At 71.8% G+C, this 55,957-nt stretch carries 49 protein-coding genes and 1 pseudogene; 16 read left to right on the top strand and 34 right to left on the bottom strand.

Annotated elements, in window-relative coordinates; genetic code table 11:
* Positions 1-40: 40 nt before the first annotated feature.
* Entirely contained in the window at positions 41-886 is an 846-nt protein-coding gene (locus tag ACWKZU_RS10045; protein WP_449282185.1) for an inositol monophosphatase family protein, read from the bottom strand.
* A 272-nt stretch (positions 887-1,158) separates the two neighbouring features.
* Here ACWKZU_RS10045 and ACWKZU_RS10040 point away from each other — a divergent pair, with 272 nt between their 5' ends.
* The gene (locus ACWKZU_RS10040; RefSeq protein WP_449282184.1) at positions 1,159-2,226 is read left to right on the top strand and encodes an inositol-3-phosphate synthase; all 1,068 of its coding nucleotides are present in this window, start codon (positions 1,159-1,161) and stop codon (positions 2,224-2,226) included.
* Here the strand turns inward: ACWKZU_RS10040 and ACWKZU_RS10035 are convergent.
* The 10 genes from ACWKZU_RS10035 to ACWKZU_RS09990 form a co-directional block, all read right to left on the bottom strand.
* On the bottom strand, positions 2,223-3,248 hold the full coding sequence (locus ACWKZU_RS10035) for a Gfo/Idh/MocA family protein (protein WP_449282183.1): 1,026 nt from the start codon (positions 3,246-3,248) through the stop codon (positions 2,223-2,225). The genes ACWKZU_RS10040 and ACWKZU_RS10035 overlap by 4 nt on opposite strands.
* Entirely contained in the window at positions 3,245-4,240 is a 996-nt protein-coding gene (locus ACWKZU_RS10030; RefSeq protein ID WP_449282182.1) for a Gfo/Idh/MocA family protein, read from the bottom strand. The genes ACWKZU_RS10035 and ACWKZU_RS10030 overlap by 4 nt, the downstream gene beginning before the upstream one ends.
* Before the next feature lie 79 nt (positions 4,241-4,319).
* Positions 4,320-5,105 carry an SDR family oxidoreductase gene (locus ACWKZU_RS10025; RefSeq protein ID WP_449282181.1) on the bottom strand — a complete coding sequence of 262 codons (786 nt, stop codon included), beginning with the start codon at positions 5,103-5,105 and terminating at the stop codon, positions 4,320-4,322.
* 10 nt (positions 5,106-5,115) lie between these two features.
* A complete protein-coding gene (locus tag ACWKZU_RS10020; RefSeq protein ID WP_449282180.1) occupies positions 5,116-6,144 on the bottom strand; it encodes a Gfo/Idh/MocA family protein in 1,029 nt (342 codons plus the stop codon).
* Complete coding sequence (locus ACWKZU_RS10015) at positions 6,141-7,079, bottom strand: sugar phosphate isomerase/epimerase family protein (RefSeq protein WP_449282179.1); 939 nt, start codon at positions 7,077-7,079, stop codon at positions 6,141-6,143. Before ACWKZU_RS10015 ends, ACWKZU_RS10020 begins: the two co-directional genes overlap by 4 nt.
* Before the next feature lie 103 nt (positions 7,080-7,182).
* On the bottom strand, positions 7,183-8,406 hold the full coding sequence (locus ACWKZU_RS10010; protein WP_449282178.1) for a Gfo/Idh/MocA family protein: 1,224 nt from the start codon (positions 8,404-8,406) through the stop codon (positions 7,183-7,185).
* 372 nt (positions 8,407-8,778) lie between these two features.
* Positions 8,779-9,714 (bottom strand): ATP-binding cassette domain-containing protein, encoded by a 936-nt coding sequence (locus tag ACWKZU_RS10005; RefSeq protein ID WP_449282177.1) that lies wholly within the window; start codon positions 9,712-9,714, stop codon positions 8,779-8,781.
* On the bottom strand, positions 9,711-10,757 hold the full coding sequence (locus ACWKZU_RS10000; protein WP_449282176.1) for an ABC transporter permease: 1,047 nt from the start codon (positions 10,755-10,757) through the stop codon (positions 9,711-9,713). Before ACWKZU_RS10000 ends, ACWKZU_RS10005 begins: the two co-directional genes overlap by 4 nt.
* A gap of 25 nt (positions 10,758-10,782) precedes the next feature.
* Positions 10,783-11,778 (bottom strand): substrate-binding domain-containing protein, encoded by a 996-nt coding sequence (locus ACWKZU_RS09995; protein WP_449282175.1) that lies wholly within the window; start codon positions 11,776-11,778, stop codon positions 10,783-10,785.
* 389 nt (positions 11,779-12,167) lie between these two features.
* Entirely contained in the window at positions 12,168-12,617 is a 450-nt protein-coding gene (locus tag ACWKZU_RS09990) for a MarR family winged helix-turn-helix transcriptional regulator (protein ID WP_449282174.1), read from the bottom strand.
* A 51-nt stretch (positions 12,618-12,668) separates the two neighbouring features.
* On the opposite strand from ACWKZU_RS09990, the gene ACWKZU_RS09985 reads away from it, so the two are divergent.
* Positions 12,669-12,926, top strand: coding sequence for a hypothetical protein (locus ACWKZU_RS09985; protein WP_449282173.1), 258 nt, complete (start codon positions 12,669-12,671; stop codon positions 12,924-12,926).
* A gap of 19 nt (positions 12,927-12,945) precedes the next feature.
* Here the strand turns inward: ACWKZU_RS09985 and ACWKZU_RS09980 are convergent, their stop codons facing one another.
* From ACWKZU_RS09980 to ACWKZU_RS09965, 4 genes are all read right to left on the bottom strand, one after another.
* Positions 12,946-13,845 carry an NAD(P)-dependent oxidoreductase gene (locus ACWKZU_RS09980; protein ID WP_449282172.1) on the bottom strand — a complete coding sequence of 300 codons (900 nt, stop codon included), beginning with the start codon at positions 13,843-13,845 and terminating at the stop codon, positions 12,946-12,948.
* 34 nt (positions 13,846-13,879) lie between these two features.
* Positions 13,880-14,671, bottom strand: coding sequence for an HpcH/HpaI aldolase family protein (locus ACWKZU_RS09975; protein WP_449282171.1), 792 nt, complete (start codon positions 14,669-14,671; stop codon positions 13,880-13,882).
* Positions 14,672-14,748: 77 nt separating this feature from the next.
* Complete coding sequence (iolD, locus tag ACWKZU_RS09970) at positions 14,749-16,698, bottom strand: 3D-(3,5/4)-trihydroxycyclohexane-1,2-dione acylhydrolase (decyclizing) (RefSeq protein WP_449282170.1); 1,950 nt, start codon at positions 16,696-16,698, stop codon at positions 14,749-14,751.
* Positions 16,699-16,855: 157 nt separating this feature from the next.
* A complete protein-coding gene (locus tag ACWKZU_RS09965; protein ID WP_449282169.1) occupies positions 16,856-18,328 on the bottom strand; it encodes an aldehyde dehydrogenase family protein in 1,473 nt (490 codons plus the stop codon).
* A 391-nt stretch (positions 18,329-18,719) separates the two neighbouring features.
* On the opposite strand from ACWKZU_RS09965, the gene ACWKZU_RS09960 reads away from it, so the two are divergent.
* Together ACWKZU_RS09960 and ACWKZU_RS09955 are read left to right on the top strand one after the other, a co-directional pair.
* Positions 18,720-19,748 (top strand): LacI family DNA-binding transcriptional regulator, encoded by a 1,029-nt coding sequence (locus ACWKZU_RS09960; protein ID WP_449282168.1) that lies wholly within the window; start codon positions 18,720-18,722, stop codon positions 19,746-19,748.
* Positions 19,749-20,049: 301 nt separating this feature from the next.
* On the top strand, positions 20,050-21,075 hold the full coding sequence (locus ACWKZU_RS09955; protein WP_449282167.1) for a Gfo/Idh/MocA family oxidoreductase: 1,026 nt from the start codon (positions 20,050-20,052) through the stop codon (positions 21,073-21,075).
* Between the two features lie 50 nt (positions 21,076-21,125).
* On the opposite strand, the gene ACWKZU_RS09950 is transcribed toward ACWKZU_RS09955, so the two are convergent.
* The 5 genes from ACWKZU_RS09950 to ACWKZU_RS09930 all read right to left on the bottom strand — a co-directional run bounded on the left by ACWKZU_RS09950 (position 21,126) and on the right by ACWKZU_RS09930 (position 25,770).
* Entirely contained in the window at positions 21,126-22,211 is a 1,086-nt protein-coding gene (locus ACWKZU_RS09950) for a LacI family DNA-binding transcriptional regulator (protein WP_449282166.1), read from the bottom strand.
* Between the two features lie 25 nt (positions 22,212-22,236).
* Positions 22,237-22,413: a hypothetical protein gene (locus ACWKZU_RS09945; protein WP_449282165.1), complete on the bottom strand. Its 177-nt coding sequence runs from the start codon at positions 22,411-22,413 to the stop codon at positions 22,237-22,239.
* Positions 22,414-22,424: 11 nt separating this feature from the next.
* Positions 22,425-23,201 (bottom strand): TIM barrel protein, encoded by a 777-nt coding sequence (locus ACWKZU_RS09940; protein ID WP_449282164.1) that lies wholly within the window; start codon positions 23,199-23,201, stop codon positions 22,425-22,427.
* Between the two features lie 113 nt (positions 23,202-23,314).
* The gene (gene iolG / locus ACWKZU_RS09935; RefSeq protein WP_449282163.1) at positions 23,315-24,331 is read right to left on the bottom strand and encodes an inositol 2-dehydrogenase; all 1,017 of its coding nucleotides are present in this window, start codon (positions 24,329-24,331) and stop codon (positions 23,315-23,317) included.
* A 314-nt stretch (positions 24,332-24,645) separates the two neighbouring features.
* Positions 24,646-25,770 (bottom strand): LacI family DNA-binding transcriptional regulator, encoded by a 1,125-nt coding sequence (locus ACWKZU_RS09930; protein WP_449282162.1) that lies wholly within the window; start codon positions 25,768-25,770, stop codon positions 24,646-24,648.
* Positions 25,771-26,094: 324 nt separating this feature from the next.
* Between ACWKZU_RS09930 and ACWKZU_RS09925 the strand changes: the two genes are divergently transcribed.
* The 3 genes from ACWKZU_RS09925 (at position 26,095) to ACWKZU_RS09915 (ending at position 29,271) form a co-directional block, all read left to right on the top strand.
* Complete coding sequence (locus ACWKZU_RS09925) at positions 26,095-27,291, top strand: Gfo/Idh/MocA family protein (protein ID WP_449282161.1); 1,197 nt, start codon at positions 26,095-26,097, stop codon at positions 27,289-27,291.
* Positions 27,292-27,294: 3 nt separating this feature from the next.
* On the top strand, positions 27,295-28,296 hold the full coding sequence (locus tag ACWKZU_RS09920) for a sugar phosphate isomerase/epimerase family protein (RefSeq protein ID WP_449282160.1): 1,002 nt from the start codon (positions 27,295-27,297) through the stop codon (positions 28,294-28,296).
* Between the two features lie 102 nt (positions 28,297-28,398).
* Positions 28,399-29,271: a siderophore-interacting protein gene (locus ACWKZU_RS09915; RefSeq protein ID WP_449282159.1), complete on the top strand. Its 873-nt coding sequence runs from the start codon at positions 28,399-28,401 to the stop codon at positions 29,269-29,271.
* Between the two features lie 73 nt (positions 29,272-29,344).
* Here ACWKZU_RS09915 and ACWKZU_RS09910 read toward each other — a convergent pair whose 3' ends face one another.
* Positions 29,345-30,784, bottom strand: coding sequence for a sugar porter family MFS transporter (locus ACWKZU_RS09910; RefSeq protein WP_449282158.1), 1,440 nt, complete (start codon positions 30,782-30,784; stop codon positions 29,345-29,347).
* A 105-nt stretch (positions 30,785-30,889) separates the two neighbouring features.
* Between ACWKZU_RS09910 and ACWKZU_RS09905 the strand changes: the two genes are divergently transcribed.
* Entirely contained in the window at positions 30,890-31,645 is a 756-nt protein-coding gene (locus ACWKZU_RS09905) for a sulfite exporter TauE/SafE family protein (protein ID WP_449282157.1), read from the top strand.
* Positions 31,646-31,697: 52 nt separating this feature from the next.
* Here the strand turns inward: ACWKZU_RS09905 and ACWKZU_RS09900 are convergent, their stop codons facing one another.
* The 3 genes from ACWKZU_RS09900 to ACWKZU_RS09890 form a co-directional block, all read right to left on the bottom strand.
* Positions 31,698-32,570 carry a sugar phosphate isomerase/epimerase family protein gene (locus tag ACWKZU_RS09900; RefSeq protein ID WP_449282156.1) on the bottom strand — a complete coding sequence of 291 codons (873 nt, stop codon included), beginning with the start codon at positions 32,568-32,570 and terminating at the stop codon, positions 31,698-31,700.
* 277 nt (positions 32,571-32,847) lie between these two features.
* Positions 32,848-33,864, bottom strand: coding sequence for a Gfo/Idh/MocA family protein (locus tag ACWKZU_RS09895; RefSeq protein WP_449282155.1), 1,017 nt, complete (start codon positions 33,862-33,864; stop codon positions 32,848-32,850).
* 211 nt (positions 33,865-34,075) lie between these two features.
* A complete protein-coding gene (locus ACWKZU_RS09890; protein ID WP_449282154.1) occupies positions 34,076-35,002 on the bottom strand; it encodes a sugar phosphate isomerase/epimerase family protein in 927 nt (308 codons plus the stop codon).
* A gap of 408 nt (positions 35,003-35,410) precedes the next feature.
* Between ACWKZU_RS09890 and ACWKZU_RS09885 the strand changes: the two genes are divergently transcribed.
* Positions 35,411-36,589 (top strand): Fic family protein, encoded by a 1,179-nt coding sequence (locus ACWKZU_RS09885; RefSeq protein ID WP_449282153.1) that lies wholly within the window; start codon positions 35,411-35,413, stop codon positions 36,587-36,589.
* A 118-nt stretch (positions 36,590-36,707) separates the two neighbouring features.
* Here ACWKZU_RS09885 and iolD (ACWKZU_RS09880) read toward each other — a convergent pair whose 3' ends face one another.
* The 5 genes from iolD (ACWKZU_RS09880) to iolC form a co-directional block, all read right to left on the bottom strand.
* A complete protein-coding gene (gene iolD, locus ACWKZU_RS09880) occupies positions 36,708-38,648 on the bottom strand; it encodes a 3D-(3,5/4)-trihydroxycyclohexane-1,2-dione acylhydrolase (decyclizing) (protein WP_449282152.1) in 1,941 nt (646 codons plus the stop codon).
* Between the two features lie 112 nt (positions 38,649-38,760).
* Positions 38,761-39,714: a 5-deoxy-glucuronate isomerase gene (iolB, locus tag ACWKZU_RS09875; protein WP_449282151.1), complete on the bottom strand. Its 954-nt coding sequence runs from the start codon at positions 39,712-39,714 to the stop codon at positions 38,761-38,763.
* Between the two features lie 146 nt (positions 39,715-39,860).
* Complete coding sequence (locus ACWKZU_RS09870; RefSeq protein ID WP_449282150.1) at positions 39,861-41,372, bottom strand: CoA-acylating methylmalonate-semialdehyde dehydrogenase; 1,512 nt, start codon at positions 41,370-41,372, stop codon at positions 39,861-39,863.
* A gap of 124 nt (positions 41,373-41,496) precedes the next feature.
* Positions 41,497-42,378, bottom strand: coding sequence for a class I fructose-bisphosphate aldolase (locus ACWKZU_RS09865; RefSeq protein ID WP_449282149.1), 882 nt, complete (start codon positions 42,376-42,378; stop codon positions 41,497-41,499).
* A gap of 1 nt (position 42,379) precedes the next feature.
* Positions 42,380-43,333, bottom strand: a complete 954-nt coding sequence (gene iolC, locus ACWKZU_RS09860; protein WP_449282148.1) for a 5-dehydro-2-deoxygluconokinase — start codon at positions 43,331-43,333, stop codon at positions 42,380-42,382.
* A 210-nt stretch (positions 43,334-43,543) separates the two neighbouring features.
* On the opposite strand from iolC, the gene ACWKZU_RS09855 reads away from it, so the two are divergent.
* Entirely contained in the window at positions 43,544-44,302 is a 759-nt protein-coding gene (locus ACWKZU_RS09855; RefSeq protein WP_449282147.1) for a GntR family transcriptional regulator, read from the top strand.
* Between the two features lie 178 nt (positions 44,303-44,480).
* Here the strand turns inward: ACWKZU_RS09855 and ACWKZU_RS09850 are convergent, their stop codons facing one another.
* Positions 44,481-45,740: a glycosyltransferase gene (locus ACWKZU_RS09850; protein ID WP_449282146.1), complete on the bottom strand. Its 1,260-nt coding sequence runs from the start codon at positions 45,738-45,740 to the stop codon at positions 44,481-44,483.
* 108 nt (positions 45,741-45,848) lie between these two features.
* Between ACWKZU_RS09850 and ACWKZU_RS09845 the strand changes: the two genes are divergently transcribed.
* From ACWKZU_RS09845 to ACWKZU_RS09820, 6 genes are all read left to right on the top strand, one after another.
* A complete protein-coding gene (locus tag ACWKZU_RS09845) occupies positions 45,849-46,067 on the top strand; it encodes a heavy-metal-associated domain-containing protein (RefSeq protein ID WP_449282145.1) in 219 nt (72 codons plus the stop codon).
* 76 nt (positions 46,068-46,143) lie between these two features.
* The gene (locus ACWKZU_RS09840; RefSeq protein WP_449282144.1) at positions 46,144-47,103 is read left to right on the top strand and encodes a heavy-metal-associated domain-containing protein; all 960 of its coding nucleotides are present in this window, start codon (positions 46,144-46,146) and stop codon (positions 47,101-47,103) included.
* A 72-nt stretch (positions 47,104-47,175) separates the two neighbouring features.
* The gene (locus ACWKZU_RS09835; RefSeq protein ID WP_449282143.1) at positions 47,176-49,536 is read left to right on the top strand and encodes a heavy metal translocating P-type ATPase; all 2,361 of its coding nucleotides are present in this window, start codon (positions 47,176-47,178) and stop codon (positions 49,534-49,536) included.
* A gap of 13 nt (positions 49,537-49,549) precedes the next feature.
* Entirely contained in the window at positions 49,550-50,578 is a 1,029-nt protein-coding gene (locus ACWKZU_RS09830) for a cation diffusion facilitator family transporter (protein WP_449282142.1), read from the top strand.
* A gap of 145 nt (positions 50,579-50,723) precedes the next feature.
* Positions 50,724-51,377: an MIP/aquaporin family protein gene (locus tag ACWKZU_RS09825; RefSeq protein WP_449282141.1), complete on the top strand. Its 654-nt coding sequence runs from the start codon at positions 50,724-50,726 to the stop codon at positions 51,375-51,377.
* Positions 51,378-51,693: 316 nt separating this feature from the next.
* Positions 51,694-52,380, top strand: coding sequence for a CGNR zinc finger domain-containing protein (locus ACWKZU_RS09820; RefSeq protein ID WP_449282140.1), 687 nt, complete (start codon positions 51,694-51,696; stop codon positions 52,378-52,380).
* Between the two features lie 96 nt (positions 52,381-52,476).
* Here ACWKZU_RS09820 and ACWKZU_RS09815 read toward each other — a convergent pair whose 3' ends face one another.
* The 4 genes and pseudogenes from ACWKZU_RS09815 to ACWKZU_RS09800 form a co-directional block, all read right to left on the bottom strand.
* Positions 52,477-53,298 carry a DUF1684 domain-containing protein gene (locus ACWKZU_RS09815; protein ID WP_449282139.1) on the bottom strand — a complete coding sequence of 274 codons (822 nt, stop codon included), beginning with the start codon at positions 53,296-53,298 and terminating at the stop codon, positions 52,477-52,479.
* Positions 53,295-54,428, bottom strand: a complete 1,134-nt coding sequence (locus ACWKZU_RS09810; protein ID WP_449282138.1) for an LLM class flavin-dependent oxidoreductase — start codon at positions 54,426-54,428, stop codon at positions 53,295-53,297. Before ACWKZU_RS09810 ends, ACWKZU_RS09815 begins: the two co-directional genes overlap by 4 nt.
* Before the next feature lie 8 nt (positions 54,429-54,436).
* Positions 54,437-55,603, bottom strand: coding sequence for an LLM class flavin-dependent oxidoreductase (locus ACWKZU_RS09805; protein WP_449282137.1), 1,167 nt, complete (start codon positions 55,601-55,603; stop codon positions 54,437-54,439).
* 90 nt (positions 55,604-55,693) lie between these two features.
* Positions 55,694-55,957 (bottom strand): annotated as a pseudogene (locus ACWKZU_RS09800) (hypothetical protein); the annotation flags it as partial.

Here is a 55,957-nt window from a genome sequence, read left to right as displayed (position 1 = left end):
GCCCGCGCACGGCGGCTCGGGAGAGGATTCGCCCGCCGGATCAGGCCGCGCTCCGCGGGAGCGGCCTCCGGCTCTGGGTGCGCATGATCTCGTGCAGGGTCTCGAATTCCCCCTCCGCGACCGCCGCGTAGTAGTGGGGGCCGAGATGGTCGCGCCGCTCCGGCAGCACCGCGCCGTCCCGGTAGCTCAGATAGCGTCCGCCCGCCCGGCGCACGATGAGGGATCCGGCGGCGACGTCCCACGGGTGGGTCTCGAAGGAGATCGTGACGTCGATCCACCCCGCCGCCACCCAGCACAGGGCGATGCAGGTGCTGCCGAGCCCGCGCACCTGCGCGAACTGCCGCGTGACCTCGGCGAACTGCTCGAGGGCCAGCTCGGGGAGGTGCACCAGATCGCGCGCCAGCGGGAAGTTGAGCGCCACGGTCGCGCGGCCCGGCTCGGCGGACCCGCGGCTGCGCAGCGGCTCGTCTCCGAGGAACGCCCCGCGATCGTCGGCCCAGAACAGCTGGTCGGCCACCGGGTCGTAGACGACCCCCGCCACGAGATCCCCGTCGAGCGCGACGCCGACGCTCACCGCCCACATCGCGATGCCGCGGGCGAAGTTGGCCGTCCCGTCGATCGGATCGATGTACCAGGTGAGCGGGCCCGGACCGGCGCTCGCGCCCTCCTCCTCACCCACGATCGTCGAGTCGGGGTACGCCGCCAGGATCACGTCGCGGATGCGCCGCTCGCAGGCCCGATCGTACTCGGTCACGAGATCGTGCATGTCGGTCTTCACGTCGACCCGCAGGCCGGGATCGCGGAACCCGCGCAGCGCGATCCCACCCGCCTCGCGCGCCGCGCGGGTCGCGACCTCCGTGATGCGGTGCAGCTCGTGGGAGTTCATCGCGCCTCGCTCTCGTCCGCCGCCGACCGGCTCGGCGCGCAGATACCAGGTTACAAAGCTCGAGCCATGTAAGGTCGTAGAGGCTGCATCGATCGGCGCCGACCCCGCCGGTCGACCGAGCGGATCCCCCGCCGATCGCGCGAGGCGGAGCCGAGCCGAGATCACGAGTGCATGGTTTCGACTCGCTTCGCGCGCTCGACCGGCGTCGCCGACGGAGCAGCCGCTGCGGAACAGGCCCCCATCGGGCCGAGCGTCGAAGGAAGTGTGGTGCGATGACAGTGAAGGTGGCCCTCGCGGGCGTCGGGAATTGCGTGAGCTCGCTCGTGCAGGGCGTCGAGTACTATCGCGACGCGGCCGACGACGAACAGGTGCCCGGGCTCATGCACGTGCGGCTCGGCGGCTACCACGTCTCCGATCTGGAGTTCGTCGCGGCATTCGACGTCGACGCCGACAAGGTCGGCACGGACCTGAGCGAGGCGATCTGGGCCGGTCGCAACAACACCATCAAGTTCTCGGAGGTGCCCGAGATCGGCGTGACCGTGCAGCGCGGCCCCACCCTCGACGGGCTGGGCGAGTACTACCGCGACGAGGTCGAGGAGTCCCCCGCGGAGCCGGTCGACGTCGTGCAGGCGCTGCGCGACTCGGGAGCCGAGGTGCTCGCCTGCTACCTGCCGGTCGGCAGCGAGCAGGCCGCGAAGTTCTACGCGCAGGCCGCGCTCGAGGCGGGCGTCGCCTTCGTCAACGCGATCCCCGTGTTCATCGCGAGCGACCCCGAGTGGGCGGCCAGGTTCGTGGAGGCGGGCCTGCCGATCGTCGGCGACGACATCAAGAGCCAGGTCGGCGCGACCATCACCCACCGCGTGCTCGCGCACCTCATGGAGAGCCGCGGCATCGCTCTCGACCACACCTACCAGCTCAACGTCGGCGGCAACATGGACTTCAAGAACATGCTCGAGCGCAGCCGCCTGAAGTCGAAGAAGATCTCGAAGACGCAGGCCGTGACCTCCAACATCGAGGTCGATCTGCCCGAGGAGGACGTGCACGTCGGCCCGAGCGACCACGTGCCGTGGCTGACCGACCGCAAGTTCGCGTTCGTGCGCCTCGAGGGCCGCGGCTTCGGCGACGTGCCCATGAGCCTCGAGTACAAGCTCGAGGTGTGGGACTCGCCCAACTCGGCGGGCACCATGATCGACGCGATCCGCTGCGCGAAGGTCGCGAAGGATCTCGGCCACGCGGGCCCCGTGGAGGCGGCCTCGGCCTACTTCATGAAGTCGCCCCCGGTGCAGAAGGCCGACCACATCGCCCGCGAGGAGCTCGAGGCGTTCCTCTCGGACGACTAGGCCGCCGGCAGCGGATCCCCCATCAGCTCGCGGGCCTGCTGCATGAGCGAGATGCAGGCGAGCGTCCGATCGAGCGGGCGCAGCGGCGACTCGGCGAGGCCCCCGTCGATGCACCGGGCCACCTCGAGGGCCTCCCAGAAGAGCTGGGTGTGGGCGAGCGCGGGCTCGTCGTAGCGCAGCTCCTCGCCGTCGTGGAAGCGCACCACGACCGGCCCGGGCTGGTAGAACGGCGCCTCGAGCCGGAGGGTGGCCGCGGTGCCGGCGACGTAGGCCGTCGTCGGCGTGTCCGCGAGCATGGAGGCGCTGACCGTGGCCTGGCGGCCCGCCTCATCGCCGAGCAGCGCGTGGAACTGGCCGATCGAGCCGTGGCCCGCGTGCCGCTGCCCGCGCGCGGCGAGCACGCGGAGACCGGGCAGCATCTCGTTCGCGAACATCATGACGTAGGTGCCGATGTCGTTCATCGCGCCGCCGCCCTGCGCGGGATCCATGGCGCGGTGGTGATCCACCAGCCGCTCGCCGAGGTTCGCGTGCACCTCGACCACCTCGCCCAGCATCCCCTGCTCCACCACCTGCCGCACGACGGAGTAGCGCGGCAGCGCGAGCGACCAGACGGCCTCCATCGCGAAGAGCCCCCTCGCGCGGGCCAGCTCGACGAGGGCGCGGGCCTCCGCCAGGCCCGGCGTCAGGGGCTTCTCGACGAGTACGGGCCTGCCCGCCTCGAGCGCGAGCCTCGCGTGCGCGAAGTGGTCGAGATGCCCGGTGGCCACGTAGACGACGTCGGCGTCGGCGGCCACGAGCTCCTCGTACGAGCCGCAGGCCCGCTCGATCCCGTGCTGCGCCGCGAACTCCTCGGCGCGGGCGGCGGTGCGGGATCCCACGGCGACGACCCGCTGCGCGGTGTACCGCTGCAGCGCCTCGACGAAGCGCGCCGCGATCCATCCCGTGCCGAGGATCGCCCAGCGCAGCGAGGGGCCGGACAGCGGGTCGGGGACGACGGGCGAGGGCAGGATGCGGCCGCTCATCGGACCGCCTCCACGCTCACGAACGCGCCGCCCGCGCGCATCGAGGCCACCGCGGCGGCGGCGACCCGAGTGGCCGCAGCGCCGTCCTCGACCGTGGCGAGGGTCGGCGCGCGGCCCTCGCGCAGCGCCGTCACCCACTCCTGCAGCTCGAGCCGGTAGGCCTCGGCGAAGCGCGGCCGGAAGTCCTCGGGCACCGCCGTGCTCGTGGCGAGCGCCGCGGAGACGGAGACCCGGTGCGGCTCGGTGATCGCCACGGCGCCCGTCTCGCAGACGACCTCGCAGCGCATGTCGTAGCCGTACCGGGCGTTGAGGAAGACCTCGACGGTCGAGAGCGCCCCGTCGGCGGTGCGGAGCAGCAGCAGGAAGGGATCCCGCAGCCCGCCGGCCGTGCCGCTCGGCGCCGCGGGCGAGTGCCAGCTCACCTCGGTGACGGGCGCCCCGAGCAGCCAGGGAACGAGGTCGAGGTCGTGGATCGCGGAGTTGAAGACGACCGACTCGTCGGTGGCACCGGGCCCCGAGGCCACGCCGCGGCCGGTCGAGTGCACCATGACGGGGCGGCCGTGCACGGCCGAGGCGACGACGCGCTTCTGCTCGACGTAGCCGGGATCGAAGCGGCGCATGAAACCCTGGTGCACGAGCGGGATCCCGTCGCCGACGGCGGCGCGGTGCGCGGCGACGACGCGCTCCGCCTCCTCGACGGAGTACGACAGGGGCTTCTCGCAGAGGGTCGGCCTGCCCGCCGCGATGCAGGCGAGGGTCTGCTCGGCGTGCAGGATGTCGGGCGAGGCGATGAGCACCGCGTCGACCTCGGGGTGCGCGATGAGCTCCAGCGGGTCGCGGAACGCGGCGGCTCCGACGGCCGCTGCCGCGGCTCCCGCGCGCTCCGGGTCGGGATCCGCGACGGCGGTGACCGTCGCGCCCGAGACCTCCGCATACAGGAGCTGCGCGTGGAACGCTCCCATGACGCCGGTGCCGATGATGCCGATCCTCATTGCTGCTCCTTCATGAGCCGTGTCTGTGTCTGGGGGAATGTCCGGGCGCGGGTCCGCCGGCATCGCCGGTCCGCCGGCGCTACTGGTCGTAGGCGCCGGGCACGTTCTGGTCCCAGTCGATGACCGATCCGGTGACCACCCCGCTGCGCTCGCTCAGCAGGAAGACCACCGCGTCGGCGATCTCGTCCGGCTGCCCGAGCTTGCCCATCGGCTGCGCCGCGGCGGCCCGCTCGAGCCAGTCGTCGCCGGCGTCGTGGAAGGTGCGCTGAGTGGTGGCCTCGCCGGGCGTCGCGGTCCAGCCGATGTTGAGGCCGTTGATCCGGATCCGGTCGAAGCGGTGGGCGAAGGCGACGTTGCGGGTGAGGCCCGCGAGGCCGGCCTTCGAGGCCGTGTAGGGGGCGAGGTACGGCTGGCCGCCGTGCATCGACATCGAGATGATGTTGAGGATCGTGCCGGGCTCGCCGCGGCGGCGCATGTCGGCGACCGCCGCCTGCATCGTCATGAACGGCGCGACGAGATTGACCGCGAGGTGCTCGTCGAGCAGCTCGCGGGTGGTGTCGAGCAGGGTGCCGCGGCTCGTCGCCCCCGCCGCGTTCACCAGGCTGTCGACGCGGCCGAAGCGCTCGATCGTCTCGGCCACCGCACGCTCGGCCTCCCCCGGCGCCGCCAGGTCGGCGACGATCGCCAGCGCCTCGGCGCCGCGATCGCGGATCGCCGCCGCGGCCCGCTCGGCCTTCTCGCCGCTGCGCCCCACGATCGCGATGCCGGCCGCGCCCTCGCGGGCCGCCGCCTCGGCGATCGCGAGCCCGAGGCCCTGGGTTCCGCCGGTCACGAGCAGGATCCTGCCCGCCATCAACTGCTGCATGTCGCGCTCCTCACCGCTCGTCGTCGTGCGCGAGGCGTCCGGGCCGCAGCGGCAGACCGCCCGCGGCGTACACCTCGTCGATCAGCGCCATCGTGCGGCGGGACCGCTCGAGCGCATCGGTCGAGCGGTCACCGCGACGCACCGCGTCGCGGACGCGCCGCAGCTGGTAGACGTACGAAGACACGGCGCCGGTGCGCTCCTCGCGCTCCTCGACGCCCGCGCCGGTGGTCGTCCGCACGATCAGCCGGTCGTCCTCCTGCGGCTTCACGAAGTTGGGCAGGAGCACCTCGCCCAGACTCCCGACGACCCGCAGGCCGAAGTCCCAGTCCGCACTCGTCATGCTCGTGCGCATCGCGACCGGGACGTCCCCGAGCGCCAGCCGCGCTGCAGCGGCGGCGTCCACGCGCGGGTCGCCCGCGGACGGCTCGATGCGGGCCGAGCGCAGCTCGAGCGGCGCACCGACGGCGTCGCCGAGCAGCAGCAGGCCGTGCAGCGCGTAGCAGCCGAGGTCCATCATGGCGCCGCCCGCGAGGTCGAAGCTCCAGCGCGGGTCGCTCGCGGAGGGCGCCGGCATCTCCATGCGCACGTCGACCTCGCGGATCTCGCCGACCTCGCCGGAGCGCACGAGCTCGATGAGCCGGTGCACGGCGGGATGGTCGGCGTAGTGGAAGGCCTCCCAGGCCCAGCCCCGCGCGGATCCGAGCCGCTCCGCGACCCGATCGAACTCCGCGAGGTTCGCGGCGAAGGGCTTCTCCACGAGCACCGAGCGGCCGGCGTCGAGCGCCCGCACCGTCCACTCGGCGTGCAGGCCGTTGGGCAGGCCGATGTAGATCAGGTCGAGCGAGTCGTCGGCGACGAGCGCCTCGTAGCTCTCGTGGACCCCCGCATAGCCGTGCGCCTCGGCATAGGCGCGGGCGCGTTCGGGATCCCGCGCCGCCACCGCGGCCCGGAGGTCGCCGGTCTCCCGCGTCGCCTCGGTGATCGCGAGCTCGGCGATCCTCGACGCCCCCAGCAGGCCGATGCGCAACGGCTCGCTCATGCCACGACCGCCTCGATGTCCTCGGCGCCGACGGGTGCAGCGCTCGCCGAGCCGACCCCGACGGCCGCCCGGATGAAGGCCACGCTGCGGCGAGCGTTCTCGAGGGCCCGCACCGCGTCGTCCTCGCTCTCCACCACGGTGTCCTGCTCCAGCACGTACCAGCCGTCGTACCCGGAGTCGCGCAGCACGGCGACGATCTCGCCGATGCGGGCGTCGCCCGCGCCGAGCGCCTGGTACATGCCCCGGCGCACGCCCTCGCGGTAGTCGATCTCGCCGGCGCGCACGCGGGCCGCGACGTCGAGGCTCACGTCCTTGAGGTGGGCGTGCACGATGCGGCCGGCGTGCTGCCGCACGAAGGCGACCGGGTCGCCGCCGCCGAGCGTGTAGTGGCCGGTGTCGAGGCAGAGGCCGATGCGGGATCCCGCGACCACGCGCGCCACCGCCTCGGGGGTCTCGACCGCGGTGCCGAGGTGCGGGTGCAGCGTCGCGACGACACCCGCGCGGGCGGCGGCGTCGAGCGCCCGGTCGAGGTTCTCGAGCAGCGTCTCCCACTCCGCCTCGCTCAGCTCGGCCGCCCCGTCGTAGCCGTCCTCGCCCGTCACCGCGGAGAGCACCATGGTGCCGGCCCCCGCCGCTGCGTACGCCTCGAGCTCGCGCTCGATCGCGGGCAGCGGATCCCCGTCGCCGCCGGGCTCTGCGGAGCGGTGCAGCACCACCGGGAAGAACCCGCCGACCGCACGCAGGCCGGCGGCGGCGAGCGCCTCGGCGCGCTCCGCGGGCGCGTCGGGCAGGAAGCCCTCGGGGCCGAACTCGGTCGCTTCGATGCCGAGGCCGACCATCTCCGAGAGCACGCGCTCGCGGTCGAGCTGCAGGCCCCAGTCGGGGACCTCTATGACGCCCCAGCTGATGGGGGCGGAGGCGATGCGGGCGTTCATGGGGACTCCTTCGTCGGTGCGGTCGGTGCGGTCGGTGCGGGTGCGGTCGGTGCGGGTCGGGCACGGCGCCGGGAGAGAAGGGCCTCGGCGTGCCCGGGTCGCGCTATGCGCGGACGGCGGCGGTCGTGCCGTCGACCGGAGCACTGGTCTCCCAGCTGCGGGCCTCGGCCGAGCGCTCGGCCGCGGTGACCACCTGGGCCGCCGACAGCGCGTCCTGGATGTTCGAGTTCAGGTGCTCGCGCCCCAGCGCCCCCTGCAGGAACTTCTTCGCCTCGATCACCTTGAGGTCGTCGTAGCCCATGGAGGTGCCGGCCCCGGGCTGGAAGCGGCCGAAGTCACCCATGCCGGGATGAGCCATGATGCGGGTGTACCCCTGGTTCTCGGCGCCGAGGCCGCCGGAGAGGTGCAGCTCGTTCATGCGCTCGAAGTCCCAGTAGGCGGATCCCTCGGTGCCGTAGATCTCGATGCCGTAGCTCGCCCGCGGCCCGACGGCGACGCGCGAGGCCTCGAGCGTGCCCACCGCGCCGGCGGCGACCGCGTCGCCCGAGAGGCGCACGAGCATGGCGGCGTAGTCCTCGTTCTCGACGGGCTTCATCTCCCCGTCCTCGATCACGGCGAAGTGCGTGCCCGTGCCCATCGGCAGCTCGGGGCGCTCCGTGTAGACCGTGGAGGTGAGGGCGCTCACCTCGGCGATGGGGCCGAGCGTGTACTGCACGAGGTCGACCAGGTGGCCCATGAGGTCCCCCAGCACGCCGTTGCCGGCGAGGCCGCGCAGGAAGCGCCAGGACAGCGCCCCGCGCGGATCGGAGGAGTAGTCGGCGAACATCTGGCCGCGCACGTTGGTGATGCGGCCGAGCCCGCCTTCGGCCACGAGCGCGCGGAGCTGCTCGACGGCGGGGGCGTGGCGGTAGTTGAAGCCGATCGAGGTGACGACGCCGGCCTCGGCTGCCGCCTCGGCGACCGATCGGGTCTCGTCCTCGCCGCGGCCGACGGGCTTCTCGATCCAGAAGTGCTTGCCGGCCTGCGCGGCCGCGATGCCGATCTCGGCGTGCAGGAAGTTGGGGGCGCAGATGGAGACCACGTCGACCTCGGGGTCGTTCAGCACCTCGCGGTAGTCGGCCGAGGCGCGCTCGTAACCGAGCACCTCGACGGCCTCCCGGGCGCGGGCCGGCGCGGGATCGGCGGCGTGCACGAGGCGCGGCGCGATCTTGAGGTCCGGGTAGACGTACCGCAGGTTCGCATAGGCGCGGCTGTGCAGCTGCCCCATCCAGCCCACGCTGATGAGCCCGACGCCGATCGTCGTGGTGCCGTCTTCGTTCGTCTGCATGATCGTGTTTCTCTCAGTCGAGGGTGCTGGGCACCGTGCTTCGTCGCGGTTCGGGACTCGTTATGGACCGGTCCAAATTGTAAAGACATGGCGCCCCCGCTGTCAATACGCAGGCGGATGACGCGCGGGAGCGGGACGGTGCTGCCAGGGCTCTGGACAGTGCTGCGCGCGGACGGCGTCCCGCTCGGCCGGACGCCCGCGACCGGCGCGCTCGCGCAGCGGCCCCACGGCAGCGCCGTAACGGGCTCCGCTGCCGATCGCCGCCCGCGGAGCCCACCCCGCGGAGCCCACCCCGCGGAAACGCGGAGTCGCATCCGGCTGCCTCCGCTCGGAGGGGGCAGCCGGATGCGACTCCGCTTCGGCGTGCGACGACTACTTGCCGTCCGACTCCGGAAGGTCCCGGATGTTCACGGCTTCGGTGACGGGCACGTGGCCGACACCGGCCGCCGCGTCTCCCTCGATCTCATCGCGGATGACCCGGACCGTATCGGTGCTGGTGCCGACCTGGCGCAGCTCGTGCACCAGCTGCTCGAGCTCGGCGCCGCCGGCCATGAGACCCGTCAGCTCCTCGAGCGTGATCTCCGACTTCTCGTGGTAGCCGATGCTCTGCCCGCGCTTCAGCAGCAGGAAGCGATCGCCCACCGGGTAGGCGTGGTGCGGGTTGTGCGTGATGAAGATCACACCGAGTCCGCGATCCCGCGCCTGGATGATGTAGCGCAGCACCACACCCGACTGCTTCACGCCCAGGGCGGCGGTCGGCTCGTCGAGGATGAGCACCTTCGCACCGAAGTACACGGCGCGGGCGATGGCCACGCACTGGCGCTCGCCGCCCGAGAGGGTGCCGATGGGCTGATCCACGTCGCGCAGGTCGATGCCCATGTCGAGCAACTCCCTCTTGGCCGTCTCCTTCATGAAGTCGACGTCGAGCCGCCGGAACGGCCCCCAGCCCTTGGAGACCTCGGAGCCCAGGAAGAAGTTGCGCCAGACCGGCATGAGCGGTGCGACGGCGAGGTCCTGGTACACCGTCGCGATCCCCCGGTTGAGGGCCTCGCGCGGCGAGTTGAACCGCACCTCCTGGCCCTCGACGAGGTATGCGCCCTCCGTGTTCTGGTGCAGGCCGGCGATGATCTTGATGAGCGTCGACTTGCCGGCGCCGTTGTCGCCGAGCACGCACGTCACCTCGCCGGGGCTCACCTCGAGGCTCACGTCGCGCAGGGCGATGATGTTGCCGTAGCGCTTCCCCGCGTCGCGCAGCTCGACGAGCGGCACCCGGCCGGTCGCGGGAGCGGCGGTTGCCGTGGCGTTCATTTCTTGCCTCCCTTGCCCGCGCGGCGCTGCAGCGTGAAGTTCAGCACGGTGGCACCGAGGAGCATCGCTCCGAGGAAGAACTTCAGCCAGTCGGGGTTCCACTCCGCGTACACGACGCCCTTGAGCGCCATGCCGTAGATGAGCGCACCGATCGCGCCGCCGATCGCGCTGCCGTAGCCGCCGGTCATCAGGCAGCCGCCGACCACCGCGGCGATGATGTAGAGGAACTCGTTGCCGATGCCCTCACCCGACTGCACGGTCTTGAAGGCGAACAGCTGATGCATGCCCAGCAGCCACGCGCAGAAGCTCACGCCCATGTAGAGACCGATCTTGGTCCACACCACGGGCACGCCGACCGCGCGGGCCGCGTCCGGTGCGCCACCGCTCGAGAAGATCCAGTTGCCGGTCTTCGTGCGCTGCAGGATCCAGGTCGCGATGATCACGAGCAGGATCCAGTAGAACACCGTGATCTTCACCTTCACCCCGAAGACCGGGATGTCGGAGGCGAATACGGCCGCGGCCGACTCGAAGCCGGGCCAGCGCTCGATCGAGGGAGCGGCGACGCCGCCCGTGATCGCGCGCGTGACACCGAGGTTGAGGCCGGTCACCATGAAGAACGTCGCCAGTGTGATGATGAAGCTCGAGAGCTTCGTCTTGGTGAGCAGCCAGCCGTTGACGAAGCCGAGTATCAGCGAGGTGACGAGCCCGATGATGACCCCGAACCAGACGTTGCCGCCGAACCAGTACAGGAACAGCGACGCCGACAGCGCCGAGAAGATCACGCCGACACCGGCGGAGAGGTCGACCTCGCCGCCGATCATGAGGAGCGAGACGCCGACGGCCATGATGCCGACGGTCGAGGCGCCGTAGAGGATCGTGGCGATCGACTCGGGTCGGGTGAACTGGGGTGCGACCACGGCGAACATGATCGCGAGGACGAGCGCCGCGGCGGTGGCGCCGGCCTCCGGCTTGGTGAAGAACCTCGTGAAGAGATTGCCGGAGGCCAGGCGCTCGTCCGCCTTGGAGACAGTTGCTGTAGACATCAATCAGTCTTTCGGACGACCTGTATCACTCGAACTGCGCCGAGACGCTGTCGGCGTTGTCGGCGTTGACCACGGCCGGGCCGGTCAGTACGGCCTGGCCTCCGCCGAGCACGTAGCCCCCCTGGTTGAACAGGCGCACCGCCTCGACGCTGGAGTAGCCCTGCAGGAAGGGCTGCTGGTCGATGCCGAAGAGAATCGACCCGTCGTTGATGGCGTTGTAGACGTCGGCGTTGAGGTCGGTGGTCGCGAGCACGGCGCTCGAGCCGGCGTCGGCGATGGCGTCCTGAGCGGTCAGCGCGAAGGGGGCGCCGAGCGTGAGCACACCGTCGATGTCCGAGTTGGTCTGCAGCTTCGAGGTGATGGTCGAGGCGACGTTGGTCATGTCGGTGCCCTGCACGTACAGCACCTCGGAAGAGCCGCTGAACGTGTCGGCCAGACCCTCGCAGCGGGACTCGAGGCCCACGTGGCCCTGCTCCTGGATCACGCAGACGACCTTGCTCAGCCCCGCCTCGTTGAACTGCTCACCGGCGGCCTGACCGGCGATGAACTCGTTCTGGCCGAAGTGGGCGAGCACGCCCATCTCCTTGAACTGCTCCTCGCCCGCGTTGATGCTGAAGACCGGGATGCCGGCCTCGACGGCCTTCTTGACCTCGCCGGACATCGCGTCGGCCTTCGCCAGCGTCACGACGATGCCGTCGACGCCCTGGTCCACCGCCTGCTGCACCAGCTGCGCCTGGCGGGCGCCATCGGGATCCGAGCTGTAGAGCAGATCGACGTTGTTCTTCTCAGCAGCGTCCTCCGCGCCTGCGCGGATCGTGTCCCAGAAGGTGTCGCCCGGTGCGGCATGGGTGACGAGCGCGACCTTCAGCGGTTCGAGGTCGGAGCCGCCGCCCTCTTCACCGCCGGCTGCGCCGCCGCCGGCACCCGCGGGAGAACCGCACGCGGCGAGCAGCAGTGCGCCCGTGGCTGCGACACCGGCAAGACCGAGCTTGCCCCAACGACCCTTACGTGACTTCAACATTGCTTCACTCCATCGTGTAATTGAACTAATGTCGTTACAAAGCTTGCGCTCGGTTTTACAGTACCGTAACTTTCGCCGCGAGGCGACACCTACGGTAAAGGTTCGATAACGACCTCACCGAAACAGTCCCGGCTCACCGCGAAACATGCCGGCAATCTTGGACCGGTCCAAATCATCACACGCGCCTCGCGCGCCTGTCAAGGCCGCCGGCCCTCCCGCACCGCTCGTTCCTCCTGCCGCAGGCGCTCGCCGAGACCCCGAGGCGGCGGTCGCGGGGCGGCGCCCCGCTGGCCGGACGCCGACCCGGGGCCGCGCCCGCTTCGCCCAGGCGGAGCGCGACGGCGACTGACGCACGGCGCGCTCGGGGCGGCGTCCCGGCGATACGCCCGTCAGGCGGGGGGCGCGTCGATCGCCGCGATCACGGCGGTGAGCTCGTCGCGCAGGGCCATGAGCCGCTCGACGGGCAGGCCGAGTCGTTCGACGACCGCGGGCGGCACCGACAGCGCGCGCTCGCGCAGAGCCCGCCCGGCCTCGGTGGGCACGATGCAGAAGGTGCGCTCGTCGCCCTCCACCGGGACGCGCTCGACGAGCCCCGAGTGCTCGAGGCGCTTGATGAGCGGCGAGAGCGTCGCGGGATCGAGGCGCAGCATGTCGGCGATCTCGCCGAAGCGCAGCGGGGCGTCGCCCCACAGGGCGAGCATGACGAGGTACTGCGGGTGGGTCAGGCCGAGCGGCTCAAGGATCGGCCGGTAGATCCCGATCACGCTCCGGCTGGCGACGGCGAGCGCGAAGCACACCTGCCGGTCGAGCTCGAGGGCGTCGTCGGGGAGCTGTTCCATCTCTCGATCCTATCTCGTTTGCGCACTAACGAGTGTGTTAGCATTTCGTTTGTGCGCAAACGAAAACGACGACTCTGGCACGAGAGCCCGTACGACGGGGTGCCCGGCTTCTACGCCGCGATGCAGCGATTCTTCTACCAATTCGAGGGAACGGCGCAGCTCGGCGACCCCAACGAGCCGCCCTACGTGCCCCCGGCCGATCCGCGCTGCCCGGTGTGCGGCGCATCGATGACCGAGCACCGCATCGACCGCGGCGGCCCCGGCAAGCCGACCCACCTGAAGTGCCCCGCGCCGAGCACCGACGGCTGAGCGCCGCGACCGGCGGAGATCAGACGGTGGCGACGAACGCGGGAGCGCGACCCGCCAGCACCTCGGACACGGCCTCCGCCGCCATGCGGAAGGTGGCCGCCATCGCCCCCTCCGAGAGCCCGGTCGTGTGCGGGCTCAGCAGCACGCGCGGATCGTCGGCGAGCGGGTGATCCCGCACCGGCTCTGTCTCGAACACATCGATCCCCGCCCCGCCGAGCACCCCCTCGTCGAGCGCTGCGCGCAGCGTCCCGGTGCGCACGAGGTCGGCGCGTGCGCAGTTGACGAGCACGAGCCCCGGTCGCGCCGTGCGCAGCAGCTCGATGGGCAGCAGCTCGCCGCCGCCCCCCGGCAGGTGCAGCGTGATCGCGTCGGCGAGGCGCACCGCCTCCGCGAGGCTCGCGTTCTCGTACGCCTCCGCCCGCACGAAGGGGTCGTGCACGACGACCCGCATACCGAACGCGTCGCCGAAGCCGGCGACGAGGCGCCCGATGCGCCCGAAGCCGAGCACGGCGAGCGTCCTGCCGTGCAGGTCCCCCGGAGTCGGAATCGGATCGACCCCCCACCGTCCCGCGGCCACCAAGGCGTGGGACTCGCCCGCCCGCTTCACCAGCGAGCAGAGCATCGCGAAGGCGCCCTCGGCCACCGCGCGGCTGTTGCTGCCGGGAGTCACCGCGACGGCGACGCCCCGCTCGGTCGCGGCCGCCACGTCGACGCGCTCCACGCCCACACCCGTGCGCGCCACGACCCGCAGCGCGGGCATACGCGCCAGCAGCTCGCGGTCCACGTCGAAGGCGGCCCGCACGATCGCCCCCTCGGCCACGGCGAGGTCTCCCGCGGAGGGATCGGACACGAAGAGGGCGCGCTCGGGCAGGTAGGGCCGCACCAGGGCGGGATCGACCGGGCCCAGCCCGACCACCACGGGAGCGGCCGCGGTTCCGCCTCCCCTCGGCCGCTCAGCCGGCGGCACGGTCCACCCCCAGGCCATCGGGGATCGAGGCGCGCACCGTCGAGGCGAGCAGCGTCGCATCGGAGCCGAGCGCCAGGAAGCCGAAGCCGCGATCCCGGTACCGCTCGATGGCCGCGCGGTCGTTCGCGAGGATGCCCGCGACCTTGCCGTGCCGGCGGCAGGCCTCGACCACCCGGTCGAGCACGGCCTGGAAGCCGGGGTCGTCGAAGCGCCGCGGAACGCCGAGCGCGTAGCTGAGGTCCTGCGGCCCCACGAAGAGCACGTCGGCGCCCGGGGTCGCGGCGATCGCCTCGAGCTCGTCGACCGCGCCGCGGGTCTCGATCTGCACGATGCCGATCGCCTGCTCGTTCGAGCGGTCGAGCGCGGCGGTGTCGAGCGTCCAGCGCGCGGCCCGGTTGTAGCTGGCCACCCCGCGGTCGCCCTGCGGCGGGTACAGCTGGTGCCGGCGCGCCTCGGCGGCCTCGGCGGCGCTCGAGATGCGCGGGAGCATGACCCCGGCCGCCCCGGTGTCGAGCGCGCGCCCGATGCGGATGCGCTCCGGCTGCTCCACCCGCACGAGGGTCGCGGTGCCGTAGGCGCCGGCGGCGGCGACGATCGCGCCCACCTGGTCCTCGTCCCCTCCGCCGTGCTCGAGGTCGACGAGCACCCAGTCGAGGCCGGCGGCCGCGCAGACCTCGGCTGCGGTCACCGACCCGAGGCCCAGGAAGGTGCCGATCGTGGGCTCGCCCGAGAGGAACCGCTCCCGCAGCGCGCGGCCGGGGGCGAGGGGCCCGCCCATGACCGTTCCCCGAGCTCGTCGAGGGGAGCGGTCACTGCTCATCTCGACAGGCTCGATGGACGGAGCCGCGTCCCCGCTCACCCGTGCCACCGCTGCGTCGCGAGGCCCTCGCCGTACTCGGCGAGCTTCTCGGAGGTGTCGACGCGCTCCCACACCTCGGCCGGCGACACGTCCCACCAGACCTCGGAGGCGGGCAGGTCGGCGTGCGGGATCGTGGGCACGACGATCACGACGGGGCCGCGCACGCCGCGGGTCTCGTCGAGCGCCCCGCGCACCTCTTCGGCGGTCGTGGCCCGCCGCACCTCGGCCCCGAGGCCCGCGGCGATCCGACCGAGGTCGATGCGCAGGTAGTCGCCCTCGAGGCGCCCGGCATCGGCATCGGCGAGGGATCCCCCGCCCTCGCGGTAGCGGAACTCGTTGCCGAAGTGCTCGCCCGTGCGCCACATCTGCAGGCGGCGGATCACCTGGTAGCCGTGGTTCTCGGAGATGACGACGGTGAAGGGGATGCCCTCCTGCGCCGCGGTGACGATCTCGGTGGGCATCATCACGAAGGTGCCGTCTCCGATGAACGCGGTCACGCGGTGCGAGGGATCGGGGTCGGCCACGCGCACCCCCATCGCGGCGGGCAGCTCGTAGCCCATGCACGAGAAGCCGAACTCGAGGTGCGCGTGGCGGCCGCCGGTCGCATCCCACACCTTCTGCAGGTCTCCGGGCGGGCCGCCCGCCGCCGCGACGATCGTGTCGCCGGGGCGCGCGTGCTGCTGCATGAGGCCGATGAGCTGCCCCTGGGTGAGCACGGCGTCGGTGTCGGGCAGCTCGGGGTGCTGCTCCTTCGGGAAGCGGGTGCCGGGATCGAGTGCGGCGTCGCGCACCGGCAGCCAGGCGGCGCGGCCGGCCGCGACCTCCTCCGCCCAGGCGGCGGGGAGGCGGTAGTCGCCCAGCTCCGCGGCGAGCGCGGCGAGCGCCAGCCTCGCGTCGGCGAGCACCGCCGCGGCGCCCTGCTTCACCGCGTCGTGCTCGACGACGTTGATCGAGGCGAAGCGCACGCCGGGATTCGCGAAGAGCGACTGCGACGCCGTGGCGAAGTCGGTGAGGCGGGTGCCGACGTGCACGATCAGGTCGGCGCGCTCGGCGAGACGGTTGGTGGTCGGCGATCCCTCCAGGCCGATGCCGAAGACGCTCCACGGGCCGTCCTCGACGATCGCGCCCTTGCCGGCGAAGGTCTCGGCGACCGGCAGCAGCGTCTGCTCACCGAGGTCGGTGAGGACCCGCTGCGCCTCGGAGTAGATGACGCCGCCGCCCGCGATGACGAGCGGGCGCTCGGCGCCCCTGATGAGCTCGGCCAGCTGCGCGACCTCGGCCGCGTCGGGCACCCGACGGCGGATCGCCCAGTCGCGCTCCTCGAAGAACTCGGCGGGGAAGTCGAAGGCGTGCGACTGCACGTCCTGCGGCAGCGCGACCACGACCGCGCCGGTCTCCTCGGGGTTCGCGAGCACGCGGAAGGCCTGCGGCAGCGCGGTGAGCAGCTGCTCGGGGCGGGTGATGCGGTCGAAGAACCGCGCCACCGGGCGGAAGGTGTCGTTCGCCGTGACGTCGGGGGTGCCCGGCAGGTCGAGCTGCTGGAGCACGGGGCCCTGGCGTCGGGTCGCGTAGGTGTCGCCCGGGAAGAGCAGCAGCGGGATCCGGTTGACGGTGGCCAGCGCCGCGGCCGTGACGAGGTTCGTGGCGCCCGGGCCGATCGAGGCGGTCACGGCGAGGGTCTGGCGGCGCTTGGAGGCCTTGGCGAAGCCGGTGGCCATGTGGCCGAGCGCCTGCTCGTTGCGGCCCTGCACGAAGGGCAGGCGATCCGCGTGCTCGGCGAGCGCCTGGCCGAGACCGGCGACGTTGCCGTGCCCGAAGATGCCGAGCGCGGCCGGCACGAAGCGGCGCCGCTCGCCGTCGGCGACCGAGTGCTGGGCGGCGACGTAGCGCACGATGGCCTGCGCGACGGTGAGGCGGACGGTCCGCCCCGAGGTTCCCTGAACCATGATTCTCGAGCTCCTTTGCTGCTGCTGATGCTTCTCAGCGGTGATTGAGCGAGGGACGAGCCGAAATCACGGCGCCCCTCTCCTGATTTCTCTGAAGGCTGTTGAACTGTGCGGGTGAGCCCGGCGGTCGGCTGAGCGGTTGCCCGGAGATCCCGAACTACCCGTGCATGACGACGGTCTTCACCTCCGTCATCTCCTCCACCGCCGACCGCACCCCCTCCTTGCCGTAGCCGCTGGCCTTGAACCCGCCGTAGGGCATGAGGTCGGCGCGCCACAGCGGGGTCCAGCCGAGGTGCACGCTGCCGGCGTCGATCTCGCGCATGGCGCGCACACCCTCGGGGAGCGTGCCGCCGAAGACGCCGGCGGCGAGACCGTAGGGGGTGCCGTTGGCGGCGTCGAGCGCGGCGTCGAAGTCGGCGACGGTGGTCACGGCGACGGCGGGGCCGAAGAGCTCCTCCTGGGCGAGGGCCTGACGGGTGTCGACTCCGGTGACGATCGCCGGGGACACGAAGCCGCCGTCGCGCTCGCCGCCGGTGAGCAGCGTGGAGCCGTCGGCGACCGCCCGCGCGATGCTCCGCGCGACGCGCTCGGCCTCGCGCTCGGTGATGAGGGGGCCGAGGGTCGTGCCCTCGGCGAGGGGATCGCCCGCGCGGATCGTCCGCACCTTCGGCAGCAGCGCGTCGAGGAAGTCGGCCTCGACATCGCGGTGCACGATGACGCGCTGCACCGAGATGCACACCTGGCCGGCGTTGACGTAGCCGCCGGCCGCGACCGCCGACGAGGCCCGCTCGATGTCGGCGCCGGGCAGGATCAGCGTCGGGGACGACGCGCCGAGCTCGAGCGAGAGCTTCTTGACCCCGGCGAGCGCGGCGATCCGCTCGCCCACGCCAGTCGAACCGGTGAAGGAGATCTTGCGCACGCGCGGGTCGCGGACGAGCGCGTCGCCGAGCACGGCGCCCGAGCCGGTGACGACGGAGATGACGCCCTCGGGCACGCCGGCCTCGACGAAGAGCTGCGCGAGGGCGAGCGCGGTGAGCGGCGTGGCCGCGGCCGGTTTGAGGATGACCGCGTTGCCGGAGGCCAGGGCCGGGCCAACCTTGTGGAGCACCAGCAACGCGGGGTAGTTGAACGGGGTGATGGCGACGACGATCCCGACAGGCCGGCGCAGCGTGAAGCCGACCTTGTCCTGCCCCGTACCGGGGTTCGCGTCGAGGGGCAGGCTGTCCCCGTAGAGCTGGCTGCCCTCGTGGGCGGAGAGGCGGATGATCGCTCCGGATCGGCGCGCCTCGCCGAGCGCCTCGGCGAGCGGCTTGCCATTCTCGGCGGAGATGGTGGCGGCGATCTGCTCGGCGCGGGCGTCGGCGAGATCGGCGGCGCGGTGCAGGATCGCGGCGCGCTCGTGGGCCGGGGTGCGGCGCCAGGCAGCGGCGCCTCGCTCGGCCGCGGCGATGGCGGCGTCGACGTCTGCGGGGGTCGCCGCCGCGACCTCCCCGACGGCGGCGCCGTCGTAGGGCGAGCGCACCTCGGCGCGCGCTCCGCCCGCGGCCTCGCGCCACTCGCCGCCGATCAACAGGCCGTAGCTGCGGCGTCCGCTCGCGTCCCGCTCGCCCCGCGTGTCCTGCTCGCTCATCGTCGCCCCTTCATCGTTGATTTTGGACCGGTCCAAATTGTACGCACGAAGTCGTGTGCCCGTCAAGCCCGGTCCGCGGCGACCCGCGTCCATCGATGTCGCGCCCCCGCATGCCCACCCAGACCCGCTCCGCGTCCGCGGCCTTCCGCGAGCGGGAGTCGCGTTCGGCCGGTATCCGAGGGGCGAAGCGGCGCAACGCGACTCCCGCTTCCCGCTCGGGCGGTGCGAAACGACGCGGAGTCCCCGCTCGGATCCCGCGCCACCGGCCTCCCCGCCCGGATCCCGCTCGAGCGCGCCGCCGCTTCCGCACCGCGTTCGAGCGGCTCGCCCGCGCAGAAGGCGACCGCTCGCCGGGTGCCGCGCCCCCGCGAAGCCGTGGCACGATGGTCGGGTGAGCACCCGAGACGAGCGCGACCGGCCGGAACCCCCCGCACGGCCCACGATGCGCGACGTCGCCGAGCGCGTCGGCCTGTCGCGGCAGCTCGTGTCGATCGTGCTGCGCGGGGCGCCCGGTGCGAGCGAGGAGTCGCGCGAGCGGGTGCTCGCCGCAGCGCGAGAGCTCGGCTACCACCCCGATGACTCGGCGCGCATGCTGCGGCGGAGACGGAGCGGCCAGATCGGCGTCCTCTTCACCATGCGGCAGCCCTTCGAGGTCGACCTGGTCGACGCGCTGCACCGGCACGCCGCGGCCCGCGGCTACACGCTCGCGCTCGGTGCGATCGGCGCTGCCCAGTCGCAGCAGGAGGCGCTCGACGCCCTCATGCGGCAGCGCATCGAGGCCCTCGTCGTGCTCGGCGCCGAGGGAGGAGCCGAGCTGTTCGAGGGTCTGCCCGCCGGTATCCCGGCCCTGCTGCTCGGCGGCCCGACGGCTTCGGAGCCGCACGACAGCGTCCGCGTCGAGAACGAGCGCGGGATCGCCCTGGCGGTGGAGCACCTCGTCGCACTCGGGCACGAACGCATCGCGTATCTCGGCCCGCGGAGCGGCCCCAACGCCGCCGAGCGGCTGACCGGCTACCTCGATGCGATGCGCCGCCACCGGCTCGACCCGGAGGTGCGGTCGTCCGACCCCACCGAAGCCGGCGGGCACCGCGCGGCCCTCTCCCTGCTCGGGCGGGGCTCCGACCGGCCGACCGCTCTCGTCTGCATCAACGACCACTGCGCGATCGGCGCACTGCAGACCCTGGTGCGGCGCGGGATCCGCGTGCCCGAGGATCTCTCGATCGCCGGGTTCGACGACAGCACGGCCGCGGCGCTGCCCTTCGTCGAGCTCACGAGCGTGCGCCCCGATCCCGACCGCATGGCGGAGACGGCGGTCGAGACCCTGGAGCGGCGCCTGGCCGATCCGGACGCGGCCCCGGTGCCGCGGCGCGTCACCCCCACGCTCACCGTACGCGGGAGCACCGCGCCGCCCGCGGGTTAGTCTGCGCGGACCCCGGCCCCTGCAATCGGCGACGCCGGGACGGCATCCATCTCTCGAAACCGCAGCCATTGCCCGAAACCGCACGCAGCATCGGCGCTGAAAGCATCGGGCTCGGCAATCGGGCTCGGTTTCGAACCCGGGTCCGGGCCTGGGCCCGGGCCCGGCACCAGCGCCGGCCCGGGGCACGGAGGCGGGCTCACCGGGCGACAGCACTCGGACACCGCTCGCGCACGATGCACTAGCACGTGCTAGTCTCTGTTGCGGCACGGATCCGCCGACCTCACCCCGCAAAGGAGCACCCATGAGTACCACCCCCGTTCGCCTCGGCCTCATCGGCTCCGGCTGGATCGGCGCGTTCCACGCGGAGACCATCGCGCAGCGCATCCCCGGCGCGACCCTCGAGGCCGTCGCAGACCCGCAATCCGGCGCGGCGGCCCGCGTCGCCGAACCCCTCGGCGTCGCGAAGGCCTTCCTCGACGCGACCGAGCTCATCGCCGATCCCGCCGTCGACGGCGTCGTCATCTCCTCCCCCGCCTGCACGCACGCCGATCTCGTCGTCGCCGCGGCGGAGGCCGGCAAGGCCGTCTTCGTCGAGAAGCCGATGGCCCTCACCGTCCCGGACGCGGACCGGGCGATCTCGGCTGCGAACGCGGCCGGCGTGCCCCTGCAGGTCGGTTTCAACCGCCGCTTCGCCCGCGACTTCGCGGCGGCGCGCGGGATCGTGGCCGACGGCGGCATCGGCACGCCGCAGCTCATGCGATCCCTGACCCGGGATCCCGGCCTCGCGAACCCGGGCGCGGTGAAGCCCTGGACGATCTTCCTCGAGACCCTCATCCACGACTTCGACGCCCTCAACTGGTTCAACGCCGCCGCGCAGCCCGTCGAGGTCTTCGCCGCGGCCGACGCGCTGGTGGCGCCGGAGTTCAAGGAGTCCGGCTTGCTCGACACCGCGGTCGTCACGATCCGCTACGACAACGGCGCGATCGCCACGGCCGAGGCCAGCTTCTCGGCCGCCTACGGCTACGACGTGCGCGGCGAGGTCTTCGGCTCGGACGGCATGGTCACGGCGGGCGACGTGCGCGCGACCAGCGCGCGGCACTACACGGCCGCCGGCGAGGCGAGCGCCACCGCGCGCCTGAACATCGAGCTCTTCCACCAGGCGTACACCGACGAGCTCGTCTCGTTCGCCGCCGCAGTGCGCAGCGGCGAGGTGATGGGAGCCCGCGGGGAGGATGCCCGAGCCGCGCTCGCCATCGCGCTCGCCTGCGTCGAATCCGTGCAGCAGCGTCGTCCGATCGCGCTGGCGGCCGACGGCTCGCTGGCGTAGCAGCGCAGCACCCAGGTGCAGAACACCGGGATCGGCGCGTCGGCCTCGGATCAGCCCCCGGTCGACCCCCGCACCACGAGGCTCGGGGGGATCAGCACCTCGCGGCCGCGCGGGAACGGGCCCGAGGCGGCGAGCAGCGCCTCGGCGGCCTCGCGGCCGATGCGCCGGTTGTGCGGATCCACGCTGGTGAGCGAGATCCGCGGGATCGCCGCGAGGGCCGAATCGTCGTAGCCGGTCACACGGCAGCGCTCCGGCACCGGCACGCCCGCCTCCTCGAGGGCTGCGATGACACCGAGCGCCGTGAGGTCGTTCACCGCGACGATGGCCTCGGGCGGGTCGCCCGCCGCCAGGATCCTCGTCACGGCGCGACGCGCGCCGGCCTCCGTGAAGTCGGCGCGCTCCACCGCCGCAGTCGCGCCCAGCCCCCGCCGCTCCACCGCCGCGCGGAAGGCCCGCTCGCGCGAGGCGGAGACCGTGCCGCCGTCGCCGCCCACGAACACGACGCGCGTCAGCCCCAGGCCGGCGAGGTGGTCCACGACCAGGTCGACACCCGCGTCGTCGTCGGTGCGCACGGCGGCGACCGTGTCGTCGGTCGCGTCGATCGCGCTCGCCACGACGGTCGGGATCGACGCCGTGAGGTCGGAGAGCTCCGAGAACTCGGGGATCGTGCCGACGGTGATGAGCCCCGCCGGGCGCAGATCCCGGAGCACCGCGAGGTTGTCGCGGTCGAGCACCGGCTCCCCGCTGCCGTCGTCGACCTGCGCCGTGACGATCATGGTGCGCTGGCCGGCCTCACTGAGGCGCGCCTTCGCAGCGCCCACGATGTCGGCGAAGATCGGGTTCGAGAGGTTGGAGACGAGGATCCCGACGAGATCGCGCCGTCCGGCGGACAGCGACTGCGCGACGAGATTGGGACGGTACCCGAGCCGCTCGGCCGCGAGCAGCACCCTCCTGCGCCGCTCCTCGCTGACGTTCTCACCGCCGTTGAAGACGAGCGAGACGAGCGATTTCGAGACCCCCGCCTCGCGCGCGACATCGCGGATCGTCGGCGGACGGACGTGCGCCGCCGGATCCCGCGTCTGCTCCGTCATGGCCGCCTCCGTCACCGTGTCGTGCGCCGCATCCCGGCGCGCCACCCCTCACATCCTAGGGCTCGGGGGCTCACTCCGCGGGCGTCGGCCCCGGGTCGCCCGCCGGGTCGGAGAAGAAGCGGAAGATGCCGCCCTCCCCGAGCCCCTCGCCGCCCTGGGAGAGGTACCAGAGGAAGCCGAGCGCCCCGGCGACCAGCGCGACGAGCACGATCGCGCGGTAGACGTTGCGCTCCCGATCCCCGCCCATCGCGATCCGCCCTACGCGCCAAACGCGGCCGCGAACGCGTCGAGGGCCGCGTCGGGATCCCCGCTGGCCCACGCCTCCATGCCGATCACGCCCGCGTACCCCAGCTCGCGCAGCGCGGCCGCGACCGCCTCGTAGCGGATCTCGCCCGTGCCGGGCTCGCAGCGGCCGGGCACGTCGGCCACCTGGATCTCTCCGACCCACGGCAGCGCCTCGCGCACCAGCTCGACCAGGTTCCCCTCGCCGATCTGCGCGTGGTACAGGTCGAGGTTCAGCCGCATGCCGGGGCGGTTCACGGCGCGCACGAGCGCGAGGGTGTCTGCGGCGCGGGCGAAGGGCGTGCCCGGGTGGTCGACGGCGAGGTTGAGGTTCTCGAGCACGAAGGTGCGGCCGGCCGCCTCGCCGAGTGCGGCCAGCTCGCGCAGCGTGTCGGCGGCGCGGATCCAGTCCTCGCCGCTCACGCTCGCGCGCGGCACGACCGGCAGGCCGCCTTCCCCGAGGCCGGTGCCGTGCAGGTTGAGGCGCGGCGAGTCGATGATCTCGGCGGCGCGCAGCGACTCCTTCGCGGTGGCGATCAGCTCGGCGCGGCCCTCATCGGTGGTGAGGTCGCCTCGCAGGTAGCCGGTCATCGACGAGAACTCGGCGCCCGTCGCGGCCAGCGCCGCGAGATCCTTCGTGCTCCAGTCCCAGATCTCGACGAGGAAGCCGCGGTCGTGGATGCGGCGCACGCGCTCCTCGAACGGCAGCTCGAGGAAGAGCATCTCGGCGCAGGCGGCGAGGCGGTAGGTCATGGCGGGGTCCTCTCGGAAAGCTCAGGTCATCCTGCGCGACGAAGGAGTCGCAGGATGACGGGGGTTCGGGTGGTTCGGGCTCCGCCTTCGGTGGTTCGGATCGGGATCGGCGCTCAGAGCTCGACGGCGACGGTGACGCCCTCGGTGGCGGAGCGCTGGGCGGCGTCGGCGAGGACGAGCGCGGCGCGGCCGTCCTCGAAGGTGGGGCTGGTCGACGCCTCGCCGCGCACGAGCTTCACGAACTCGGCGAGCTCGGACGCGTAGGCCTGGGCGTAGCGCTCGAGGAAGAACGCGCCGAACGCGGGCTTCGCGTCGACCGCGTCGGCGGACGAGGCGCTGACAAGGCTGGTGGGCGCGTTCGCCACCTGCAGCATGCCCTTCGCACCGAAGGCCTCGAGGCGCTGGTCGTAGCCGATGGCGCTGTGGCGCGAGTTGACGATCGTGACGACGGCGCCCGACGCGGCGCGCAGCGTGGTGACGGCGGTGTCGAAGTCGCCGTGCTCGCGGGCGCCCGGGTCGAAGGCCTGCGTGCCGGTGGCGCTGACCGAGACGATCTCGGGCAGGAAGAAGCGGGCCATGTCGAAGTCGTGGATCGTCATGTCGCGGAAGATGCCGCCCGACACCTTGACGTAGTCGGCGGGCGGCGCGGCCGGGTCGCGGCTGATGATGACGAGCTGCTCGAGATCGCCGATCTCGCCGGCGGCCACACGATCCCGCACCGCCGCGAAGTCGCGGTCGAAGCGGCGGTTGAAGCCGAGCGCGACCGGTACTCCGCTCGACTGCACGAGCGGGCGCAGGGCGTCGACGCGGGCGATATCGAGGTCGATGGGCTTCTCGCACAGCACCGGCAGGCCGGCCCGCACCGAGGCCTCGATGAGGTCGACGTGAGTGGGCGTGGGCGAGGCGATGAGCACGGCGTCGAGCTCGCCTGCGGCACCCGCCGCGATGAGCTCTTCGGCCGAGTCGGTCGCGGTGCCGCCGAAGCGCTCGGCGACCCCGCGGGCGCCCTCGACGAAGGGGTCGGCGACCCAGGCGAGGACGGCGGCGGTGGCGGCGGCGATGCTCGCGGCGTGCACCTGGCCGATGCGGCCGGTGCCGATGAGTCCGAAGCGAACGGGTTGCTGCGTCATTGCGGTGTCCTCCGGGTCGGGGTCGGGTGCCGCACCCACTTCGGCGTTCCCTATTTGATAAGACAATACGTCGATTACAGTATAGAGCTTGGACCGGTCCGAATCAGGGTGCGGGGCGAACTTTCTCACGCGGATCGACGGGGTTCTCCCACCGCGCCTCCCCCGGGCCGCTATCGGCCGGCGATCAGCATGCGGGCGAATCCGGCGGCGCTCAGCCGCAGGGTCTCCACTCGGCGCGCCCTCCGGCGCGGGGCGATGGCGGAACGGCTGTCGGCGACGCGAAACCGGCGGTGGGCCGGCACGACCGCGCCCGCTCAGCCCCGGGGCGCCGCCGCGGATCCGCGCACCACGAGCCGCGGGGCGAGCAGGCGCGCGGGATCCGGGTCGGCGTCGCCCTCGAGCAGCGCCACGAGGGCGCGGCCCGCGGCCTCGCCCAGCTCCTGCGGGTCGCCGCTCACCGAGGTGAGCGACACGAAGTCGTACGCCGCCAGAGGCGAGTCGTCGTATCCGACGATCGAGAGGTCGCGGGGCACGGCGAGGCCGCGATCCCGCGCCGCCCCGATCACGCCGACCGCCATCGGGTCGTTGACCGCGAACACCGCGGTGGGACCGGGATGGGCCCCGGGGCGGGGGTCGGCCCCGGGCGGCACGGGGGCGGGGGGTCCGGCGGTCGCCGCGGATCCCGAAGCCGGTCCGGACCCGGATCCCGAGCCCGATCCGGATACCGGCCGTGAGGCTCCGGATCCGACCGGCTCGAACAGCCCCGCCGCGGCCGCCCGCGCGGCGGCCTCCGTGGTCTGCGCGGCGCGCACCACCCGCGGCGCGAGGCCGCGATCCCGCATCTCGGCGAGATACCCCGCCTCGCGTGCCGCCGCGCTCGCCCCGGGGCCCGTGACGCAGGCGATGGCGCGATGCCCGAGCTCGGCGAGGTGCGCCGCGGCGAGCCGCCCGCCGGCGAACTCGTCGCTCGCGATCAGCGGGGCGTTCGGGAGTCTGAGCGCACGCGTGCCGAGCACGACCGCCGGCACGGCGAGGCGTTTCACGGCCTCGTCGGGCACCTCGCCGGCCAGCACCACTCCGTCGACCCGCAGCGAGCGGAACACCTCGAGCGGATCGAGACCCAGGTGCGCGTTCAGCGCCGCATCGGCGACGCTCAGGCTGTACCCGCCCGCGCCGAGCGCCGAGCGCAGGCCTGCGAGGGCCGGGGCGAACCACAGGTTCTCGAACTCGTCGATCACCACGCCGACGCTGCGGGTGCGCGTGCCGGCGAGACCGGCGGCCAGGCGACTGGGCGTGTAGTCGAGCTCGGCGACCGCGGCGAGCACGGCCTCGCGCTTCTCGTCGCTCACGCGGGGGGATCCGCGCAGCACGAGGGAGACGAGCGACTTCGAGACGCCGGCGCGCTCGGCGACGTCGTAGATGGTGGGCGACTTGCGCATGCGCCTCCTCTCGTTCGCGCTCGTACGGCCGGCGATCCCGACGCGAACGACCCCGGAGCGGTTTCCGGGGTTTCGCATTGACAGCGCGGCCCCATCAAGGTTAGCGTGATCCATGTTGGAGCGCTCCAACGCAGGTGAGAGCTCGCATCGCCCGCTCGGAGCCGAGCGGTGCCAGTGGTGTCGACTCGCCCGGCGCCGCAGCACCACCACGGATCGCGCGCACACGTCGGCGCGCGCGATCCGTTCTCGTTCGACCGGCGAGGCCGACCCGCCACCCACCATCGACACTCCTCCTCCTCTTCTCTTCTTCTCGAAAGGACACCCATGACCGCCTCCCTCGGCGTCGCCGTCATCGGCGCAGGCATGGCCGGCAAGGCCCACGCGGCCGCCTATCGCGCAGCCTCGACGCTCTACAAGCCGACCCTTCCCGAGATCCGCCTCGTCTCGATCGCCGACATCAACGTCGAACTCGGCGCCGAGGCCGCCGCCCGCTACGGCTTCGAACGGCACGACGCCGACTGGCGCGCCATCGTCGACGACGACCGCATCGACGTCGTCAGCGTGGTCGTCGCGAACCTCCTGCACCGCGAGATCGTCGAGGCGCTGCTCGCGGCCGGCAAGCACGTGCTCTGCGAGAAGCCCCTGAGCGACACGATCGACGACGCGCGCGCGATGGCCGCGGCGGCCCGCGCGGCGAACGCCGACGGCACGCTCGCCCGCATCGGCTACAGCTACCTGCGCGCCCCCGGCATCGCCTTCATCCGCAGCCTCATCGACGACGGCCGTCTCGGCGAAGTGCTGCACTTCTCGGGCCGCTACTGGACCGACTACGGCTGCCGCCCCGACGCGCCCATGAGCTGGCGCTACCAGGGCCCGGCCGGGTCCGGCGCACTGGGCGACGTCGGCAGCCATCTCTCGTACATCGCGGAGTACCTCTGCGGCGACGTGCGCGAGGTCTCGGGCGGCCGGTTCCACACCTCCATCGCCGAGCGCCCTCAGCCGCTCAGCGCCGTCGTGGGCCACACCCGCGGCAACGTCGGCGACGAGCTGGCCCCGGTCGAGAACGACGACTACGCGACCTTCAACGCGCGCTTCGAGCGCTGCGTCGGCACCCTCGAGGTGTCGCGCGTGGCCGCGGGGCACCCCAACGACCTCGTCCTCGAAGTGTTCGGCTCGAAGGGCGCGGCCCGCTGGTCGCAGACCAACCCCGGCCGGGTCGAGGTGATGCTGCACGACGAGCAGGACGACCTCGCCGGCTACCGCACCGTGGCGCTCGGCCCCGCCCACCCGCACTACGCGGGCGGCTGGGCCATGGACGCCCCGGGCGTCGGCATCGGCCAGAACGACCTCTTCGTGCACCAGGCCCGCGCGTTCCTCGAAGAGGTCGCCGGCATTCCCGAGGCCGAGTCGCTGCCCCGCTGCCGCACCTTCGACGACGGCGTGCACAACATGGAGCTCCTCGCCGCCGTCGCCGCCTCGGCCGCCCAGGGTGGCGCGACGGTCGCCGTGAAGGAGAACTGACACATGAAACTCGGCGTCTACAACGCGATCCTGCACGACCGCGACCTCCCCGAGGCCATCGAGGTGGTCGCGAGTCTCGGCCTCACCGGCATCGAACTCAACTCGGGCGGCTTCCTGCCCCCGGTGCACCTCCCGAACCGCGAGGAGATCCTCGTCTCCGACACCGCCCGCGACGAGTTCCTGGGCCTGTTCGAGGGCACGGGCGTATCGATCGCCGGCCTCAACTGCAACGGCAATCCGCTGCACCCGAAACCGTTGATCGGCGACGCCCACGCGGCCGATGTGCGCCGCTCCATCGAGCTCGCCGCCCGCCTGGGGCAGGATCGTGTGGTCACCATGTCCGGCCTGCCCGGCGGCGAGCCCGGCGCCGCCGTGGTCAACTGGGTCGTCAACGCCTGGAACTCGGCCGCGCTCGACGTGCTCGATTACCAGTGGGACGTCGCCGCGCGGTTCTGGCGCGAGATCGACCGCTTCGCCGCCGACCACGGCGTGCGGGTGGCGCTCGAGCTGCACCCGCAGAACCTGGTGTTCAACTCGGCCGACGTGCACAAGCTCATCGAGCTCACGGGCGCCACCCACGTGGGCGTGGAGCTCGACGCCTCGCACCTGTTCTGGCAGCAGATGGATCCCGTGGCCGTTGTGCGGCACCTGGGGGAGCTGGTCTTCCACGCCGCCGCGAAGGACGTGCGGGTCAACCCCGAATTCGCGCGCCTCAACGGCGTGCTCGACAACTCCTTCCGCCGCCTCTCTCCCGAGGAGCCTCGCACCAACCTCGGCGGCGACGAGTGGGCCAACGAGTGGCCGAAGCGGTCGGCGTGGGATTTCGTGGCGCTCGGCAAGGGCCACGACACGGCGTTCTGGACCGAGTTCCTGCGGGCGCTGCGCGAGGTCGACCCCGGGATGTGGGTGAACATCGAGCACGAGGACGTGTCGCTCGGCCGCATCGAGGGGCTCGAGGTGGCCGCGCAGGTGCTGCGCGACGCCGACGCCGCGCTCGACGCGTAGGCGCCATCGGGGTGGCGCGGGACCACCGCTGGGCCCTCGCCCCGGGCTCCAATCATCGGATGAACCTGGAATCCACAGCTCGATCCGGGCTACGGTGAGGGGATGAGCGAAACCACCACCCCCGCGCGTCGCCGCGGCGGCCCCCAGCGCGTCCTCGTCGTCGACCGCACCGAGCGGCTGAGCCCGCATCTCGTGCGCGTGCACCTCGGCGGAGCGGACTTCGCCGCCTTCGTCGGCGAGGCCGATCCGGATCGGATCGCGAAGACCGACAAGTACGTGAAACTGCTCTTCGCGAAGCCGGAGCTCGGGCTGACCCCGCCGTACGATCTCGAGGAGCTCCGCGAGATCCTCCCGCTCGAGGACCTGCCGGTGCGGCGCACCTACACGGTCCGCTCGATCGACGAGGCCGCGGGCACCATGGCCGTCGACTTCGTGGTGCACGGCGACGAGGGCATCGCGGGCCCCTGGGCCGCGAACGCGCAGCCGGGCGACCGCGTCTCGCTCTCGGGTCCGGGCGGGCAGTATGCGCCGTCCGCCGATCCGGCGGTGCCGCGGCTGCTGCTCGGCGACGAGTCGGCACTGCCGGCCATCGCCGCGGCGCTCGAGGCCATGCCCGCGGAGGCGCGGGGCCTCGCTCTGATCGAGGTGGGCGGCCCGGATGACGAGATCGACCTCCCCCGGCCCGCCGGCATCGAGCTGCGGTGGCTGCACCGCCGCACCCCCGATGGCGGCGAGGCGGTCCACGGCACCGTGCTGCTCGAGGCCGCGCGCGCCCTGCCCCGGCCCGAGGTGCTGCCGGAGGTCTTCGCCCACGGCGAGCGCGGATCCATCAAGGGGCTGCGGGCGCTGCTGCACGACGACTGGGGCATCGACCGCCGCGCGCTCTCGCTCTCGGCCTACTGGGCGCTCGGCCGCGCCGAGGACGGCTTCCAGGCCGAGAAGCGCGAGGCCGTGGGGCAGATCTTCCCCGAGTAGAGCACACGGTCACGCCGCGGCCCCCGCACTCGGCAGACGAGTGCGGGGGCCGCGGCGTGCAGGGGGGGGCCGGCTACTTCTTGAGCAGGTAGATCGCGCCGGTCGTCACGTCCTCCTCGAGCTCCTCGAGCGTGCGCCCGCGCGTCTCCGGCACGAACCGCCACACGAAGAGCAGCGCGACCAGCCCGACGGCCGCGAAGAGGTAGAAGGTGCCAGTGATCCCGACGGCCTCGACGAGCGAGAGGAAGTACAGCGACAGGAAGCCGTTGGTCACCCACAGCATGAAGACCGAGAACCCCATCCCGAAGCCGCGCATGTGCAGCGGGAAGATCTCGGAGAGGTAGACCCACACCGCCACGTTCAGGAAGGTCTGCATCGATCCCACGAACAGCACCACGAGGAAGAGGATCACCCAGGGGCGCAGCGGATGCCCGACGGGCAGCGCCATCGAGGCGAGGCCGATCAGCAGGTGGCTGCTCGTGGTGAGCGCGAGGCCGGTGATGAAGGTCTTGCGGCGGTCGAAGCGGTCCATCATGGCGAGGGCGATGACGGCGCCGATCACCGCGATGACACCGGGGGCGATGTTGGCGATGAGCGCCGCGCGCTCGTCGAAGCCGGACTCCACGAGCACGGTCTGGCCGAAGTACATGATCGAGTTGATGCCCGTGAGCTGCTGCGCGATGCCGACGCCCACGCCGATGAGCAGGATCCTCAGCAGGTTCCGGTTCGAGAAGATCGCGCGCCAGCCGAGCTGCGTCTCCTCCGCCTCTTCGGCGGCGATGCGCTCGAGATCGCGCATCTCGGCGACGGCGCGATCCTCGGAGCGCACGCTCCTGAGCACCGCGAGCGCCTCGGCCTCGCGACCCTTCTCCATGAGCCAGCGAGGCGATTCCGGCATGCGCAGCATGCCGAAGAACAGCGCGATGGCGGGCAGCGCGCAGATCGCGAACATGATGCGCCACACGCCGTCGAGGTGGCCGAGCGCGTTGCCGATGATGGCGTTGACGACGAACGCCGCGAGCTGACCGACGACGATCATGAGCTCGTTGCGGCCCGCGAGCGAGCCGCGGATCTCGTAGGGGGCCATCTCGGCGAGGAAGACGGGCACCACGGTCGAGGCGCCGCCGACGGCGAGGCCGAGCAGGATACGACCGATCACCAGCACCGCGAGGCCCGGAGCCGCGACCACGAACAGCGTGCCGACGAAGAACAGCACCGCGAGCAGGATGATGGTCTTGCGGCGCCCCCAGCCGTCGGAGAGCCGTCCGCAGAACATCGCACCGACGGCGGCGGCGAAGATCAGCGAGCTCGTGACGACGCCCTCGGTGAAGGGGTCGAGGCCGAGCTCGGCGGCCATGGGGCGCAGCGCGCCGTTGATCACGCCGGTGTCGTAGCCGAACAGCAGGCCGCCGAAGGTCGCGATCAGCGCGACGAGGCCGAGCCGCCTGCGGTGCGGGCCGTCCGTGAGCGCGGGCAGGGCCGATTTGCTCGGATCGATCGTTCCTGAGGCCAAGGGGACTCCTTCGTCAAGCTGGCGCTCCGGGGGAAATGGAGCGTTCCATCGAGTGTAACAATGTCGTTACATTTGAACAAACTCGTCTTCGGGTAGGGTGGCCCCGTGACGTCGCTGCTCCCAGATCTCGCCCCTCTCGCGTGGGCGCTGCTGGCACTCGCCGCCCTGCTCGTCGGCGTCTCGAAGACCGCCCTCCCGGGCATCAACACGCTCTCCATCGCGGTGTTCGCGGCGATCCTGCCCGCCCGGGCCTCGACCGGCGCGCTTCTGCTGCTGCTCATCGTCGGCGATGTCTTCGCGCTGATCAGCTACCGCCGTCACGCCGACTGGGCGACGCTCGTCCGGCTCATCCCCGCCGTCATCGCCGGCCTCTTGGCCGGCGCGCTCTTCCTCGCGTTCGCCGACGACTCCTGGGTGCGGCGGGTCATCGGCGTGATCCTGCTGCTCATCATCGCGTTCACGCTGTGGCAGCGGCGGCGCACCGTCTCGGCCGGCGGATCGGGATCGGGCCGCGCCGCCCGCATCGGCTACGGCTCGCTCGGCGGTTTCACCACGATGGTGGCGAACGCCGGCGGCCCGGTGATGTCGATGTACTTCCTCGCCGCGCGCTTCCCAGTGAAGGCGTTCCTCGGCACCGCGGCGTGGTTCTTCGCGGTGATCAACCTCGCCAAGGTGCCGGTCTCGGTGGGTCTCGGGCTCATCACCCCGAGCACGCTGCTGCTCGATCTGCTGCTCGTGCCCGGCGTGATCGCCGGGGCCCTCATCGGGCGCTGGATCGCCCTGCGCATCGAGCAGCGCACCTTCGAGTGGGCGGTCATCGCCTGCACGGTCCTCGGCGCGATCTACCTGCTGGTGGGCTGAGGCGGGAGCCGCCGGTCCACGGGGGAACGGAGGCCCGCCGCACCGGCCGCGATCACGCCGCGGCGATCAGCTCCTCGATCTTCGCGCGCTGGTAGCGCGAGATCTCATCGGCGTGCTCGTCCTCTGCGAAGACGTTCGAGACGATGAGCGCGTCCTCGCGGTCGAGGTAGCCCGTCCGCTTGAGCGTGCCGAAGAGCTCGGCCCAGTCGACATCGCCGTCGCCGATGGCGAGGTGCTGGTGCACGCGCACGGCGTTGCCGGGCGGGTTCGTGATGTAGCGCAGCGCGTGCGAACGGGTGTGGTCGAAGGTGTCGGCCGTGTACACGGCCCCCAGCCGGTCGCCGACCTCGGACAGCAGCGCGGCGGCCCGATCCCCGTAGTGGAAGGTGTGCGCCGCGACGTACACGAACCCGACGCGATCGGTGTTGAGCCCGCGGATGATGCGCCAGGCCTCCAGCCCGTCCTCGACGAAGTCGTCGGGGTGGGGATCGAAGTTGAGCGTGACGCCCTCCCGCTCGAGCACCGGGATGAGCGCGTCCATCGCGCGGTAGAAGCAGTGCTCCGACTCCTCCTCGCGCTCGGGGCGGCCCGAGAACTCGGTGTTGACGATCGGCGCCCCGAGCTCGGCGGCGATGCGGATGTAGCGGGTCGTGTTGTAGATCGCCGCCTGCAGCTGGTGCTCCTCGGGTCCGCCGAAGCGCTGCACGGGCAGCACCGAGGTGATGGTCACCCCCGCGTCGCCCGCGCGCTTCTTCAGCTTCGCGATCATGTCGCCGTCGACCTTCGGGTGGTGGAAGTGCCGCCCGAAGTCGGGGTTCGGGGTGAGCTGCAGGTACTCGTAGCCGAGTCGGGCGACGAGGTCGGGGAAGTCGAGCAGATGCACCGAGTCGTTGTAGGGCGTGGGATCGAGGGCGATGCGGACCATGGGGGCTCCTTTGCGGTCTTTTTCGGGTGTGGATCCTGCGTGCTGCGACTCCGGAGCGGAGCTCCGGCAGCGAGTCCGAGAAACGCTGGCGCGTTTCTCCTGGAGGATTCGCTGCACTCGCGCAGGATGACCGGCTTCGCCGCGCGCAGGATGACGGGGGATCCGCAGGTTGAGCGAGGCGCCTGCGACGAGTCGAGACCCAGGATCCTCGATTTCGACTCGCTCCGCTCGCTCAATCAGCGAGAGGCGGCTTCTCCTCGCTCAACCGGCGAATCGGTCAAGCGTAGAAGGCGGGGCGCTCGGGGGCCTCGACGGGCACGATGCCGCCTCCGTGCAGCGCCTGGACGCCGGCCTCGCAGGAGAGGGCGACGAGGTAGCCGTCCCAGGCATTGGGCCCGTCGATGAGGTCGCCGCGGCGGATCGCGTCGACCCAGCGCTGGATCTGCGCGTCGTAGGCGGCGGCGAAGCGGGTCACGAAGCTCTCGTGGTCCTTCACGCGGAAGTACCCGGCGTCCCAGCGCTGCAGGCCGGAGGGCTGCCCGATGCGGGCGATGCCCCGCTCGAAGACGGCCTCGGTGGCGACCTGGTAGCCGAACTGCACGCTCACGTTCATCTCGACGTCGACGAGCACCCCGTTCTCGAGCTCCATGATCACGAGGATCGGCTCGCTGAGCCGCTCGGGGGCGAGCGAGTTGCGGCGCGGGTGCTTCACCTCGACGCTCACGACGCGGGATCCCGCGAGCCACGGCACCACGTCGAACTCGTGCACCACCGAGTCGGTGATGAGCATGTCGTTCGTGTAGCTCTCGGGCACCGACGGGTTGCGGTGCAGGGCGCGCACCATGAGCAGCTCGCCGCTCTCTCCCGACACGACGAGCTCGCGCAGCGCCTGGTACTCGGCGTCGAAGCGGCGCATGAAGCCCACCTGGATGTGCGGCCGGTCCAGCTGCTGCTCGAGCTCGAGGATCTCGAGCGAGGAGGCCGAGTCCTGCGTCAGCGGCTTCTCGCACAGGATCGGCAGCCGCGCGTCGAGCGCGGGCTTCAGCACGGGGGCGTGGAACTGCCCCGGCGTGGCGATGAGCACGGCGTCCATCGCGTCGGCCGCGATCGCGTCCTCGATGCTCGTGAACGCCGCGGAACCCGGGGCGTTCTGCGCGGCCGCCTCGGCGCGGCCGGCGTCGGGCTCGACGATCGCGGAGACGCGGGCGCCCGCGATGCGGTGGGTGATGCGCTTGACGTGGTCGGCGCCCATCATGCCGGCGCCGACGACGGCGATGCGGAGGTCCTCGGTCATATTCGATCCTCGATTTCTATCGTCATCCTGCGCGAACGGAGTGAGTCGCAGTACGCAGGATCTCTTCGTCTGATTTCTGGATCCTGCGATCCGCTTCGCGGCCGCAGGATGACGGGTGGGGTGTTCGCGCGGGATACGGGCGGGGTGTTCGCGGGGGATGCGGGTGGGGTGTTCGCGCGGGATACGGGCGGGCGCTCGCGGGGGCGGGGCGCTACGCGATCCGCGCCATGTGCGTGCACCCGAAGATGTGCTCTCGGGTGCGGCGGGCGATGGGGAACGGACGGTCGACCTCGCAGCCGTACATGTCCTGCTCGACGATCGCGAAGATCCCGGGGTCGATCCGCGCGACGGCCTCGATGATCGGGGCCAGGTCGGGCACGCCGTGGGGCGGCTCGATCATGATGCCCTCGGTGACCGCCTCGGCGAACGGCACGTCGTTCTTCAGCACGTCGAAGAGCAGCGTGGGATCAACCTGCTTGAGGTGCAGGTAGCCGATGCGCTCGGGGCGCTCCTCGATGAGCTTCACGTTGTCGCCGCCGTAGTAGGCGAAGTGGCCCGTGTCGAGGCAGAGGTTGGTGTAGCGCGGGTCGGTCTCGTCGAGGAAGCGCAGCACCTCGCGGGTGGTGCCGATGTGGCTGTCGGCGTGGGAGTGGAACTGCTGCTGCATGCCGAACTCCTCGAGCAGCGCCTTGCCCAGGCGGTCATGGCCCGCGCCGAGCTTCCGCCACTGCTCATCGGTGAGGGTGCGCGGCTCGAGCACCTCGCTGGTGGCGTCGCTGCGCCACAGGTCCGGGATCACGACGAGGTGCTCCGCGCCCAGCTTCGAGGCGAGCCCGGCGACGGCGAGCGCCTGATCCCACGCCCGCTGCCACTGCTCCTCGCCCTTGTGGAAGCCCGTGAAGACGGTGCCGGCCGAGAGCCTGAGTCCGCGCTTCCCGAGCTCGTCCTCGAGCCGGTGCGGGTCGGTGGGCAGGTACCCGTAGGGGCCGAGCTCGATCCACTGGTACCCGGAGGCCACGACCTCGTCGAGGAAGCGCTCCCAGGGCACCTGCTTCGGGTCGTCGGGAAACCACACGCCCCACGAATCGGGGGCCGTGCCGATGCGCAGGCCCGGGTTGTCGATCGCTTCGTCGCTCATCTGCTCACGCTCTTTCTCGTGACGTCTCGGTACCGCAATATTCTACCTGCACATCGCCACTTTGACAGGACAATAGGCCAAATTAGATCCGGGGCCTTCGCGGTCATCCCTCGCGGTCGCGCCCCGAGCCGCTGCGTCCCCGTTTCGGAGATCTGCACGGTCGCGGATGAGCGCTGCCGTCTTCTTCCGAAGCGGCGCGGGTCTTCACGACGGCACCGCGGGGCCCGTTGCCCGGAGCACGAAACCGCTCCGCACTTCACGTACTCGCCTCAGGCCTGGAAGCCGGGAACAAAGTGCTTCTTATTCCCGCTTCATTCGCTTAACCTGGAATAAGCCCTCGCCCACTCCGACATTCTCGCCACATACCGCAAAGGACTCGCGATGGACACTCCCGCTCCGCAGTGGCCGATGCACGGCGCCGAGGTGCGCCCCTGGCAGCAGCAACAGCGGGGCGGCACGCGCGAAGACCGGATGCTCACCGAGGTGACGGTATCGATCCCGCCCCGGATCGCCGGCCTGGACGCACTCCCCTCACGCGACACGATCGTTCTTGCCGAGCACGCCCTGCAAGCCGTGGCCCGCGCAGACTCGGCGGCGCGGACGAGCGGACACGCGCTCGGACGCTTCATGATCCGCACGGAATCGACCGCCTCGTCGAAGATCGAGCTCATCGAAGCTTCGGGCGACGACCTCGCCCGCGCGATAGCGGGCAGCCGCGCCAATGCGCGCGCGTCGAGCATGGTGGCCGCTGCCGAGGCACTGCAGAGCCTGATGCTCCGAGCGGGCAGCGCCCGCGCGATCACCCTGGATGATCTGCTCGAAGCCCACCGTCTGCTGATGCAGAACGACGAGCACCTCGGCGACCGGCGCTGGGCGGGGCGGGTGCGCCAGGAACAGAATTGGATCGGGGGGAGCGACTACAGCCCCCGCGGCGCCGATCACGTTCCACCGCCGCCGGATCAGGTCGAGGAAGCTCTCGCCGACCTTCTCGGCTACGTCGATCGACCTGATCTCCCCGCACTCGTGCAGGCCTCGATCGCACACGCCCAATTCGAATCGATCCATCCGTTCACAGACGGCAACGGGCGGATCGGGCGCGCGCTCCTCGGCGCTGTGCTGCAGCGCAGAGGAGCCACCCGCAACGCCGTGGTACCGATTGCGAGTGGTCTGTACGCGTTGCGCACCGACTACTTCGCAGCGCTGAACCGCTACCGCGACGGCGACATCGACTCGATCGTGCGGGTCATCGCCAGAGCCGCGACCGTGGCGGCAGAAGAATCCCTCCTCACGTTCGATCGGCTGCTCCGGCTCCCCACCGAATGGGACACGACGGTCAAGGCCCGTCAGGATTCCGCAGCGCGACGCATGCTGCAACGCCTCATCGATCATCCGGTCCTGACCGCCGATGATCTCATCGGGTTCACGGGCGGCAGCACGGCGGCGGCCTACGCAGGCATCCTCGTGCTGGAGGAGCACGGGCTGCTCCGCGAGGTCACCGGCCGGAAGCGCGACCGGGTGTGGGTCGTCGCGGATATCGTCGCCGAGCTCGAAGACCTCGACCTCAGAATCCGGAATCGGCTCGCCTGATCTCCCCGATGCGCCGGCGGGGCTGCATCGACCCGGATTCCGGTGCAGCCCCTCCGGGACGATCGACGGAGAGTACGACGCGCGACGAGGCGTGTGCACCACCGACGCGGCGACCCGCCTACCCCAGCAGCGGCTTCTGCGCGGCGACCTGCTCCTCGTACTCCGCGCGGGCGCGCTGCGTCGACTCGAGCGTCGACTCCTGCGGCACCGGCACGTCCCACCAGCCCGCGCCGTCGGGCGCGTAGATCAGCGGGTCGCTGTTGATGTGGATGAAGGTGGCGCGATCCGACGCCTTCGCCTGCGCGATCGCGGCCTGCAGCTCCGCGATCGCGCAGGGGCCCGGCTCCACCTCGATGACGTCCATGCCGTAGCTGCGCGCGTTCATCGCGAGGTCGACGGGCAGGATCTCGTCGCCCTGGAAGTTCTTCGCGCCCTCGTCGTAGGAGCGGTACCACGTGCCGAAGCGCTCGGAGCCGACGGTCTCGGAGAGATGGCCGATCGAGGCGTAGCCGTGGTTCTGGATGAGGATCACGATGATCTTGATGCCCTCGGCCACCGCCGTGACGAGCTCGGTGTTGAGCATCAGGTACGAGCCGTCGCCCACCATCACGATCACATCGCGGTCGTCGCCGGAGGCCAGCAGGCCGCGCTTCGCACCGAGGCCGCCCGCGATCTCGTAGCCCATGCACGAGTACGCGTACTCGACGTGGTAGCCGAGCGGGTCGCGCACGCGCCACAGCTTGTGCAGGTCGCCGGGGAGCGATCCCGCGGCCTGCACGATGACGTCCTCGGGCGCGGAGGCCCGCTGCACGGCTCCGATGATCTCGGGCTGCCCGGGCAGAGCCAGGCCGGAGGGCGCGAAGGCCTCGTCCACCGCGGCGTCCCACTCCGCCTTCTCGCGCGCGATGCGCTCGGCGTAGCCGGGATCGACACGCAGGTCCCCGAACCCCCCGTCTCCGTGGGCGTCGATCAGCTCGAGGAGCGTCTCGCGGGCGTCGGCGATCACGGGGATCTGCGTGCCGTGCTTGTAGGCGTCGAACGACGCCACGTTGATGTTGACGAACCGCACGCCCGGGTGCTGGAACGCCGTGCGCGAGGCGGTGGTGAAGTCGCTGTAGCGAGTGCCGATGCCGATGATGAGGTCGGCCTCGGCGGCGAGGCGGTTCGCCGCGAGCGTGCCGGTCGCGCCGACACCGCCGAGGTACTGCGGGTGGCCCCAGTCGAGCACACCCCCGCCCGCCTGCGAGGATCCGACGGGGATGCCGGTCGCCTCGACGAAGTCGCGCAGCTGCTGCTCGGCGTCGGAGTAGAGCACACCGCCGCCGGCGACGATGAACGGCCGCTCGGCCGCTCGGATCGCCTCGATCGCGAACGCGAGCGCGTCGCGCTCGGGGCGGGGCCGGCGGATGCGCCACTCGCGGGGCTGCAGGAACTCGACCGGCACGTCCACGGCCTCCGCCTGCACGTCCTCGGGAAGCGCGATCGTCACGGCGCCGGTCTCGGCGGGATCGGTGAGCACCCGCATCGCGTTCAGCGCGATCGAGAACAGCTGCTCGGGGCGCTGCACGCGGTCGAAGAACTTGGAGACGGGGCGGAACGCGTCGTTGACGGTGAGGCCGATGTCGTGCGGCTGCTCCAGCTGCTGCAGCACCGGATCGGCGACGCGCGTGGCGAAGGTGTCGCTCGGCAGCAGCAGCGCGGGCAGGCGGTTGGTGGTGGCGAGCGCCGCTCCCGTGAGCAGATTGGTCGCGCCGGGGCCCACCGACGCGGCGGAGGCGTAGGTGCCCCGACGCCGGTGCATGCGCGCGTAGCCGACGGCCTGGTGCACCATGGCCTGCTCGTTGCGCGCCTGGTAGTAGGGCATGAGGTCCGGGTTCTCGGCGTGGCACTGCTTCAGCGCCTGGCCCACGCCCGCCACGTTGCCGTGGCCGAAGATGCCGAACACGCCCGGCACGGTGCGCTCGCGGATCTCGGCGCCGTCGGCCGCGCGGTCGACGGTCCACTGGTTCGCCAGGAACTCGACGAGCGCCTGGCTGACGGTCATGCGACGGGTGGTCATCTGGGTCTCCTCGCGGATTCGTTTCTCGTCATCCTGCGCGGGCTCGCGAGTCGCAGGATCTCTCTCGGACTGTGGATCCTGCGATCCGCTCCGCGGCCGCAGAACGACGGGTCTAGCGATCTGGTTCGAAGGGAAGGCGGGGGTCGAGCTCCTGCCCCTCCCAGGTGTCGCGCACCCAGCCGTGGGCGGGGTCGTCGCTGATGAGCCAGCTGCGATCGGGATCGGGCCCGGCCATCACGTTGAGGTAGTACATGTCGTAGCCCGGGGCCGCGACCGCCGGGCCGTGATAGCCGTAGGGCACCAGCGCGACGTCGCCGGTCTTCACCTGCGCGTCGATCTCGAGGGGCCCCGCCGGCGACGAGTACGAGCTGAACATGCCGAAGGCGCGCTCCGGATCGACCCCCTCGGGTGCGTCCTTCACGGGTGCGACCTCGAAGTAGTAGATCTCCTCGAGCTGGGACTCGTGACCGGGGATGTGCTCGTCGTGCTTGTGGGGCGGGTACGACGACCAGTTCTCGGCGGGCGTGATCACCTCGACCACGATGAAGCGGGCGGCGTCGAGCACCTCCTTGCGGCCGAAGTTGTGCACCTGGCGGCTCGAGGCGCCGGCGCCGCGCAGCTCCACGGGGATCTCGTCGACCGACAGGTGGCGGGTGGGCCGCACGAGGTCGGGATCGCCGAGGGGCACGGGCGAGGTGGCGACGAGGAAGCGGCTCTCGCCCTCGGAGCGGGCGGCGACCGTGCCGGTGGCCGCCGCCGAGAGGTAGAGCATGTCGGTGCGGCCGTCGAAGACGGAGGCCCGGCCGGCCAGCTCGGTGACGGTGTCGACGCCGTTCTCGGTGTGCGTCACCGAGAACGAGCCGGAGAGGGGGACGACGAGACGCTCGACGCCCGTGCCCTCGAGGTCGAGCGAGGCGCCCTCTTCGAGTCTGCCCACTCGGATGCCGGTGTGCTGCCACCCCGGCGTGCGCTCGTCGACCACGGTCTCCCAGCCGCCCTCGGCGAGTTCGCCCCGGCGGTGGAACCAGCGCTCGGCCCCGGCTGGCTGCCAAGCCTGATCATTCATGTCTTCTCCCTCTCGTTACCGACCCACCTGCGGCTCGCGTCCCATCGTCATCCTGTGCGAAGTCGCAGGATCCAGCAGCGGATTCTGCGACTCGCTCCGCCCACGCAGCATGACGAGGGGAAGCTCGCCCGGAATCCAGCCAGAACCTAGTCGTTCTGCGGGAAGCCGAGGTTGATGCCGCCGTGCGTGGCGGGATCGAGCCAGCGGCTGGTGATCGCCTTCTCGCGGGTGAAGAAGTCGAAGCCGTGCACGCCGTAGGCCTTGGCGTCGCCGAACAGGGACGCCTTCCAGCCGCCGAAGGAGTGGTAGGCCACGGGCACCGGGATCGGCACGTTGATCCCGATCATGCCGACCTGGATCTCGTGCTGGAAGCGCCGCGCGGCGCCGCCGTCGTTGGTGAAGATCGCGGTGCCGTTGCCGAAGGCGCCCGAGTTGATCAGGCTCACGCCCTCCTCGAAGGTCTTGACGCGCACGATCTCGAGCACCGGGCCGAAGATCTCCTCGGTGTAGGCGCGCGAGGTGGTGGGGACGTTGTCGATGAGCGTGGGGCCGACGAAGAAGCCGCCCTCGTGCCCGTCGACCGTGAAGTCGCGGCCGTCGACGACGATCGTCGCGCCGTCCTGCTCGGCGATGTCGATGTAGCCCGTGACCTTGTCGCGGTGCACGTCGGTGATGAGCGGGCCCATGTCGGGCTCCGGCGTCGAGGCGCCGTTGCCGATGTCGAGCTTCGCGATGCGCTCGGTGATCTTCTCGATCAGCTCGTCGGCCACCGGCTCCACGGCCAGCACCACCGAGATCGCCATGCAGCGCTCGCCCGCCGCGCCGTAGCCGGCGTTGATCGCCTGATCGGCCACGAGGTCGAGATCGGCGTCGGGCAGCACCAGCATGTGGTTCTTGGCGCCGCCGAGCGCCTGCACGCGCTTGCCGTGCTTCGATGCGGTCTCGTAGATGTACTGCGCGATGGGCGTCGACCCCACGAACGAGATCGAGGCGACGTCGGGCGAGGTGAGCAGGCCGTCGACCGCGAGCTTGTCGCCGTGGAGCACGGTGAAGACGCCGTCGGGGAGCCCGGCCTCCTTCCAGAGCTCCGCGAGCCACAGCGAGGCCGAGGGATCCTTCTCGCTCGGCTTCACGACGACCGCGTTGCCCGCCGCGATCGCGATGGGGAAGAACCACATGGGCACCATCGCGGGGAAGTTGAAGGGGGAGATGATGCCGGCGACGCCGATGGGCTGCTTGATCGAGTAGACGTCGATGCCGGTGGAGGCGTTCTCGGAGAACGCGCCCTTGATGAGGTGCGGGAATCCGGTCGCGAGCTCCACGACCTCCTGGCCGCGCAGGATCTCGCCCATCGCGTCCGAGAGCACCTTGCCGTGCTCGGCGGTGATGATCGCGGCGAGTTCGCCCTTGCGGGCGTTCAGCAGCTCGCGGAACTTGAAGATGACGGTCTGGCGCTTGGCCATGGAGAACTCGCTCCACAGCTCGAAGCCGCGCTGCGCCGACGCGATGGCCTCGGCGATCTCGGCCTCGTCTGCCAGCGCGACGTGCGCCTGCACCTCGCCGGTCGCGGGGTTGTAGACCGGGGCGGTGCGGCCCGAGGTCGACGCGCGGCGCGCGCCGTCGATCCAGTGCGGGATGACGGGGGTTTCGGTGGTCATGATCTTTCCTTCGACTTCATTCGTCACCCTGCGGCCGCGGAGCGGATCGCAGGATCCAGGTTGACTTCGGTGAGGTCCTGCGACTCGCAAGCTCGCGCAGGATGACAGTTGCGTGACGGAATCCCTACAGGTCAGTGTGCACGAGGCGGGCTGCGGTGTCGACGGCCGCGGCCACGTCGCCGTCGTGGGGGTAGAGCAGGGTGCGCCCCACGGTGAGACCGCGCACGCCGGGCAGGGCGAGCGCCTCCGCCCAGGACGCGAAGGTCTCGTCCGGATCGCCACCGTTGTCGCCGCCGAGCAGCAGCGTCGGCATCGTGGTCGCCGCCATCACGCGCTCCATCTCGGGCACGACCGGCAGTTTCATCCAGGTGTAGGCGCTCGAGTTGCCGAGGCCCGAGGCGATGGCGGTCGAGAGGATCACCGCGTCGGCGCTCAGGTCGTTGACGACCCGGCCGTCCACCCGCCTGCTCATGAAGGGCTCGAGCATGATGGGCAGCCCGGCCGCGGCAGCGGCGTCGACCGCCCGGGCGGTGGCCTCCAGGGTGGCCGCGGTCCCGGCGTCGTCCAGGTCGATCCGGATGAGCGTCTTCGCGAAGTCGATCCCCTGCCCCACCATCGCGCCGACGTCGTAGGCGGTGTAGCGGTCGTCCATCTCGAACGCCGCGCCGCGCAGGCCGCCGCGGTTCATGGAGCCCACCACGATCTTGTCGTCGAGCAGGCCGAGCGCGGCGAGGTCGTCGATGATGTCGGGGGTGCCCAGCACGCCGTCGACGCCGGGTCGCGAGACGGCGAGCGCCATGCGCTCGAGCAGCTCGTAGCGGTCGGCCATCGCGGTGGGGTTCGCACCGACCGCGATGGCGCCGCGCGCCGGGTGGTCGGCGGCCACGATGAAGAGGCGGCCGTCGCCGCGGATCACCTCGCGGCGCCTGCGCTCCGCGAGGGCCCGGCCCACGCCGGCGGGATCGGCGGCGCGCAGCTCGCGCAGACGCTCGAAGTCCAACGCCATCTCAGGCTCCCTTCGTGAGGACGGCTTCGACCTCGGCCGCGTCGGGCATCGCCGTGGAGCACTCGAGTCGAGTGGCCACGATCGCGCCCGCGACGTTGGCGAAGCGGAGGATGCGCTCGAGGCCCCAGCCCTCGAGCAGGCCGTGGCAGAGCGCGCCGCCGAAGGCGTCGCCCGACCCCAGGCCGTTGACGACGTCGACGAAGTGCGGCGGCACCTCGACCCGCTGCTCACGGGTCTTGGCGAGCACGCCCCTGGGCCCCTGCTTCACGATGGCGAGCTCGATGCCGCGCTCGAGCAGCGCGTCGGCCGCGCGATCGGGCTCGGTCTCGCCCACGGCGACCTCGCACTCCTCCCGGTTGCCGACGGCGACGGTCGCGTTCTCGATCGCGCGGGCCACCTGGGCGGTCGCCTCCGCGGGGTCCGCCCAGAACATCGGGCGGTAGTCGAGGTCGAAGACCGTGTGCCGCTTCCCGCCGCGGGCCTCGAGCGCCGTGTGATGCGCGGTGCGGCTCGGCTCCTCGCTGAGGCCCGTGAGCGTGAACCAGAAGATGCGAGCGGCACGCACCGCATCGAGGTCGAGATCGGCGCGGTCGATCTGCAGATCCGGCGCCTTCGGCTTGCGGTAGAAGTAGAGCGGGAAATCGTCGGGCGGGAAGATCTCGCAGAACGTGACGGGGGTCGGGTACTCGGGATCGACGCGCACCTCGCGCGGGTCGACGCCGAGGCGATCGAGCTCGCGCAGCAGGTACCGGCCGAAGGGATCGTCGCCGACGCGCGACACGAGCGCGGCCGGGTGGCCGTACTTCGCGGCGGCCACGGCGACGTTGGCGGCGCTGCCGCCGAGGTACTTGCCGAAGCTCTCGACGTCCTCGAGCGGCCCCTGCTGCAGCGGATAGACGTCGACTCCCAGCCTGCCCATCACCAGCACGTCATCAGGACGCCGTTGTTCCGACATTCGCTACCCGCCTTCCGAGGTGACGCGCAGCGCGGAGTGCGCCGCTGCATTTGTCCTAACAATAGCACGAATGATCGGCGTCGCACCCGGCTTTTCGCCGCGCCGCGCCTCCGATCGAACACCTGCGAGGCCCGCAGGAGGTAATGTTGTCATCACAAAAGCGTGGCCGGGTCCGCCGATCAACGCCGCTCGATGCTCCAAGGAGGGACCATGAGCACCGCACCCGTGTGGCCGGACGAGCTCTTCACCGACCTCGACCGCTCCGGCCCGGTACCCCTGTACTTCCAGATCTCCAGCCGCCTCGAGCGCGCGATCCGCGAGGGGGTGATCCCGGCGGGCGCCCGCCTCGAGAACGAGATCTCCATCGGCGAGCGCCTCGGCCTCTCCCGCCCGACGGTCCGGCGGGCGATCCAGGAGCTCGTCAACAAGGGCCTGCTCGTGCGCCGGCGCGGCATCGGCACCCAGGTGGTGCAGGCGCGCGTGAGCCGCCCGGTCGAGCTCACGAGCCTCCACGAGGACCTCACCCGCGTGGGGCACAAGCCCTCCACGCGAGTGCTCTCCCTCGAGCGCATCGCGGCCGATGAGGAGATCGCGCAGCGGCTGCACGTCGCCCCGGGAGCCGAGGTCACGCGCCTGCGGCGCCTGCGCAGCGCAGACGGCACGCCCATGGCGATCCTCGAGAACCTCCTCCCCCCGGAGTTCTCGGATCTCACGATCGAGCAGCTCGAGCGGCAGGGGCTCTACGAGATCCTGCGCGCGCGGGGCATCACGATCAAGATCGCCAACCAGGTGATCGGCGCGCGACGCACCCACGGCGACGAGCACGAGCTGCTCGACATCGCCAAGGGCAGCCCGCTCCTCACGATGGATCGCGTGGCGTTCGACCACGGCGGCCGCGTCATCGAGGCGGGCCACCACTGCTACCGACCCGACCTCTACTCCTTCGAGACGACGCTCGTCTCGCGCTGAGGGGCGGGCACGGGCACGGCTCGATCTCGTCGGCCCGACGCTCTGCGCAACGCACCCGCCCCCTGAGCTCGTCGAGGGGAACGGCACCCGCGCCCGCACCTTCTTCGCGCGTCAGTAGTTGTCGCCTGGCGCCCGTCTTGAGGACATCTACTGGCGCGCGACATCTATCCCGCCGGGCCTACCGCGCCAGCAGCTCCCGGTAGGCCTCGAGCAGACGCTCGGCCGAGACGTCCCAGCTGCGCGTCAGGGCGTGCTCCCTCGCCGCGGCGCCCATGCGGTCGCGCAGCTCCTCGTCGTCGAGCAGGCGCTCGATGGCCTCGGCCCAGACCTGCGGATCGTCGCCGGCGCCCGCGGCGGGATCGGCGGGGATCAGGATCCCCGTCACGCCGTCGATCACCGCCTCCCGCAGACCCCCGGCGTCGCGCGCGATCACGGGGATGCCGGAGGCCGCCGCCTCGAGTGCGACGAGCCCGAAGGTCTCCGAGTGCGACGGCACGAGCATGATGCAGGCGCGGCGGATCCGCTCCGCGAGATCACGGCGGCGCAGCGCGCCGTCGAACGCGGTCGTGCGGAGCATGCCGTGCTGCGCGACGGCCTCGTGCAGCGCACGCACGTAGTCGTCCCCGTCGGGCGGCGGCGCCCCCACGACCCGCAGCATCGGCCGGCGATCCGGATCGATGGCCGCCACCGCGTCGATCACGAGATCGAAGCCCTTCAGCGGGTGCAGTCGGCCCACGACGATCGCCTCGGGACGGCCTCCGCTGCTGAGCCAGTCGCGATCCTCGGCGCACTCCTGGGTGGCGCAGGGGTGGAAGAGCTCGGTGTCGACGCCCAGCGGCACCACGCGCACCCGATCCTCGTCGCCCTCGAGCCGCTCGAGCACCGTGCGCCGCTCGGCCTCGCTCACCGCGATGACGAGATCCGCCTCGTGCGCCAGCAGCCGCTCCCCCGCGAGGCGCCCGGGCGACTCGGGGCGCTCGCCCTCGCCGAGCGGCGACTCGGGCGGCGCCGCGATGGAGTGGTAGCTCTGCACGAGCGGGATCCCCGCCCGCCGCGCGGCCGGGAGGGCCGCGATGCCCGAGAACCAGTGCTCGGCGTGCAGCAGGTCGACCGGGCTGCGCTGCAGCTCCGCGTCGAGCAGTTCGCCGAACTGCTCCATGACGCCCTCGTGCTCGCCCTTCGCGAGCAGGCGGGCGGGGCCGGCGTCGAGGTGCACCACGGTGAGCCCCGGTCGCAGCTCGGAGCGTCGGGGCAGCGCGGGGTCGCTGCGCCGCGTGAAGATGACGACCTCGTGGCCCGCGCGAGCGAGCGCGTCGGCCTGGGCGCGCACCACCACGTTCATCCCCCCGGCGTCCTTGGTGCCCGGCACGTCGAGCGGCGAGGTGTGCAGCATGACGAAGCCGAAGCGGAGCGGTGAGGTGTTCGGCGCAGAGCCCATGCATCGAGCGTATCGCCTCGCGCGGGAATACTGCGCCGGGGCCGCGGGTTGTGGTCAACGCATACCCCATGGGGGTATGGTGGAAAGACGACGATCCGAGAGGAAACCATGAACGCCACCACCGAGTACCAGGTCGCCGGGATGAGCTGCGGGCACTGCGAGGTCGCGATCCGCTCCGAGGTCGAGCAGATCCCGGGCGTCACCGGGATCGAAGTCAGCTCGAGCACGGGCCGGCTCGCCGTGCGCACCGCCGCCGCGACCCCCGTCGACGATGCCGCCGTGCTCGCCGCCGTCGAGGAGGCGGGCTACACCGCCCATCGCGCCTGAGCGGCCGCACCGCCCGCTCCGGCCCAGGACCGCCACCGACCCGGCGCCGTCCACCGCAACGCGCAGGAGGGATCCCATGAACACCCCCGCACGCCTCGGCCTCTTCGGCCTCGGCCTGGCAGCCGTCTTCGGCGCCGCATTCCTCGTCGCCGGGGCCGTCGTGCCTCCGTCGGCCGTCGAGGAGCGGATCGCGGACGCCTCCGGCGACCACGGTCCGCACGAGAACCCGGCGGCCGGCACCGCAGCCGCCGCCCTGCCGGGCCTCTCGCTCGCGGCGGCCGGCTACCGTCTGAGCCCCATCGCCGCACCGCAGGAGCCCGGCACGGCGGGCGCGCTGAGCTTCTCGATCCTCGACGAGCGCGGAACGCCCCTGACGCGCTACACCGAGGAGCACGAGAAGGATCTGCACCTGATCGTGGTGCGGAGCGACGGCGCCGAGTTCCGGCACGTGCACCCCGAGATCGGCGCCGACGGCACCTGGTCGGTGCCCTGGACCTGGCAGCGGGCCGGCAGCTACCGCGTCTTCGCCGACTTCGTCCCCGGTGACGCGGAGGAGGGACTCACCCTCTCCCGCAGCCTCGACGTCGGCGGCGGGTTCGCGCCGGAGCGCACCCGCGGCGACGTTCGCGAGGCGCGGGCGGGCGACTTCGACGTGAGCCTGGAGGGCGATCTCCTCGTCGGCGGCGGCTCGACGCTCACGCTGCGGGTCAGCCGCGACGGCGACGACGTCACCGGGATCCAGCCCTATCTGGGCGCCTTCGGCCACCTCGTCGCGCTGCGGGAGGGTGACCTCGCCTACCTGCACGTGCACCCCGAGGGCGCCGAGCCGCAGCCCGGCGAGCTGTCCGGGCCGAGCGTCGACTTCGCCACCGAGGCGCCCACGGCAGGCCGCTACCTGCTCTACTTCGACTTCCGGGTCGGCGACGAGGTGCACACCGCAGCCTTCGCGCTCACGACGGCCGAGGGCACGACCGCCGAAGGCACGACCGCCGAGGACGAGGCTCCCGAGCGCGCCTCCCACGACGAGTCGCACTGAGCACCCGTGCTCCCGCACCCGACCCCACCCACCGCCAGCATCATCACCCCGTCGCAGCGAAGGACCCCGATCATGTCGACACCACAGGCCGTGAGCGAATCCGCAGAACTCGGATCCGCACGGCGCAGCTACGAGCTCGAGATCGGCGGCATGACCTGCGCGTCGTGCGCGATGCGCATCGAGAAGAAGCTGAACCGGCTCGACGGCGTCGAGGCCTCGGTCAACTACGCGACGGAGAAGGCGCGAGTGCGCGCGCCGGCCGGCCTCGATCCCGCGCAGCTCGTCGCCGAGGTCGAGAAGACCGGCTACACCGCGGCCCTCCCCCAGCCTCCGGCCGCAGCGGCGGCGGAGACCGCCGACGGGGAGGCCCCCGACCGCGAGCTGATCGCGCTGCGCCAGCGGCTGATCGGCTCGATCGTGCTCTCCGTGCCCGTGATCCTCATGGCGATGATCCCCGCCCTGCAGTTCGACTACTGGCAGTGGGCATCGCTCGCGCTCGCGTCGCCCGTCATCGTGTGGGCGGCCTGGCCGTTCCATCGCGCCGCGTGGACCAACCTGAAGCACGGCGCCGCGACCATGGACACGCTCGTCTCCGTCGGCACGGGCGCCGCCTTCCTGTGGTCGCTCTACGCGCTGTTCCTCGGAACGGCGGGCGTGCCCGGCATGACGCACCCCTTCGAACTCTCCATCAGCCCGAGCGACGGCGCGGCAGACATCTACCTCGAGGTCGCCGCGGGGGTGACGATGTTCATCCTCGCCGGGCGCTACTTCGAGAAGCGCTCGAAGCGGCGGGCCGGCGCCGCCCTGCGCGCACTGCTCGAGCTGGGTGCCAAGGACGTCGCGGTCCTGCGCACGACGGGGAGTCGGGACGCGGAGCACCCCGACCCGTCGCGAACCGGCGCACGCGGCGCCGTACAGGAAGTCCGGATCCCCGTCGAGGAGCTCTCGGCGGGCGACGAGTTCGTCGTGCGCCCGGGCGAGAAGATCGCGACCGACGGCGTGATCGTCTCGGGGCGCTCCGCGATCGACGCGTCCATGCTCACCGGCGAATCGGTGCCCGTCGAGGCCGGCCCCGGCGACGCCGTCACGGGCGCCACCGTCAACGCGAGCGGCCGGCTCGTGGTACGCGCCACCCGCGTCGGCGGCGACACCCGGCTCGCCCAGATGGCGAGGCTCGTCGAGGACGCGCAGTCGGGCAAGGCCGAGGTGCAGCGGCTGGCCGACCGGGTGTCGGGCGTGTTCGTGCCGATCGCCATCGGCATCGCGGTGCTCACGCTCGGCGCGTGGCTGGGCGCCGGCTTCCCCGCGGCCTCCGCCTTCACCGCCGCCGTCGCGGTGCTCATCATCGCCTGCCCCTGCGCGCTCGGGCTCGCGACCCCGACCGCGCTGCTCGTGGGCACCGGCCGCGGCGCGCAGCTCGGGATCCTGATCAAGGGGCCCGAGATCCTCGAGTCGACGCGCCGCGTCGACACGATCGTGCTCGACAAGACGGGCACCGTGACCACGGGCAGGATGTCGCTGCTCGACGCGATCCCGGCCGCGGGCGTGGATCGCGCGGAGCTGCTGCGCCTGGCCGGCGCGCTCGAGGACGCCTCGGAGCACCCGATCGCCCAGGCGATCGCGCAGCGGGCCTCGGAGGAGCTCGACATCGCGCTCCCCGACGTCGAGGGATTCCGCAACACGGAGGGCAAGGGCGTCTCGGGGATCGTCGACGGGCGCACCGTGCTCGTGGGGCGCCGGTCGCTGCTCGAGGAGTGGTCGGTCGCACTCGACCCCGCGATCGCGGCCGCTCAGGAGGAGGCCGAGAGCCGCGGGCGCACCGCGGTGCTCGTGGCGTGGGACGGGCGGACCCGGGGCCTGCTCGTGGTCGCCGACCGCGTCAAGCCCACGAGCGCCGAGGCGATCGGCCGGTTCCGCGGTCTCGGGCTCACCCCGATCCTGCTCACCGGCGACAACGACACCGTCGCCAGGCAGATCGCCGCGGAGGTCGGGATCGAGCAGGTCATCGCCGAGGTGCTACCCGGCGACAAGGCCGACGTGATCTCGCGGCTGCAGGGCGAGGGCCGGGTGGTCGCCATGGTCGGCGACGGCGTGAACGACGCCGCCGCGCTCGCCCAGGCCGACCTGGGCCTCGCGATGGGCACTGGCGCGGACGCGGCCATCGAGGCCTCCGACATCACCCTGGTGCGCGGCGACCTCCGCAGCGCCGCCGACGCGATCCGGCTCTCGCGCCGCACGCTCGGCACCATCAAGGGCAACCTGTTCTGGGCCTTCGCCTACAACGTGTCGGCGATCCCGCTCGCGGCGCTCGGCCTGCTCAACCCCATGCTCGCCGGTGCGGCGATGGCGTTCTCGAGCGTCTTCGTCGTCGGCAACAGCCTGCGGCTCAGGCGGTTCACCGGGTCCGTCGCGCCGGAACGGGCCGGACGTTGATATGGTCGGCATCATGAGCGAGGAGCACGGGCCGGCGGACTCCTGCGACGCGGAATTCAGCGCGGGGCACCCGGAGCGGCCGGGGGCCGAGGCGAGCGCGCACGGCGGGCACGGGCACTCGCACGACCACGGGCTGCAGGGCGCCGGCACCGCGACCGGCAAGCACCGCAAGCGCCTGATCCTCGTGCTCTCGATCACCCTCGCCGTGTTCGTGGTGCAGGTGATCGGCGCGTTCATCTCGAACTCGCTGTCGCTGCTGGCCGATGCCGGGCACATGCTCACCGACGCCACCGGCGTGGCCATCGCGCTCATCGCGAGCCTCATCGCCGGGCTGCCCGCCACCTCCAAGCGCACCTACGGCTACCTGCGCGTCGAGGTGCTCGCCGCGCTCGTCAACGGGATCGTGCTGGGGGTCATCGCGATCGTGATCCTCGTGCAGGCGATCTCGCGCTTCGGGTCCGAGGTCGAGGTGCACTCGGGGCCCATGCTCGTCGCCGCCGTCATCGGCGCCGCGGCCAACCTCGTCTCGCTGCTCATCCTGCGCTCGGGCCAGAAGGAGAGCCTCAACGTGCGCGGCGCGTACCTCGAGGTGCTCGGCGACCTGCTCGGCTCGGTCGCGGTCATCATCGCGGGTGTGATCATCCTGTTCACCGGCTGGAACGCCGTGGATCAGATCGCGTCGATCCTCATCGCGCTGCTCATCTTCCCGCGCGCCGTCAGCCTGCTGCGCGACGTGGTCGACGTGCTGCTCGAGGCCTCGCCCAAGCACGTCGACGTCGACGCGGCGCGACGCCACATGCTCGCGGTCCCCGGCGTCATCGAGGTGCACGACGTGCACGCGTGGACGATCACCTCGGGCGTTCCCGCGTTCTCCGCGCACGTCACGGTGACGGACACCGTGTGGAGCGAGCGCGACTACCACGCGATCCTCGACGAGCTGCGCGCGTGCCTGCACGCGCACTTCGACACCGAGCACGTGACCCTGCAGATCGAGCCGGAGGGGCACACCACCGGGGAGGGCGGCGCGCACCCCGCGACGTGAGCGACCCTCGTCCCCTCGTCCCGCCGCCTCCGCGCGCATCGGACGGACTCCCGCGACACCGCGCAACACTCCCGGCCGCGACACGCCGCTTTGACATAATGGACGCAATCAAGGAAATTCCGATGCTCCAAGAAAGTGAGTCGACATGACTGGTACCGTGCGGAATGCGGTCGCCGAGGCCCTTGCGACATTCCTGTTCGTCTTCGCCATCGTTGCCGCGATCAACAACGCCGGCGACCTCGCGCCCCTCGCCATCGGCTTCACCCTGATGGTGCTCATCTACGCGACCGGTCACCTCTCGGGCGCGCACCTCAACCCGGCCGTGTCGCTCGGCGCCTGGCTGCGCGGCGCCCTGAGCGCCGGCGACTTCGTGGCCTACGTCGTCGCCCAGCTCGTCGGCGGCGCCCTCGGCGCACTCGTCGCGGGCCTCATCTTCGCGGCGCCCGACGCGGCGAAGGTGATCGAGGTCGGCCCCGCATTCCTGGTCGAGGCGATCTTCACCTTCATCCTGGTCTACGTGGTGCTCAACGTCGCGACGTCGAAGGACACCGAGGGCAACTCGTTCTACGGCCTCGCGATCGGCTCGGTCGTGGTCGTGGGTGCGTTCGCGGTCGGGCCGGTCTCCGGCGGCGGCTTCAACCCCGCGGTCGCGCTCGGTCTCGCCGTGCACGGCGATTTCGCCTGGTCGAGCCTCTGGCTCTACTTCGTCGCCCCGCTCGTCGGCGGCGCGCTCGCGGCGCTCGTGTTCCGCGCGCTCAACACGCACGACCAGCTCAAGGCGGGTGCGGCCGAGGCCTGATCCTCGCCGCTCGCAGCGAAGGGCCCGCTCCGGTTCGCCGGGGCGGGCCCTTCGTCGTCGCGGGTCCCGTCCACTCGCGCTGAGGCTCGAGCCGGGTGCCGGGGCGCTGTCACCTCGATCCGCGCCCCTCCCGGGATCGGTGCTCGAAGACGCACGATCCCGTCGGTCCATCGGCAGCTCCGACTCCTCGCGCTCCGAGGCGACTGCGGAGACGTGCCGTGCGATAGATTGAGGGGATACGACGGTGCGCGAGCACGGCGCGGAAGCGCCGGCGCGGCCGCGGGAGGATGCGACGTATTCGAGGAGGCTCGGGCGCATGGGCGTGATCGATCACCGGGATGCCTCGGCGAGCCACGACTCGATCGCGGCCTTCACCGCGCATCGGGCTGTGGCCGAACGGAGCGACCTGCCGGGCTGGATCGCCAAGGAGCTCGACTCGGTCTTCATCTCGGACCAGATCTCCCTGAGCCTGTGCGCCACGATGTTCGCCTGGGACGCACCGGTGAGAACCGACCGCTTGTACAGTGCCGAGAGGCTGAACGAGTGGCTGCGACTCACCGGGGTCCCCGAGCTCACGCGCGCCCCCACGGCTGCGGAGTTCCTCATGCTCTCCGAACTCCGGGAGGCGATCCGGGAGCTTACCCTCGAGAGGATCGCGGGCACCGCCCGTCCGTCCGCCGGCCACCGGTCGGTGCTGAACTCAGCTGCGGGGATGCGGCGTCCTCATGCACTGCTGCACCACGATGGGTTCGCTCCCGAGCAGTCGGAGGAGTTCGACGCACTGTCCCTACTCCCGCTGCTCGCCCAGGACGCGGTCGAAGTGCTCACCGAGACGCCCGGGGGACGGTTGAAGCGCTGCGAGATGGATCCGTGCAGCCACCTCTTCGTGGATCGATCGCGTCCCGGCAATCGCCGCTGGTGCACGAGCCAGCGCTGCGGTGGGAAGGCGCGGGCAGCCGAGTTCCGGGCCAGGAGGACGGCGAGCGCACTCACCCCGTCCTGAGATCACCGGGTGCCGGGAACCCGGGACGGCCGGACGGCCGAAACCCGCATCCCCGGGACCCGGAGCCGCCGCATCCCCGCGGCCCGGAACCAGGCCTCAGGCCGCCGCCCCGGCTACGGCGAGCCGCCGTTCGCCGGCCCGGATCGCCACGGGCAGTCGATTCCCCTCGGGCGGCAGCGGGCAGACGAAGTGGTCGCTGAACGCGCACGGCGGCACGAACGCCCGGTTGAAATCGATGATCCACGGATCACCCTCGGCGGGCTGCTCGATGCGGAGGAAGCGGAACCGGTAGCTCAGATCCCCGTTCGTCGAGTCCCCGAACACCACCGAGTACGAGGCCCCGTTCCACCTCGCCTTGAGACGGAGCACCTCGCCATCGAGCTCGAACACGAACCGGGCGTCGATCACCTCGTCCTTCTGGAACCCGTCGACGAGCGTCACCGTCTCCGTCTCACCGCTCGTCTCGCGCACCGCCGTCACCCGCAGAGCCGGATCCGGCGCGAACGCGTCGATCCCCGTGATCCGCTTCCCCGCGGCGGTCTCCGGATCGAACACCCGCAGCGCGTAGCGGTCGTCCCGAGCGAAGACGCTGAAGCGCCGATCCCCGTCGAACAGTTCTTCGCCGGCGGCGAGGTCGATCCGCTCGCCGACCGGCCCGCCGTCACCCGTGCGATACCCGCTCCCGGCGAGCCCGACCCCGCGCACCGGTCGATCGGCGTCGCCCGTGGCCGCCCAGACGCCCGCGACGCCCGGCAGTTCGCCACCCGCTCCCGTCAGCAGCCAGTAGGTGCCCGCGAGCGACGCCGGCCCGCTCGGGTCGGTCGCATAGCGCTCGCGGGCGGCGTGCCACTCCCGCCATTCCGTCTCCCAGACGGATCCTTCCAGCACGCTCCGCGCTCCGCCCGACGAGGTGCTCATCTCGCACCTCCGTGCCGCAGGACCGGGTGCCGCAGCAGCGGGTGCCGCCGCTCCTCCCAGCCGGCCCGGAGCCTCGGCACGACCTCTTCGATCAGCGCCTCGGCCTTGTCGATGGTCTCGTCGATGGTATGCAGGGCGGGGTGGATCCCCAGTACGATCTCATCGCTCAGCAGCACCGTCGGGTCGTCGAGCAGATCGGCGGCGAGCGTCTCGGCGTCGCCCCAGATGAAGTTGTCGGAGAGCAGCTGCTCCGCGACGCTGCGATCGGCGTCGACCCGTCCGATGGTGGCCGCGAACTCGTTCCAGCGGCCGGCCTTCTCGCCCGCCTCCGCGAGCGCCGCGTCCGTGGTCGCGCCCGGGTACGCGGTGCGCGAGGTGACGACGTAGGGGGTGCGCTCCTCACCCCAGGTCTCGGCGAAGAGCTCGCGGTACTCGATGACCGAGTCCGCCTGGCGCTGCTGGAACGCCCGCCTCGCCTCGGGCGTGCGCTCCTCGCCGTTCCCGAACCGTTCGAGGATCAGCCCGTCGCCGCGGCGAGCCGCTCGCCTGATCGTCTCGATGTTCGAACTGCCGTGGAAGAGCCGGCCCTCGAGGCCGCGGTTCTGGGGCCAGATCGAGGCGCTGCCGCCCTCGACCGCGCTCCCCCGAAGCGCCCAGTGCAGCTGCTCGACCTTGCCCTCGAAGTTGCCGTCCCGGTCCTCCTCCCACGCCTCGAACACGTGGAAGGAATCGCTCGGCACCCCCTTCCCGATCCCGAGCAGCAGCCGGCCGTTCGAGAGGTGGTCGATGACGGCGACCTCTTCCGCGGCGCGAACCGCGTCGTCGAGCACGAGCGGCAGCACGGCAGTGCCGAGGCTGATGCGCTCGGTGCTGACCGCCGCAGCGCCGAGGAAGGCGTAGGGGCTCGGGAGCGCCGCCCAGCCTGAGAAGAAGTGCCGGGTCGCGACCCAGGCGCTGTCGTAGCCCTGCGCCTCGAGTGCCTGGAACAACCGGATGTTCTCGCGGTAGATCGTGCTCGTGTCGTCGTGCTGGTCGAGGTGGGTGATGAAGCCGATCCGCAGCCGGGAGCCGATCTCGGTCGTGCCCAGCGGGTCGGTGGTTCCGCCGAGGGCGGTCTGGTGCTCACTCATGATGTGCCTTACGGTCGCGGGTGTGATGTGCTCGAGAGTGCCGCCGAGGGGCCGGCTGCGGGAATGTCGAAGGCGCCGGGCGGCGCGCTCCCCACGTCGGGCTCCGCGATCCCCTCGCGATACGGCGTCGTGGGTCGCGGCAGCGGTCGGTGCGGGATTCCGGGATCGGCGTACGGAACGGCGGTGCGGGGGGCGTCCGCCTGCAGGCCCGGCAGCTCCGCGGCGAAGAGCTCGATCGATTCGAGCGCGTGCGCGTGCTCCACGCCCGGACCCTGGAACTGGATCGCCGTCTGCTCGGTACCGTCGAACTGCTCGGTCCACTCCCAGATCCGGTCGGCGACCTCGCTCGCCGTGCCCACGGCGAAGCTGAGCTTCTCAGCGACGTCGTCGAAGCTCTCGCTGTCCGGTCCCCCGCGCCAATCGGTCGCGAGGTAGACGCCCGCGTACTCGCGCAGGAACTCGACGGCGCGCTGCCGCGCGAGCTCCCGGGTCGGTGCGACGAGGCCCGAGCGCAGGTGCACGACCTCGCCGTTCGGCACCGCCTCCCGGTACTCGGCATTGATGCGCAGACGCTCCGCGAGCGGCAGCGGGCGCGGGATCATGAGCCGGTAGCCGTGCTCGCGGGCCAGGCCGGTCGCGTTCCGGCCTGCCGCGGTCCAGATCAGATCGCGGGCCGGACGCCCGGCGGGCGGCGATATCTCCACGTCCCGGTACCGGTAGAACTCGCCGTCGAAGTTCACGACGCCCTCGTCGATCGCGATCCGGAGGATCTCATGGATCTCCCTCGCCCGCGCAGCGGCGTCCTCGGCCTCGAAGCCGAAGACGCGAGCGAACTGCTCGCTCGTCATGCCGGTCCCGACGCCGAGGTCGAGGCGCCCGCCGCTCAGCGCGTCGAGCAGCAGCGCGGCTTCGGCGAGCCGGATCGGGTCGTAGTACGGCGCGCACACGATCGCCGTGCCGAGGCGGATGCGCTCGGTCCTGCCGCTCAGGCGCGCGAGCAGCAGCAGCGGATCCGGCACCTCCCCCCGGGAGCGGAAGTGGTGCTCCGTGATCCACACCCCGTTGTAGCCGAGTCGATCCCCGAGCACGACCTGCTCTTCGATGTCGCGGTAGAGCTGGGCCGGGCTCTGCCCGGAGGAGACGTCGCCGTAGTAGAACAGATCGATGCGGGGCACGGGAGTCCTTTCGCCCTCAGGAGGCTGGTGTGATGGTGACGGTGGTTCCGGGTGCCGTGCGCGGCACCCGGAACCGCGGGGAGGGGCCGGCTACTCGCTCAGCCAGACGTCGAAGAAGCTGTCGGTGTAGCCGACGGCGTCGAACGACCATCCGTTGACGGCGGAGGTGGTGCCGACGATCTTCTTCGGGATGTAGACCGGCACCGCGTAGCCGCGATCCAGGATCAGCGACTGCGCCTCGTGCGCCGCCTCGACCCGCTCATCGGAGTCGAGCGAGGAGGAGATGGTGCCGTAGAGCGCGTCGATGTCGGGGTCGTTCACGAGACCGTAGTTGATGCCGTTCGTGAAGCCCTC

It is taken from the genome of Leucobacter sp. (genome assembly GCF_053528595.1).
The sequence above is the reverse complement of the archived record's forward strand: the minus strand, read 5'-3'. Positions and strand labels throughout refer to the sequence as shown.

Bases quoted from the DNA above. Each gene is read 5' to 3' on its own strand.
- ACWKZU_RS09930 (WP_449282162.1), bottom strand. From the start codon at position 25,770: ATGCGCAAGTCGCCCACCATCTACGACGTCGCCGAGCGCGCCGGCGTC.
- ACWKZU_RS09925 (WP_449282161.1), top strand. From the start codon at position 26,095: ATGACCGCCTCCCTCGGCGTCGCCGTCATCGGCGCAGGCATGGCCGGC.
- ACWKZU_RS09965 (WP_449282169.1), bottom strand. From the start codon at position 18,328: ATGAGCGAGCAGGACACGCGGGGCGAGCGGGACGCGAGCGGACGCCGC.
- iolB (WP_449282151.1), bottom strand. From the start codon at position 39,714: ATGAATGATCAGGCTTGGCAGCCAGCCGGGGCCGAGCGCTGGTTCCAC.
- ACWKZU_RS09845 (WP_449282145.1), top strand. From the start codon at position 45,849: ATGAACGCCACCACCGAGTACCAGGTCGCCGGGATGAGCTGCGGGCAC.
- ACWKZU_RS09895 (WP_449282155.1), bottom strand. From the start codon at position 33,864: ATGACCGAGGACCTCCGCATCGCCGTCGTCGGCGCCGGCATGATGGGC.
- ACWKZU_RS09820 (WP_449282140.1), top strand. From the start codon at position 51,694: ATGGGCGTGATCGATCACCGGGATGCCTCGGCGAGCCACGACTCGATC.
- ACWKZU_RS09915 (WP_449282159.1), top strand. From the start codon at position 28,399: ATGAGCGAAACCACCACCCCCGCGCGTCGCCGCGGCGGCCCCCAGCGC.
- ACWKZU_RS10035 (WP_449282183.1), bottom strand. From the start codon at position 3,248: ATGAGCGGCCGCATCCTGCCCTCGCCCGTCGTCCCCGACCCGCTGTCC.
- ACWKZU_RS09975 (WP_449282171.1), bottom strand. From the start codon at position 14,671: ATGGGCGGGCCCCTCGCCCCCGGCCGCGCGCTGCGGGAGCGGTTCCTC.
- ACWKZU_RS09955 (WP_449282167.1), top strand. From the start codon at position 20,050: ATGAGTACCACCCCCGTTCGCCTCGGCCTCATCGGCTCCGGCTGGATC.
- ACWKZU_RS10025 (WP_449282181.1), bottom strand. From the start codon at position 5,105: ATGCAGCAGTTGATGGCGGGCAGGATCCTGCTCGTGACCGGCGGAACC.
- ACWKZU_RS09900 (WP_449282156.1), bottom strand. From the start codon at position 32,570: ATGGTCCGCATCGCCCTCGATCCCACGCCCTACAACGACTCGGTGCAT.
- ACWKZU_RS09830 (WP_449282142.1), top strand. From the start codon at position 49,550: ATGAGCGAGGAGCACGGGCCGGCGGACTCCTGCGACGCGGAATTCAGC.
- ACWKZU_RS10015 (WP_449282179.1), bottom strand. From the start codon at position 7,079: ATGAACGCCCGCATCGCCTCCGCCCCCATCAGCTGGGGCGTCATAGAG.
- ACWKZU_RS09815 (WP_449282139.1), bottom strand. From the start codon at position 53,298: ATGAGCACCTCGTCGGGCGGAGCGCGGAGCGTGCTGGAAGGATCCGTC.
- iolD (WP_449282170.1), bottom strand. From the start codon at position 16,698: ATGGTTCAGGGAACCTCGGGGCGGACCGTCCGCCTCACCGTCGCGCAG.
- ACWKZU_RS10005 (WP_449282177.1), bottom strand. From the start codon at position 9,714: ATGAACGCCACGGCAACCGCCGCTCCCGCGACCGGCCGGGTGCCGCTC.
- ACWKZU_RS09890 (WP_449282154.1), bottom strand. From the start codon at position 35,002: ATGAGCGACGAAGCGATCGACAACCCGGGCCTGCGCATCGGCACGGCC.
- ACWKZU_RS09840 (WP_449282144.1), top strand. From the start codon at position 46,144: ATGAACACCCCCGCACGCCTCGGCCTCTTCGGCCTCGGCCTGGCAGCC.
- ACWKZU_RS09835 (WP_449282143.1), top strand. From the start codon at position 47,176: ATGTCGACACCACAGGCCGTGAGCGAATCCGCAGAACTCGGATCCGCA.
- iolC (WP_449282148.1), bottom strand. From the start codon at position 43,333: ATGTCGGAACAACGGCGTCCTGATGACGTGCTGGTGATGGGCAGGCTG.
- ACWKZU_RS09940 (WP_449282164.1), bottom strand. From the start codon at position 23,201: ATGACCTACCGCCTCGCCGCCTGCGCCGAGATGCTCTTCCTCGAGCTG.
- iolG (WP_449282163.1), bottom strand. From the start codon at position 24,331: ATGACGCAGCAACCCGTTCGCTTCGGACTCATCGGCACCGGCCGCATC.
- ACWKZU_RS09825 (WP_449282141.1), top strand. From the start codon at position 50,724: ATGACTGGTACCGTGCGGAATGCGGTCGCCGAGGCCCTTGCGACATTC.
- ACWKZU_RS10030 (WP_449282182.1), bottom strand. From the start codon at position 4,240: ATGAGGATCGGCATCATCGGCACCGGCGTCATGGGAGCGTTCCACGCG.
- ACWKZU_RS09990 (WP_449282174.1), bottom strand. From the start codon at position 12,617: ATGGAACAGCTCCCCGACGACGCCCTCGAGCTCGACCGGCAGGTGTGC.
- ACWKZU_RS09850 (WP_449282146.1), bottom strand. From the start codon at position 45,740: ATGGGCTCTGCGCCGAACACCTCACCGCTCCGCTTCGGCTTCGTCATG.
- ACWKZU_RS09810 (WP_449282138.1), bottom strand. From the start codon at position 54,428: ATGAGTGAGCACCAGACCGCCCTCGGCGGAACCACCGACCCGCTGGGC.
- iolD (WP_449282152.1), bottom strand. From the start codon at position 38,648: ATGACCACCCGTCGCATGACCGTCAGCCAGGCGCTCGTCGAGTTCCTG.
- ACWKZU_RS09945 (WP_449282165.1), bottom strand. From the start codon at position 22,413: ATGGGCGGGGATCGGGAGCGCAACGTCTACCGCGCGATCGTGCTCGTC.
- ACWKZU_RS09855 (WP_449282147.1), top strand. From the start codon at position 43,544: ATGAGCACCGCACCCGTGTGGCCGGACGAGCTCTTCACCGACCTCGAC.
- ACWKZU_RS09865 (WP_449282149.1), bottom strand. From the start codon at position 42,378: ATGGCGTTGGACTTCGAGCGTCTGCGCGAGCTGCGCGCCGCCGATCCC.
- ACWKZU_RS09885 (WP_449282153.1), top strand. From the start codon at position 35,411: ATGCACGGCGCCGAGGTGCGCCCCTGGCAGCAGCAACAGCGGGGCGGC.
- ACWKZU_RS09995 (WP_449282175.1), bottom strand. From the start codon at position 11,778: ATGTTGAAGTCACGTAAGGGTCGTTGGGGCAAGCTCGGTCTTGCCGGT.
- ACWKZU_RS10000 (WP_449282176.1), bottom strand. From the start codon at position 10,757: ATGTCTACAGCAACTGTCTCCAAGGCGGACGAGCGCCTGGCCTCCGGC.
- ACWKZU_RS10040 (WP_449282184.1), top strand. From the start codon at position 1,159: ATGACAGTGAAGGTGGCCCTCGCGGGCGTCGGGAATTGCGTGAGCTCG.
- ACWKZU_RS10010 (WP_449282178.1), bottom strand. From the start codon at position 8,406: ATGCAGACGAACGAAGACGGCACCACGACGATCGGCGTCGGGCTCATC.
- ACWKZU_RS09920 (WP_449282160.1), top strand. From the start codon at position 27,295: ATGAAACTCGGCGTCTACAACGCGATCCTGCACGACCGCGACCTCCCC.
- ACWKZU_RS10045 (WP_449282185.1), bottom strand. From the start codon at position 886: ATGAACTCCCACGAGCTGCACCGCATCACGGAGGTCGCGACCCGCGCG.
- ACWKZU_RS10020 (WP_449282180.1), bottom strand. From the start codon at position 6,144: ATGAGCGAGCCGTTGCGCATCGGCCTGCTGGGGGCGTCGAGGATCGCC.
- ACWKZU_RS09870 (WP_449282150.1), bottom strand. From the start codon at position 41,372: ATGACCACCGAAACCCCCGTCATCCCGCACTGGATCGACGGCGCGCGC.